This window comes from Gillisella vitis (assembly GCF_021559775.1).
In the GTDB taxonomy this organism is placed as follows: Bacteria; Pseudomonadota; Alphaproteobacteria; order Rhizobiales; family Rhizobiaceae; genus Allorhizobium; species Allorhizobium ampelinum.
In genome coordinates this window covers 2,746,581-2,804,251 of sequence record NZ_CP056047.1, presented here as the reverse complement: position 1 = coordinate 2,804,251, position 57,671 = coordinate 2,746,581, and the positions used below count along the sequence as shown (strand labels likewise).

Sequence of the window (57,671 nt, the reverse complement as noted above, 5' to 3'; positions counted from 1 at the left end):
CTTTCAAGCTGCGCGAATGGCGTGCCAATGAATTGGTCGTGATGGAGCGCAATGACAATTACTATGGTGAAAAGGCCAAGCTTAAGCGGGTCATCTACCGCTTCCTGAAGGAAAGCTCAGGCCAACGTCTGGCGCTGGAATCCGGTGATGTCGATGTGGCGCGTAATCTTTCGCCGACGGACTTTACCGCGATTGCCAATGCGAAAAATATCAAGACAGATTCTGCCCAGAAGGGCACCGTCTATTATCTCGGTCTCAACCAGAAGAACCAGTATCTTTCCAAGCCGGAAGTCCGCCAGGCCATCAAATATCTTGTCGATTACGATGCCATCGGCGCAACCCTCATCAAGGGTGTCGGCACCGTGCATGAATCCTTCCTACCCAAGGGTATTCTTGGCTCGATTGATGACCAGCCCTATAAGCTGAATGTTGCGAAAGCCAAGGAATTGCTGGAAAAAGCAGGCCTCAAGGATGGCTTCAAAGTCACCATGGATGTGCGCTCCATCGAGCCGATGACCAGCATTGCCCAATCCATGCAGCAAACTTTCGCACAGGCGGGCATCACGCTGGAACTCATCCAGGGCGATGGTAAGCAGACGCTGACCAAATACCGCGCCCGCAACCATGACATCTATATCGGGGATTGGGGTGCTGATTATTGGGACCCGCATTCCAATGCCGAAACCTTTACCAGCAATCCTGACAATTCCGACACGCCGAAATCCAAGACACTCGCCTGGCGCAATGCTTGGGATGTGCCTGAGTTGACAAAGGAAACCAGCGAAGCGCTGTTGGAGCGGGACACGCCGAAGCGCAAGGCGATGTATGAAGACTTGCAGCGAAAGGTTCTGGCCGATGGTCCGTTTGTGATCATCTATCAAAAAACGGAAATTGCCGGCTATAGGGCCAATGTTCAAAATTATAAGCTTGGCCCCACCTTCGACAGCAACCTCAAAAACTTGATTTCCAAGGATTGATCAGGAGCAGGGCTCTTGGCTCTCACCACAACACAAGCATCTGCCGGTCGCAGGCGCGACCGGCAGTTAAGACGTTTAAAGGCAGTTGCGGGATTTTTCGTGACTGTTGCGACGACTTATCTCGGTCTTCTGGCGGTCACGTTCTTCATTGGTCGGGTGATCCCGATTGATCCGGTCCTTGCTGTTCTGGGGGATCGAGCACCGCAGGCGGTCGTCGAACAGACGCGCCGGGCAATGGGGCTGGATCAACCGCTCTATTACCAGTTCTTCGTCTATCTAAAACAGGTGCTCTCGGGCGATTTTGGCACATCGGTTCTGACAACCAATCCTGTCATGACCGATATCGGCCGGTTTTTTCCGGCAACTGTTGAGCTTGCCACGGTCGGTACGATCATCGGCGCGGTGATTGGCCTTCCCTTAGGCGTTCTGGCCGCAGTCAAGCGCGGCAGCCTTGCGGACCAGATTGTCCGTGTCATCGGTTTGATCGGCTATTCCGTGCCAATCTTCTGGCTCGGCCTTTTGGCGCTGCTGTTTTTCTATGCCAAGCTGCAATGGGTGGCCTATCCCGGGCGGATGGACGTGGTCTATGAATATGACCTGATACCCGTCACCGGCTTTTACCTGTTGGATGCCGCCATGGCGGGCCAATGGGAGATCCTCTGGGATCTGTTTCGCCATATCATCCTGCCCGGCGCACTGCTCGGCTATTTCTCACTTGCCTATATCAGCCGAATGACCCGCTCTTTCATGCTCAACGAACTGTCGCAGGAATATATCGTTGCGGCTCGCGCCAAGGGCCTGTCCGAAAGCCGGATCATCTGGTTCCACGCCTTGCGCAATGCCGCTGTGCCGCTGTTGACGGTGATTGCCCTGTCCTATGCCGGTCTTCTGGAAGGCTCGGTGCTAACAGAGACGATCTTCTCCTGGCCGGGCATCGGCCTCTACATCACCAATTCGCTGCAAAATGCCGATATGAATGCGGTGCTGGGCGGAACCATCATTATCGGTTCCGTGTTCATCGCCATCAACATCCTGTCGGATCTCCTTTACAAGACCCTTGACCCGAGGACGCGCAGCCGATGATGACGCCCTCAGATAATATGTCCCTTCGTGAGTGGCTGCTGTCGGACCGGCCCCAATCGCGCCGGCAGGCAAGGCTTGGTCGCGCCTATGTCATCTGGCGGCAGTTTTCCGCCAATCGGCTGGCGCTGCTGGGGCTTGGCATCATTATCGCGCTCATTCTGGTTGCCGCCTTCGCCAATCTGCTCGCCACCCACAATCCGGTACAGGGCGATCTTGCCAATGCAAGGTTAATGGCGCCCGGTACCGGAGGTTTCTGGCTCGGCAGCGACGATCAGGGACGCGATATCTATTCCCGGCTGATCTACGGGTCGCGGCTGACATTGATGGTTGTGGTGCTGGTGGCCATTATTGCGGCACCCATAGGCCTGTTGGTCGGCACGGTGGCCGGTTACGCGGGCGGCTGGGTCGATGCGGTGCTGATGCGGTTGACCGATATTTTCCTGGCCTTTCCGAAGCTCGTTCTGGCATTGGCGCTGGTGGCAGCGCTTGGTCCCGGTATCGAAAACGCCATTCTGGCGATTGCCGTCACCTCCTGGCCGCCTTATGCGCGCATCGCCCGGGCCGAAACGCTGACGGTTCGCAATTCCGATTATATCTCTGCCGTCAAGCTGATGGGCGCTTCGCCCTTTCGCATTGTGCTGCGCCATATCATGCCGCTCTGTCTGTCCTCGCTGATCGTCCGCGTCACGCTGGATATGGCGGGCATTATCCTGACGGCTGCCGGTCTCGGTTTCCTGGGCCTTGGCGCCCAACCGCCCCTGCCGGAATGGGGGGCGATGATTGCCGATGGCCGCCGCTTCATTCTGGATCAATGGTGGGTTGCCGCCATGCCGGGCTTTGCCATCCTGATCGTCAGCCTCGGCTTCAACCTGCTGGGCGATGGCCTGCGCGATGCGCTGGACCCGAAGGAGGCCGGCCAATGAGCGCCTTGTTGACGGTGGACAATCTCAAGGTCAGTTTTCCGACCCGCACGGGTCTGGTGGAAGCCGTGCGCGGCGTGTCCTTCACGCTGGGCAAGGAGCGACTCGGTATTGTCGGCGAATCCGGCTCCGGCAAATCCCAGACCGGGCGGGCGATCATGGGTCTCACCCCCGCCCATGCACGGATCACCGCCGATCACTTGCATTTCGGCGATACGGATCTGCTGGCGATTTCGGCATCCAAGCGCCGGGCACTGCGCGGCAAGCGGATGGCGATGATCCTTCAGGACCCCAAATATTCGCTGAACCCTGTCATGCCGATTGGCAAACAGATCGTCGAGACGCTGTTGACCCATGAACGGATGACGGGAAAGCAAGCCCGGCAAAGGGCGCTGGCCATGCTGGAAGCGGTGCAGATCCGCGATCCCGAACGGGTGTTCAAGCTTTACCCGCACGAAGTTTCCGGCGGCATGGGCCAGCGGGTGATGATCGCCATGATGCTGGTCTGCGGGCCGGAACTGCTGATTGCCGATGAGCCGACCTCGGCGCTGGATGTGACGGTGCAGCTGGAAGTGCTCGATATTCTCGACATGCTGGTGCGTGAGCGCGGCATGGGGCTGATTTTCGTCAGTCATGATTTGCGGCTGGTCTCCTCCTTCTGCGACCGGGTGCTGGTGATGTATGCGGGCCGGGTTGTCGAGGAACTGAATGCGGCCAACCTGTCCGAGGCCAAACATCCCTATACCCAGGGCCTGCTGAATTGCCTGCCGCGCCTGGAAGGCAACCAGCATCCGCTGCCGGTCTTGCAGCGTCAGGTGGAGTGGGCGCAATGAGCAAGGCCCTGATTGTTGAAGAAATGGGCGTGCGCTTTGATGAGTTTCTGGCGCTGGACGGTGTCAGCATCGCCGTTGAGCAGGGCGAGAGCTTTGGTCTGGTCGGGGAATCCGGTTCGGGAAAATCAACGCTGCTGCGGGCGATTGCCGGGCTGAATACCTTTGAGAGTGGCAAGCTGACTGTCGATGGCAAGAGCTATGACAGCAGGCAGCGCGACAAGGCCTTCTACCGCACTGTGCAGATGGTGTTCCAGGACCCTTACGGCTCGCTGCATCCGCGCCAGACGGTAGACCGGTTGCTGCTGGAGCCTTTGGCCGTGCATGGATTGTCCGATGTCGATAGCCGGATTGCCCGCGCTCTGGATGAGGTTGGTCTCGGTTCCGGCTTCCGCTTCCGGTTTTCCCACCAGCTCTCCGGCGGCCAGCGCCAGCGCATCGCCATTGCCCGCGCCTTGATCGTTGAGCCGAAAATCCTGCTGCTGGATGAGCCAACCTCAGCGCTCGACGCCTCGATCCAGGCGGAAATCCTCAATCTCCTCGAACAGGCCCGCAAGGATCGCGGCTTGACCTTCCTGATGGTCAGCCACGATCTGGCTGTAATCAGCCATATGTGCGACCGGCTGGCGGTGATGCGCACCGGGCAGGTAGTGGAAGTCATGGATGTCGAAGCGCTACGCCGTCGTGATGTGCAGGCAGATTATACACGGCAATTGATGGTGGCGAGTGAGGGGTTTCGGCGCAAAAGCTGACCATCACCCAACCCGCACCCCTTCGCGCCAGAGCTGTTTGATGAACGGATGGCCGCCATGCTGGCCAATTTGCAAGAGGTCGGCGCGCTTGCCCGGCGCGATCTCGCCGCGGTCGTTGAGACCGGCGGCTTCTGCCGGGGTCTTGCTGACCATGCGGATCGCGGCGGGCAGGTCGTAGGCGAGATCCGGATCGGCGGCGATGGCGAAGGGCGCGTCCAGCAAGGCGCGCGGTACATAATCGGAGGCCAGAATATCGCAAAGGCCTTCGAGCAGCAGGTCTCGCACCGCGATATTGCCGGATTGTGAGCCGCCGCGCACGATATTCGGTGCGCCGCCGACGATTTGCATGCCACGTTTGCGGGCTTCGCGGGCGGCCTCCAGCGTGCAGGGAAATTCGCTGATCGATACGCCTTCGTCAGCGGCGAGATCGACATGCTCGATATCGGTATCGTCATGGCTGAGCAGCGGCTTGTTGTGGCGCTTGGCGATATCCACCACCTGTGGGCGGATGCGGTTGCCAATGGCCTGTTTGGCGGTGATCAGGTCCGCAACCCGTGCCGTGGTCACAGCAAGGGCTTCGCCACGCAATTTCGCGACCTTGGCCAGATAGGTGTCGAGATCTCGCGTCTGGCGGATGCCGGGCAGGTGCTCCATGACAGAGACGACGCGCACCAGAGCATGGCCAATATTGGCTTCCATCAGTGCAGGCGTTTGTTCATCGATCACTTCGCAGCGCAGATGCACGAAATGCTCGGCCCGCAACATGCCAGCACCTTGTGCCTTTTCCAGCGCTTCAATCATCGGCCGCAGGATTTCAGCCCGCTCGCTGCCGTCTTCCGCTGCGCCGACGCAGAGACTGTCGAACACGGTGGTAATGCCAGCGCCGATGATTTGCGCGTCATGGGCAAGGGCTGCCGTCGTATAGTTCCAGCGGACATGGTGGCGGGGAAAGACATGCTTTTCGAAATGGTCGGTGTGGATATCGACGAGGCCTGGGATCAGCATGTCGCCATCAAGGTCGATGGCGTCGCTGGCATGGGTTAACGGGCCGATGGCGATGATCTGGCCGTTTTCAATTTCCACCGTGCCGGTCTGTATGCGGTCGGCAAGGATAATGGCGGCATTGGTCAGGATCAGGCGTTTCGAAGGTGTCTTACCGCTCATGTCCATCCCGATCTCTCCGCTTTTTATTCCACATAGCATGGTTCAGGCGATTCGAGCCGTGCCGCAACAGGCGCGGTGTAAATCTCTGTGATGACCGTTCTATGTCAGCGGAGTAAAATCAGACAGCCAGATCACGCCAGGCCAGCTGGGCATCGTCGTAAGGCAGAGCTTGCGCTTCATAAACGCCACGGGCGATGGCGCGGGCCATGGTGAGGGTGGCGAGATGGCAAAGGTCCATGAAACTGGCAAGGTCCGGCAGCGGCTTTTCGCCGGTGGCGGCGGCAAACACCGTATCGCCATCGGCAGGCAGATGAGCAGGCAGCAGAGCCCGCGCCAACCCGTCATGGGCCATGATCGACAGGCGGTGGCATTCCGCCTTGGTCAGTTCAGCATCGGTGATAATTACGCCAATGGTGGTGGCAATCGGGTCGCGGCCCTTGAGGCGCAATGCGCTATCATCAGAGCTGAAAGAGGAGGGCATGCCGAGACCGCCGAATTCACCGTCTTGCTCGAAAGGTGCGGCCCAGAAATGTCGTGACGAACCGATCGTTGCGCTGCCGAGTGCATTGACGGCAACCAAGGCCGCCACGGTATGGCCACTGGCAGAGACGGCGCTGGCCGAACCGAGCCCGCCCTTGACCGTCGCGGTGGTGGCCCCTGTTCCAGCACCGATTGTTCCTAGCGCGAAGCGGCCTGTACTGCGGGCCTTGAAAGCCTCATAGCCCATTTCGCGGTAGGGGGAATGAAGGCCCCAGTCCTTGTTGCCCCCATTCAGCAGATCCATCAGGATTGCCTGCGGCACGATGGGGACGTTCATATCACCGACTGGAAAACCCTGACCAAGCTGGCGCAGGCCCGCCTGCACGCCGCCCGCTGCATCCAGCCCAAAGGCGGAACCGCCCGACAGGACCAGCGCATTGACCTGCGTGACCAGCGACAGAGACGGATCGAGCAAACCCGTTTCACGCCCACCCGGCGCACCGCCCAGCACCGAGCCGGATGCGGTGGCCGGTTGATCGAAGACGATGACAGTCACCCCGGAGCCGAGCGCCAGATCGGTGGCATGACCGACCGAAAGACCGGTAACATCCGTCAGCAGGTTGAGAGGGCCGGGCTTCATGCGGGATGCTCCTTCGGATTGTGTTGCGGACGACTTGATTTCAATCAAGGACGCACCGGCAAAGGCCAGTAAGTTTGACGCATAAGCGTTATACTCTGAAAGCGCTCGTAACAAGTTTATACAGTGAATTTAGTGCCTTACGGTTTGACCGATCGTTGGATTCCCGCGCTGTCGGCCCCTTTTTCGAGATTTGAGCTGTCCATGCAGAAGCCCCAGAAATTCGCCCTTGCCTTCGTTGTCGTTTTGCTTGCCGCATCCGGCGGCACCTATGCCTATTTGAAATTCGGACGAGCCGATACGCTGTCGTCAGGCATCGTCACGGGCAATGGCCGGATTGAGGCGACCGAGGTTGATATTGCCAGCAAAAGCGCAGGCCGGCTGGTCTCCGTCGAAGTCGGCGAGGGCGATTTGGTCACCAAGGGCCAAGTGCTGGCGCATATGGATACGGTGGAACTGCAAAGCCAGTTGCGCGCCGCAAAGGCCAAGATCGCCGAAGCCGAACAGAGCCGCGATGCTTCGGCTTTCAAATTGTCTCAGGCACAAAGCCAGCTCGATCTGGCCGAAAAGGATCTGGAGCGCAAGCTGGTCCTGCTCGGCAAGGGTTTCGTTTCCGATCAGGCGGTTGACAGTCAGCGGCTGACCCGTGACAGCGACAAGGCGGCGGTCTCGGCGGCCGAGAGCACGTTAAACAGCGTGCAGGCGACCATCGACAATGCCAAGGCGGAGGCCGACCGCATTGCCCAGACCGTCGCCGATGCGACGCTGACGGCGCCGAAGGACGGGCGGGTGCTTTACCGGCTCGCGGAGCCGGGCGAGGTACTGGCGGCAGGCGGCAAGGTGCTGACAGTTCTCGATCTGTCAGATGTTTATATGACGATCTATCTTCCGTCTGCCGACGCCGCGAAAACCGCAATCGGGGCGGAGGGCCGTATCCTGCTCGATATTCTGCCGGACCGGGCCATTCCCGGAACGGTATCCTTCGTCTCGCCGCAGGCGCAATATACGCCGAAACAGGTGGAAATCCGCAGCGAGCGCGACCGATTGATGTTCCGTGTCAAGATCAGCGCACCGAAGGAACTGGTGAAGCAATATCTGCCGCTCGTGAAAACCGGGATCACCGGTCTTGGCTATGTGAAGACCGATGCGACCGCGGTCTGGCCGGATCGGCTGCAATCCGATCTGACGACAGCACCTCTCGACCCTTCGGCTTCGAATACCCAACCTTCCGCCAATAAGCCGTAAGCGGGGCAGCTATGGAAAACGCTGTCGAACTGGCAGGCCTGTCCCATTTCTACGGCAAGCGCCGGGCCTTAAGCGCCATCGACCTTGCTATCGAGGCCGGATCGCGGGTGGCCCTGGTCGGGCCGGACGGAGTGGGAAAATCCACGCTTCTGGCGCTGCTGGCGGGCGCAAAAAAAATCCAGCAAGGCCGGATCACGGCGCTTGGGGCGGATATGGCGAGAGCCGGTGCGCGCAATGCCGTGCAGCCGCGCATTGCCTATATGCCGCAGGGCCTGGGCCGCAACCTCTATCCGAACCTGACGGTTGTCGAGAATATCGACTTCTTCGGCCGGCTGTTCGGGCAGGGTGCGACGGAACGGGCCGGGCGCATCGACCGGCTGCTGAAGGCGACCGGGCTCGATCCGTTCGGTGACCGGCTGATGGGCAAGCTGTCGGGCGGCATGAAGCAGAAGCTCGGCCTGTGCTGCGCCCTGGTGCATGATCCCGATCTCCTGCTGCTCGATGAGCCGACGACCGGTGTCGATCCCTTGTCGCGACGGCAGTTCTGGGACCTGGTGGAGAGCATCCAGGCCTCGCGGCCCGGCCTGACCATTATCACTGCCACGTCAGATATGGAGGAGGCGAGCCGTTTCCAGCGCGTGGTTCTGGTGCACGATGGCCGGATCCTGGCGGATGGCACCTGCGAGACCCTGCTGCAACAAACCGGGCGGCAAACCCTGGAACAGGCTTTCATTGCGCTTTTGCCGGATGCGGCAAAACAGGGCTATGGCGATCCGCCGCCCAGGCTTGCTTTCGTGGATCGGGGCGAGGTTGCCATCGAGGCTAAGGAACTGACCCGGTCATTCGGAGCTTTTACCGCTGTCGATCATGTCAGCTTCCGCATTCCCAAGGGCGAAATTTTCGGCTTCCTCGGTTCGAATGGCTGTGGGAAATCCACCACCATGAAAATGCTGGCCGGGCTTTTGCCAGCCAGCAGTGGCGAGGCGCGGCTGTTTGGCCAATCGGTCGATGCCAAGACGGGTGCCGGCGATGTCGATGCCCGCCGTCGGGTCGGTTACATGTCGCAGGGCTTTTCGTTGTATGCTGAATTGACGGTGCAGCAGAATCTCAACCTGCATGCGGCGATTTTCGACCTGACCGGGGAAGCGGCCAAGGCGCGGATCGAGACCGTGGCACAGCAGTTCGGTCTTCAGCCCTATTTACAGTTCCTGTCGAGCGATCTGCTGCTCGGGGTGCGCCAGCGCCTGCAACTGGCCGTGGCGCTGATCCACCAGCCGGATATCCTGATCCTCGACGAACCGACATCCGGCGTCGATCCGCTGGCGCGTGACGGGTTCTGGAATGATCTGGTTGAACAATCGCGGCAAAACGGCGTGACGATTTTCGTCTCCACCCATTTCATGGCCGAAGCCGAGCGTTGCGACCGGATCGCCTTCATGCATGCAGGCAAGGTGATTGCCAGCGGCACCCCGCAGGAGCTGAAGGAGCAGACCGGCAGCGCAAGCCTCGACGATGCCTTCGTCGCCTTTATGAAGGCGGGAGGGCGGCAGGAAAACCTGACTGATGCAGCAACCCAGCCGCAGGCCGGTACCGCAACGGTGGCAGAGAACGCTGCCGGAGCCTTGGTGCGCAAGGGGTTTTCGCCTGCCCGGCTCCTGGCCTATGCGCGGCGTGAGGCGATGGAGCTGATGCGCGACAAGATCCGGCTTGGTTTCGCCCTGGCTGGCACGGCGCTGCTGATGCTGATTTTCGGCTACGGCCTGACGCTTGATGTCGACCATCTGCGGTTTGCGGTGCTCGACCGCGACCAGAGCGCCGAGAGCCGGGCCTATATCGATGCCTATTCGGCCTCCACCGCCTTCACCCTGCAACCTGCGATCTCAGACGAAGCCGGGATGCTGTCGCGGTTGAAGGCCAATGACATTATGCTGGCGCTTGATATACCCGAGAAATTCGGCGCTGATCTGCGGGCCGGCAAGCGGCCGAACGTGCTGGCCATGTTGGACGGCGCCATGCCGTTCCGTGGGGAGACGGCGCTCGGCTATGTCTCCGGTGCCCATCAGCGGTTCTTGCAGGAGATTGTCCGTCAGTCTGGAGGAACGATCCGGTCGGTGGCTGGCGTGGAAATGCGCTATCGCTACAACCAGGCTTTTCTCAGCCTGAATGCCATGGTGCCAGCGGTGATCGCCTTGCTGCTGGTGTTCATTCCCTCGATCCTGACGGCGCTTGGCGTCGTCTCGGAAAAGGAAATGGGATCGATCAGCAATCTCTACGTGACGCCGGTCACCAAGCTGGAATTTCTGCTGGGCAAGCAATTGCCCTATGTGGCCATCGGCTTCATCAACTTCCTGATGATGTTCCTGCTGTCCGTCTGGTTGTTCGGCGTGCCGTTGAAAGGCTCTCTTGCCGGTCTATCGGTGGCCGCTTTTGTCTATGTGCTGGCGACGACCTCAATCGGTATTTTAAGTTCGACCTTCACCTCAACCCAGGTGGCGGCCCTGTTCGTCACCGCCATCGGCACGATGATGCCCGGCACGCAGTTTTCCGGCCTGTTGCAGCCGGTGTCGTCGCTGCAGGGCATGGGCCACGCCATCGGCCTGGTGTTTCCCACCACCTATTTCATGCGCGCCAGCGTCGGAGCTTTCACCAAGGGGCTGGGCTTTGTTGAGCTAATGGGCTTCGTCTGGCCGCTGGCCCTGTTCTGGATGGGCGCCATCGGGCTTGGCTGGTCGCTGCTGCGCAAGCAGGAAAGGTAAGGGATATGGATCTTCGCACGGTGTTTGCCCTGTTTCGTAAGGAACTGATCGGGCTTTTGCGCGACAAGGTGCTGATGGCCATGGTCATCTATGCCTTCAGCCTGGCGATCTATACCCAGGCGACCGGTCTTTCCCACGATCTGCGCAATGCGACGCTGGCCGTAGTGGACCGGGACATGTCGCAATTGTCGTCTTCCATTCTCGACGGATTGATGCCGCCGCGCTTTCAAAAGCCCGTGGCCATCGCGCCCCAGGATATCGACCGCGCGATGGACCAGGCGCGCTACACCTTTGTGCTGGATATTCCCGAACGGTTCGAGGCTGATGTTTTGGCCGGGCGTAGCCCCTCCGTCCAGCTGCTGATCGACGCGACCGCGCTGATGCAGGCGGGGGTGGGCTCCAGCACCATCCAGCAGATCGTCAGCCAGCAGGTCGGGCTTTATGCCCAGCGTGTCGGCGTCTCAAGCAGTCAGGCGGTGACGGTGGAAACACGGCTCGCCTTCAATCAATCGCTGAATTCGGATTGGTTTTCCGGCACGATGGCGCTGATCAACAATATCACCATGCTGGCCATCCTGCTGGCAGGCGCCGCTCTGGTGCGCGAACGGGAACATTGGACGCTTGAACATCTGCTGGTCATGCCGGTCAGGCCTGTCGAAATCATGGTCAGCAAGCTTGCCGCCAATGGTCTGGTTATTCTGGTCATGACGCTGTTTGCCATCGTCACCGTGTTGGTCAAGGTGCTCGGCATGCACATTACCGGCTCACTGACGCTCTATATGGCGGGCGTGGCGCTCTACCTGTTCTTCGTCACCTCGTTCGGGCTGTTTTTAGGGACGCTGGCCCGCAGCATGCCGCAACTGGCGCTGCTGTTCATCCTCACCGCTTTACCGATGAATATCCTGTCAGGTGGGTTCACCCCGCTGGAAAGCCAGCCGCAATGGCTGCAAAACGCCATGCAGGTCTCACCTTCGACCCATTTCGTTGCCTTTTCACAGGCCATTCTCTATCGCGGCGCGGGCTTCGATGTGGTCTGGCCGCAATTTACCGCGACGCTTGGCATCGGGCTGGTGTTTTTCCTGTTCAGCCTTAGCCGGTTCCGGACGTTCATCGCCGTGCAGCAGTGAATGAACGTCCTGACCGGATAAAAGATCAGCGCTTCATAGAGCGCGGATCGAGCGCATCACGAATACCATCGCCGATATAGTTGACGCTGAGGACGGTGAGCGAAATCGCCAGACCTGGCCAGATGGCGCGGGCCGGGGTGATTTGTAGGAAGTTCACACCGTCATAGAGCAATCGACCCCAGGTCGGGAAGTCGGAGGGGAAGCCGAGGCCGAGAAAGCTGAGGGCCGATTCCGTTATGATCGCCGAGGCGATGCCGAGCGTTGCCGAGACCATGACGGAGCTGAGCACATTGGGGACGATATGCTTGAGAATCACCCGGTATTCCCGCATGCCGCTGGCTTTGGCGGCCAGCACGAATTCCTGGTTCTTCACCGTCAGTACATCGCCGCGCACGATGCGGGCGGTGTGCATCCAGCTGGTAATGCCGATGACGAAGACGATCAGGATGAAAATCCCGGCTTCCGGGCCGAAAGCGGCGCGCAGCACATCGCGAAACAGCATGGTGATGACCAGCAGCAGCGGCAGGATCGGTAGAGCCAGGAATAGATCGGTGATGCGCATCAACGGCCCGTCGATCCGCTTGAAATAGCCGGAGAGCACGCCGATCAGTGTACCGACGAACAGCGAAATCAGCATGGCCACCATGCCAACCGCCAGCGAGATTTGCCCGCCGGCCAGAACCTGCGCAAACAGATCATGGCCGAGATTGTCGGTGCCGAAGGGATGGACCCAGGACGGTCCCTGGTTCTTGTCGCGGATATTCAGCTTGTTTGGATCGACGCGGTGGATCAAAGGCCCGACATAGACGGCCAGAACGATCAGCACGAAGACGACAAGGCCGATCACCCCGCCGGTATGGCGGCGGAACTGCCCCCAAAGCTGGGCACTGAAGGATTGCGAGCGGTCGGCTTTGGCCTGGGTGGTGAGGGGTGCATCAGTCATAGCGGATCCTCGGATCGAGAATGCCGTACAACACGTCGGCAATAAGATTGAAGAGTACGATCAGCACGGCGAAGATGAAGGTCAGCGTCTGCACCAGCGGCAAGTCGCCGCTTTGGATGGCGGTGATCAGCAATTGGCCAAGACCGTTGACCCGGAAAATCTGCTCGGTGATGATCGCGCCGGAAAAGATCGTCGGTACGCCCAGCGCAATCACTGTTACAACCGGGATCAGGCTGTTGCGCAGCACATGCACCAGCAACACGGTCTTTTCCTTGACGCCCTTGGCTCGTGCGGTACGCACATAGTCCTGATGCAGATTATCAAGCATGGAAGCGCGCACGAAACGGCTGATCTGCGAGGTATTATAGAGCGTTAGCACCATGACCGGCAGCACCATCTGCTTGACCTGGGCAACGAAGCTTGTCCAGTCCACGACTTGCAGATTGGTATCGTAGACCGATGGGAACCAATGCAGGGTCGAGGAGAAGATCACGATCAGCAGCACGCCGGTAAAGAAGGTCGGCACGGAGTAACCAACCATAGAGACGAAGGTGCCAATCTGATCGAAGATCGAATATTGCTTGTAGGCCGAGATGACGCCAAGCGGAATGGCCAGCAATACGCCGAACACATAGGACAGGCCGACAACCCAAAGCGTCTGCGGCATGCGCTGGACGATCAGGTCAACGACGGGGCTGCGGGTGGTCCAGGACAGGACTCGCAGACGCTGGCCGGAACCCACGGTCAGGCCGGTGATCTGCTCGAAAATATTCAGCGGCTCATTGATGAAGAACTGCTTCAGCCACAGGAAGAAGCGGACGATCATCGGCTGGTCGAGGCCAAGGGCGGCACGCATCTGTTCGCGCACTTCCGGCGGGATCGTCAGCGGCAAATCGCCGAGCGGATTGTTGGGCGCCATCGCCAGCAGCGCGAAAATGATGAAGCTGATGATCAGCAGGGTCGGGATGGCAAACAGCAATCGCCGGATCGTATAGGTAAACATTATTTTTTATATCTCCGGGCGCGCCAGGGAGGAGAGATGAAGCTGGAACGGGGCGTCGGCGCCCAAGGGGGTGCCGACAACCGCCAGCTCACCGGACCCGCGTCATGCGGGTCCGGCAAGGCGCTTGTTACTTGGCGCGCGACCAGTCGGCGATGTTCCACAACTCGCTGTCCCAGCCGGTCATCTTGATGCCCTGGAGACTTGCGGCGAAGGCCGAAGGCTGACCGCGATAGACGAGCGGCAGATGCGCGCCGGCTTCCGTCAGCATGTCATTGAGCTTTTTGACGATCTCGACGCGTTCTTCGATCTTGGCGGTCTGGGAAAGCTTGGTGACGAGTGCATCATAGGCTGGATCGCAATAGCGCGGCATGTTCTGGCCCTGCCAGCCGTTTGCCGGGCTTGGGATCTTGTCGCACATCCATTCGGCCATATAGGCTTCCGGGTCGGTGCCGTCGAAATTGTTGGTGTACATTTCCACGTCGGCGTAGAATTTCTGGAACGTGTCCGGGCTGGACGGATCGCCGCCGAAGAATACCGAGGCAGACACATTGCGCAGTTCAGCGCCAACGCCGATCTGCGACCACATATCCTTAACCAGCGCCTGGGTGCCCTGGCGGACGGAATTGGTCGAGGTCAGGTAGAGGAAGTTCAGTTTGACGCCGTTCTTGGCGCGGATGCCGTCAGAGCCCTTTTTCCAGCCAGCATCGTCCAGCAGCTTGTTGGCGCCGTCGATATCCTGCTTCAGGCACCAGTCATTGGTGGTGGAGACATAGATATCCGGGCCGGGGACGATGTTGCAGGTCGGCTTGCCAGCGAGGCCGTAGCCCGCCTCGACAATCACGTCGCGGTCGATGGCCATGGACAGCGCCTTGCGCACAGCCGGGTCCGACAGGGACGGATGCGGGCCGCCTTCCTTGGTGGAGCGTTTGTCGCCAAGTGCCGGATCGGCATTGGTGAAGTTGAGGTTGATACGCTCGACCTGGCTGCCGAAAGCGGTGATGATCTTGCCTTTGCCGGCGGCTTCCATGGTTGCCAGCACTTCAGGCTCGACCTGCATGTTCCAGGCATAGTCGTATTCGCCAGTTTCCATCACGGCACGGGCCGCTGACAGCGCATCGCCGCCGCCTTTCAGCGTTGCGGTTGCAAAGGCGGGCTTGGCCGGATCGCGGTAGTTTTCATTGGCCGTGAAGGTGATCACGTCGTTCGGCTTGAATTCCTTGACCTTAAAGGGGCCGGTGCCGATAGGGGCAAAGTTGGCAGCCGTGCATTCCGGCGCCTTGGGGCCGAGGCAATCCTTGAACTGGGCCTTCTGGATGATCGGCGCCTGCGAGCCGACAAAAGCCGAATAGGGATAGGGCTTTGGCGAGGTGAATGTGACCTTGATGGTCTGCGGATCAATCGCTTCGACGCTCTTTACACCATCATATTTCTGCTTCTGGGCGCAACCGCCGCCATCTGCCGTGCAATATTGCCAGGTGAAGATCACGTCATCGGCGGTAACCGGCGTGCCATCCGACCATTTGATGCCGTTCGACAATTTCCAGGTGATGCTGGTCAGATCCTTGGAGACGCCGCCGTTTTCTACAGTTGGGATGCTGTCAACCAGCTTGGGAACCAGTTCGCCCTTCTCATCAAAGCCCGCCAGAGGCTCAATGACGATGGAGGATGCATATTGCTCCTTGGTGCCGCCGGACAGATAAATGTTCATGGTGGACACGGCCTGCCAGAAAAGCATCTTCAAATCGCCGTCACTGCCGCGCTGGGCCATGGCTGGCGCGCCCGTCATCATCAATGACGCGACGGATGCCGCCAGAATGAACCGGATGTTACGCATGGTTTGCTGTTCCCTTGTTAATCTCGTGAACGAGAGTTTTCTTCTGGCAGCGCATGCAAGGACGCTGCCAATTTTCCCCATTGCCTTAATGGCATTGAATTTAAAGAGTATATGGCCCTGATCCCTCTGGGCCTGGTCGGATTGCCTGTCCTGATGATTGGTTTGCCCAAATTTTGGGCTATAAAATCACAAGCTTATTTTTCATTCAAGATGGAAAATGCGGGACCGTGTATCAACTGTGGATAGGGCGTGAGCCAAAGTGCCATTCAGCGGCAAGGGCCTTCAGACATGCTGGCGTCAATCGCGCCAGCATGTCGCGTATCAATATGCGCTTCTTATAATGGATCTTACTTGCTACGGGTCCAATCCGCAACATTCCACAACTGTGAATCCCAGGGATTGAGTTTTGCACCCTTCAGCGTGTTCGAGATGGCCGAGGGCTCGCCGCGATTGACCAGCGGAATGACTAGGCCGTCATTGACGATCATGTCATTCAATGTGCGGACCAGTTCGGCGCGTTTTTCGGTGCCGGAGGTCCTGCGCAGCTCGCTCAGCAGCTTGTCATAGGCCGGATCGCAGTAGCGGGCGATGTTCTCACCCTGCCAGTTATTGGCGGGAGTGGGGATTTTTTCGCAGGTGAAGCCACCCATGAATTTCTCAGGATCGGTACTTTCAAAGCCGCTGGCATACATTTGCACGTCGGCATAGAACTTCTGGTAAGTGTCAGGGCTGGCTGGATCGCCGCCGAAGAACACCGAAGCGGAGACATTGCGCAATTCGGTTTCGACCCCGATCTGTGACCACATGTCCTTGACCAGAACCTGCGTGCCCTGGCGCACCGAATTGGTGGTGGTCAGGAACAGAAAGGACAGCTTTCGACCGTCTTTTGCGCGGATGCCGTCGGGGCCTTTTTTCCAGCCTGCTTCGTCCAGCAGCGTGTTGGCTCCGTCCAGGTCCTGCTTTCCGCACCAGGTCTTGGCCTTAGAGGCGAAAATATCCGGGGCCGGGATGATGTTACAGGTCGGCTGGCCGGCAGCGCCATAGCCTGCCTCAACGATCACATCGCGGTCGATGGCGAGCGCCAGCGCCCGGCGTACTCTAGGGTCTGATAGGGCTGGATGCGGACCGGCCTCCTTGGTGGAGCGTTTGGCGCCGAGAGCCGCATCGACGGCATAGGGGTTGAGTTGGATTCGCTCGACCGTGGAGCTGAAGGCCGAGGTCATGGTGCCCTTGCCAGCTTTCAGCATGGATTCTGTCACTTCAGGTTCCACCACCGTATTCCAGGCAAAATCATATTCGCCGGTTTCCAGCACGGCGCGGGCCGCCGACATCGCATCGCCGCCACCTTTCAGGGTGATGCTCGCAAAAGCTGGCTTGGCCGGATCGCGGTAGCGCGGGTTGGCGTCAAACAGCACGACGTCATTGGCTTTGAAATCTCTGACGACGAAGGGTCCGGTGCCGTGCGGCTTGAAATTGGCCTCGGTGCATTGTGGGGCTTTCTCGCCCAGGCAGTCCTTGAACTGGGATTGCTGGATAATTGGCGAGAGTTGGCCGACAAAGGCGCTGTAGGGAAAGGGTTTGGGGGCGTCGAACGTCACCTTCACGGTCAGTGGATCGATGGCCTCCACCGATTTCACCCCGTCGAACTTGGCCGCCTGGGCGCAGCCGCCGCCGGGCGCCATGCAATATTTCCAGGTGAACACCACGTCATCGGCGCTGACAGTACCGCCGTCCGACCAGGTCAGGCCCGGTTTCAATTTCCAGGTGATCGAGGTCATGTCCTTGGAGATGCCGCCGTTGTCAACAGTGGGAATCTCAGCGGCGAGCCGGGTGAACAGATTGCCCTGCTCGTCAAAGCCGGCCAGCGGCTCGATCACCATCGAGGCGGCATAGACTTCCTTGCTGCCGCCCGACAGATAGGGATTGAGGTTGGAAACGGCCTGCCAGAACAGGATCTTTACGTCGCCATCCGTGCCGCGTGCGGCTATGGCAGGGGTACTGACAAGTGCGCCCGTCGCTGCGAAAATGGCGGCTGCCGATAGCGCCTTTAAGGGCCTGTTATACGTCATGGTTGCCGTGTCCTGCTTTGGTTGAGATGATCGCATTGCTTCGCAGCACGGCGCCCAGAGTCAAGAACGCAGAGGTTTAATCTACCAACATAATAGATGGGATGATGGAGCGCCTTCGCATCCGGACGTGGCCCGGAGTAGTGGTCTGACTAAGTTTTGAGCCATTGCCATTTCAGGCTATTTTTTGTTCATTCATTGCATTTGCGACTTGCAAAACGCTAAAGTTGATGAACAGTATGCCATCGAAAACCGGATGGGAACAGCAAAAAGAGGTCATTCATGCCCATTTTGAACCGTGCCAGCGCCTTGCAGGAAGAGGTCGCAGGCTGGCGGCGCCATTTGCATCAGACACCGGAGCTGTTGTTCGACGTGCATCAGACAGCCGCTTTTGTCACGCAGAAGCTGAAGGAATTCGGCTGCGACGTGGTGGAAACCGGCATTGGCAGAACGGGTGTCGTTGGCATCATCAAGGGCAATCGCGGCGAGGGTACCACCATTGGCATGCGTGCCGACATGGATGCCTTGCCGATCACCGAGATCACGGGCGCGCCCTGGGCTTCGACGGTGCCGGGCAAGATGCATGCCTGCGGCCATGACGGCCACACCGCCATGCTGCTGGGGGCGGCGAAGCACCTGGCTGAGACCCGCAACTTTGCGGGTTCGGTCGCAGTGATCTTCCAGCCGGCGGAAGAAGGCGGCGGCGGTGGTCTTGCCATGGTGCAGGACGGAATGATGGAGAAATTCGGCATTTCCCAGGTGTTCGGCATGCACAATGCGCCGGGCGTGCCGCTTGGCGATTTCGCCATTCGCAAGGGCTCGCTGATGGCGGCGTCCGATACGTTCGAGATTGCCATCAAGGGCAAGGGCAGCCATGCCGCCCAGCCGCATATGTCGGTCGATCCGGTCCTGGTTTCGGCGCATGTGATCATTGCCTTACAATCGATTGTGTCGCGCGGCGTCGATCCACTGGAATCGCTGGTTATCAGCGTCACCACCACCCATGGTGGCGATGCCTATAACGTCATTCCGATGGATGTGACACTGACCGGAACCGTGCGCACCCTGTTGCCGCAGATCCGCGATTTTGCCGAAAAGCGCGTGCAGGAAGTGGCAAGCGCCACGGCCATGGCGCATGGCGCTATCGCCGAAGTGCATTATCACCGGGGCTATCCGGTCACTTTCAATCACGCCGAAGAGACGGAGTTTGCCGCCTCGGTTGCCGCCAAGATTTCCGGTGAAAACCGGGTGAAGACCGATATGGCGCCGAAAATGGGCGCCGAGGACTTTTCCTATATGCTGGAAAGCCGTCCGGGCGCCTTCATTTTCTTAGGGGTCGGCGATACCGCCAATCTGCACCACCCGGCCTATGACTTCAATGACGAGGCCATTCCTTATGGCATCAGCTATTGGGTGGAATTGGCCGAAACCGGTTTGGCAGCCTGACTTAGTGTTTGTCGCGGTGGATCAATAATAAAGTGCCTCGGTCGTGAGATCGAGGCCGAAAACAGGGGAAAACGGGCCTATGGCTGAAGATCTCACCACTCAGGGCGCAATTCAGGGCGGGCATGTCCAGCCGGTTCTGTCGGTGCGCAATCTGACCACCTCGTTTCGGATCGGCGACCAGTGGTCTTCCGTGGTGCGCAACATGAGCTTCGATGTCGCGCCGCGTGAGACCGTCGCCATTGTCGGCGAATCCGGCTCGGGCAAGAGTGTGACATCCCTGTCGATCATGCAATTGCTGCCGAAGAATTTCAGCCGGATCGAGGGCAGCATCAAGCTGAACGGTCGTGAATTGCTGACGCTGGCGCCGGAAGAGATGCGCCGGGTGCGCGGCAATGATATTGCGATGATCTTCCAGGAGCCGATGACCAGCCTCAACCCGATCTTCCCGATTGGTAAGCAGATCGCCGAGGCCATTCTATGCCACCGCGATATTTCCAGGGCAGAGGCGAAATCCGAAGTGATCCGGCTGTTGGAAAAGGTCCGTATTCCCAATGCGAAAAGCCGGTTCGACGAATTCCCCCACCAGTTTTCCGGTGGCATGCGCCAGCGCGTGATGATCGCCATGGCGCTGGCCACCAAGCCGAAACTGTTGATCGCCGACGAGCCGACCACGGCGCTGGATGTTACCATCCAGGGCCAGATCCTCGACCTGATCAAGGTCCTGCAGGAAGAAGAGGGCATGTCGGTGCTGTTCATCACCCATGATATGGGGGTTGTGGCAGAGGTGTCCGACCGCACCATCGTGATGTTCCGGGGAGAAATGGTCGAAGGCGGCACGACGGACGATATTTTCAACCGCGGCCAGCATCCCTATACGCGGGCATTGCTGTCGGCGGTGCCGAAACTCGGTTCGATGAATGGCCATGCCTTGCCGATGCGCTTCCCGGTGATCGACATCAAGACCGGTGACACTCTGGTCGAAGAGGCGGAAGTCGGCGCCCTCGACATGGTGCCGCGCCCGATCCTCGAAGTGAAAAACCTGACGACACGCTTTGCTATCCGTTCGGGACTGCTGGGGCGTAAATCCGGCGCTGTGCATGCGGTAGAAAATGTCAGCTTCGATCTCAGGCCCGGCGAGACCCTGTCGCTGGTCGGTGAATCCGGTTGCGGCAAGTCGACGACGGGCCGCTCGATTACCCGGCTGATCGAGCCGAGCAGCGGCACGATTGCGCTCGATGGTTATAATGTCATGTCGCTCGACAGTAGCACCCTGCGCAAGATGCGCCGCAGCATCCAGATGGTGTTTCAGGACCCGTTTGCCAGCCTTGATCCGCGTATGTCGGTGGGTACCGCGGTGATGGAGCCGTTTCTGGAGCATAACCTCGGCACCAAGGCACAGGCGCGCGAAAAGGCTGCCGATCTGTTGCAGCGCGTCGGCCTCAGCGCCGATATGATGCGCCGCTATCCGCATGAGTTTTCCGGCGGCCAGCGCCAGCGCGTCGCCATTGCCCGTTCGCTGATGCTCGATCCGAAAGTGATCGTCGCCGACGAGGCGGTGTCGGCGCTTGATGTCTCGATCAAGGCCCAGGTCTGCAACCTGCTGCTTGATTTGCAGGAAAGCTTCAATCTCGCCTATCTGTTCATTTCCCATGACATGGCCGTGGTGGAGCGCGTCAGCCACCGGGTGGCTGTGATGTATCTGGGTGAAATCGTTGAAATCGGCCCGCGCCAGGCGGTGTTCGACAATCCGCAGCATCCCTATACCAAAAAGCTGATCGCCGCGGTGCCGGTGCCCGATCCGGCGCGCCGCAACATCACCCGGCAAATGTCCACCGATGAAATCAAGAGCCCGGTCCGGCCCCTCGGCTATGAACCGCCAGCGCGCCATTACCGGGAGGTCTCGGCGGGACATCTGGTGCAGGAAACGGTGTAAGCGCCGCTGGTCCTTTCTCTATCGACCCTTGCGCTCGTCGCGGGGACTTTCCATATGCCGCTCGCGGCGGAGCGTTTTTCGGGTTCCGCATCGACCTTTGAGGAGCGGCAATGGATCAGAGAGTGGGCGGTGATGCTGAGCAGACGGAGGCCCTGCCGCTTTCGCAGATCCTGTTTCGGATTGCTGAGGATGAAACGCGGGCGCGGGTCTCGATTGGTGATATTTTCGAGGCGCTCGGCGACCGGGCTTTTGGCGCGTTGATCCTGATCTTCGCGCTCCCCAATATCGTGCCGACCCCGCCTGGTACATCCGCCATAACAGGCGCGCCTTTGGTCTTTCTGGCGGCGCAGTTGATGCTGGGCTGGCAGCCCTGGCTGCCCGGCTGGATCACCAAGCGCTCGCTGGCGCGGGCCGATTTTTCCGCCATCGTCGTCAGGATCGTACCCTGGCTTGCCCGGGGCGAGCGGCTGCTCAAGCCGCGCTTTGGCCTGCTGGTACACGGACCGGCGGAAAACATCCTAGGGATCATGGCTTTCATTCTGGCCATCATTCTCGCATTGCCCATCCCGCTCGGCAATATCCTGCCGGCCATTGCCCTCTCGCTGTTTGCTTTCGCGCTTCTGGAGAAGGACGGGCTTTACGCTCTCGCGGGCAGTGTGGTGTTTCTTCTGTCGATTGTGGTCGTCGCGGGCGTGATTGTGGCGCTCGGCAAGGCGGCCTTGTTGCTGTTCAGCATATCCTTTGGCTAAACCGAATTGCTTTGTATTGAGCCTTGCGCTGCCGGAATGGCCGTAACGTTTACCGGGGCGTGTCTCGCCATTCGTTTACGGCTTTTGGGTTGCTAATCGACCATATGGCAAGTTTCGCGACAGCTTCGCTTCCTATCTTTCCCCATGATCGCCGGTCGAGCGTATGTCGACTAAACGCTTTGTTGCTGACCTGCGTCGGCAATTACCACAATGGGGATTTGCCGTGGCAACGTCTAATAAGACAACGACTGTAAGCAGTCTTGATGGTTTAACTGGAACGAGTGCAACGGACATTATTCTCCTGACCGATCAGGTTTCTGGCGCTTACCTTGATCTTGGCGGTGGCAACGACAAGCTGATCCTCGGCAATTTTGATAACAACGTTACGCTGTCGAATGTCGAGTCCGTTTTGGGTGGCACCGGTGCAGACGAGATTTTCTACGATACTAAGACTACATCGGGTTACATCGACTTGGGCGCTGGCATCGACAGCCTGACCTTTTCGGACCTTGGCGTCACCGCAACCATCCTCAATGTGGAAACGATCGTCGCTGGCCAGGGCAATGACTATTTGACGATGAGCGCCCAGGCGCTCGGGACCTATATCGATCTCGGAACCGGTTCCGACCGGGTGATCCTCGGCAAATTCGATAATTCGCTTACCCTGATCGATGTTGAGACGGTTACCGGCAGTACCAAGTCCGATATCGTGATTATGGAGAATAAAAGCGGCGACCAGACGCGCCGCGTGGATCTCGGTTCCGGCAACGACTCTGTTAGTCTCGGCGATGGCGGCGGCACGGTCTATGTCTCCAATACCGAAACAATCGTGGCTGGCAGCGGCGACGACCGCATTCAGCTGAACAGCAAGGCTTCCAATTTCAGTATCGATGCCGGTGAAGGCGATGATACTGTCGTTCTCAGCAATTATACCAATAAGCTGACAATCTCAGGTGCCGAAAGCATCGTCGGATCGAGCGGAAGCGATCACGTCACGATCGGGAGTGCGTTCACTGGCGGATATGTTTCCTTGAATGGCGGCAATGATACGCTTGTTCTGGGAAATTACACCAATTCCGTCAGTGTCTACGGTGTCGAGACCATTTATGGTGGCTCGGGCAGCGATTTTATCTACATGCAGGAAGCCAAGTCCGGCGGCTTGATCGATCTCGGAGCCGGAGAAGATACCCTGGTCTTCAATGAGGACGGCGGCACGGCCACCTTGAAAAATGTCGAGAATATCATCGGCAGTGAAACCAAAGACTATATTATTTTCAAAACGCAGATAACCGGCGGCCTGATCGATCTGGACGACGATGGCGACCGCGTAACATTGGCCAAGTACAACAACAACGTCACGTTCGCCAATGTCGAAACCATTACCGGCGACAGTTCCAGCGACATCATCACGCTGACCACCGAACTGACCAAGGGCACGATCAATCTCAGCACTGGCATGGACAAGCTGACGCTGGCCGATGGTTCCAACACGATCAACATTTCCGGTGTCGAAACCCTGATCGGCGGCGATGGTGAAGATACGATCAATTTCTCGGTCGCCTCGACGGGTGGCGAAATCGATCTCAAGGGCGGCGATGATACATTGACGCTTACCGGCTCTGGACGAACCTTGACCATTTCCAACGTCGAGACAATTCTGGGCAGTTCCGCCAGCGAGCAGATCCTCTACAAGACCCTGTTGACCGGCAATCTGATCTCGCTTGGCTCCGGCTCCGACAAGCTCACGATGGGTGATTTTGATAATACCGTTTCCATCGCCGGGATTGAAACCATCGTCGGAGGCACCTTGACCGATCAAGTGTATATCACCAGCGCCATTACCGGCTCGCTGATCGATCTGGGTACCGGCGACGATACGCTGACCATCATGAAAGGCGGTACGGTCACGGCCCGCAATATCGAGAGCATCATCGGCGATGACGGCATCGACGTCGTCAAGTTTGATCGCGCCGCACAGGGCGTCTATCTCGACCTCGGTGCTGGCAATGACAGCGTCACCTTCGGCAATTTCAACAATACCGCGATGATTTTGAACGTCGAGACCATCAATGCCGGCACGTCCAGCGACGTCATCACGCTCGGCACCGACATTTCTGCCGGTACGATTGACCTCGGCAAGGGTCTCGATCAGCTGACGCTGAGTGACGAGGGCGGCACCCTGACGGCGGCCAATATCGAAACGATCATCGGTGGTGCGGCGGACGACGTCGTGACGGTTTCAGGAACCGTGACCATTGGCACGATCGATCTAGGTGCTGGTGACGATACGTTGACGGTCGGTGGCAGTGCGACCGTGACCGTGCAGAATGTCGAAACGCTGGTCGGCGGTAGCGGAACCCAGAAAATCATTCTTGCCAGTGGTTTCAAGGGCAGTATCGATCTTTCCGACGGTGTCGATACCATCATCATGGCTGATGTCAACGACGCTGACACGGCTGCCACGAAGAACCTCATCACGGTTTCCAATGTCGAAACCATCACCGGCGGTTCCGGTTCGGATACGGTCGTGATCGGCACGGTCGGCGGCGCGACGATGATCGATCTGGGTGGTGGCAACGATATCTTGAAATTCCAGGATAATGGCGGACAGGTAACGGCTGCCAATGTGGAGACGATCATCGGTGGTACCGGCGATGAAGTCATCCGGTTCAATGCGACGGTCACTGGCGTCAATATCGACCTTGGCGATGGCAATGACACCGTCATCTTTGGCAATTATGCCAATACGGCCATACTTGCCAATGTGGAAAGCATCTCTGGCGGCACCAACAGCGACGTGTTCACGCTGGCCTCCAGCACGACCGGCATGACCCTCAATCTCGGCAACGGTCTCGACAGCCTGACGCTGGCGGATGGAGGCGGAACGCTGACGGTCTCCAGTATCGAGACGATTATTGGCTCCGATGTCGATGACATTATTTCTCTCTCGGCCTATATGACCGGCGGCACGATTTCGCTTGGTGCCGGCAATGACCAGTTCATCATTGGCGATGTCGGTGGCACGGCGACGGTGAACGGCATCGAAACGGTGACCGGTGGTGCTGCCGCCGACCTTATCACCCTTGCCGAAGGTGCATCGGGCTATATCAATCTGGGGGCAGGTCAGGATGGCGTGATCTTCTCGGCATTCGGCAACACGGTGACCCTGTCGGGCGTCGAAACGGTGACCGGGGGTGAGAAAGACGATACTGTCGAGTTTTCAGACGCGATAACGGCAACCACGATCAAGCTTGGGGCCGGCAACGATGTTCTGCAAATGTCGGAACTGGGTGGCACCGTCACCGTCACCGGCGCGGAATCCATTCTCGGCGATGTCGGCAGCGACGTCATCACCCTTGGCGAACAGATTACGGATGGCTTTATCAATCTCAATGCTGGCAGTGACCGCCTGATCCTGTCTTCCGCCAACAATACGGTGACGGTGGAAAATATCGAAACGGTGACTGGCGGCTCGATGATCGACGACATCACCTTGTCTGGCGTCTATACCGGCGGCACGCTGGATCTGGGCAGCGGCAATGACCTGCTGACGTTCGGCGAATCCGGAACCGTGACGATCGCCAATGTCGAAACGGTGGTCGGGTCAACCGGCGACGATGTCCTGACTGTCAGCGGGTCGATCGGCGGGGCAACTCTTAATCTGGGGGATGGCCAGGATACCCTGAGCTGGAGCGCGGGCCTGACGGCAACGGTTTCCAACGTTGAGACGGTCAATGGCGGCTCCAATGCCGACATCATCACGCTGGCCACGCAATGGACCGGTGGGTTTATCGATCTGGGCGATGGTTCCGACAAGCTGACGCTGGCTGATACGACCAATACGGTGACGGTGGCGAATGCGGAAACCATCATCGGTCAGTCCCTGGCGGACTATATCGCCATCAACAGCAGCACCTATAGCGGCTATATTTCGCTGGGCGGCGGCACGGACGAAGTAAAGCTGGCGTCCTCTACAAGCACGGTAACAATCGTCGGTGTGGAGACGGTCACGGGTGGATCCGGCGACGACAAGGTGACATTGGGTGCTCAGGTGTCGGGCATCGAACTCAACCTGGCCGATGGCAACGACGTGGTCACGCTCGGCAATTATTCCAATATGATCAGCCTCTATAATGTCGAATCCGTCACCGGCGGCAGCAATACCGATGTGGTCTATATCAGGGACACGGAAATCTCCAACGGCCAGTATTTCTTGGGTACAGGCGCGGATTACCTGAGCTTTGAGAAAGCCGCGACCGCGACCGTCTCCAGTGTCGAAACCCTGGTCGGTTCTGCCTATGACGATACGATCACCATTTCCGGCCAGTATACCGGCGTGACGATTGATCTGAGCACGGGCTCGGACACGTTGACGCTCGGTTCCGCCTCGACGCTGACCACGGCCAATATCGAGTATATCACCGGCAGCACGGGGGCCGATTTGATCGTGCTGTCGGGCAGCACCAATACGACGGTGGACCTGGGGTCTGGCAATGACACGATCTATATGAGCAGCGGCTCTGATACAGTGACGGGTGGGGCCGGTTCCGACCTCTTCACCTTCACCTCCACGGACAAATCGAGTACCTCGAACCCGGACAAGATTACCGATTTCGTCAATGGTGAGGACAAGCTGGTGATCAGCGGGCTGAGCGGCACCTTCTCCTACCTTGGGACATCAACTAGCCTTTCGGCGAGTGGCAATTCGGAAGCCTATTTCGTCAATGATACGGCAACTCTGTTTGTCGATACCAATGGCGACGGGACGGTAGATATGCAGATGACCCTGTCGGGCAAGACGGCGGACAACATGTCGGGCAGCGACTTCCGCTGGAGCTCATAAGGTATTACTCCCGGCCCTGGGGTTCTGACCTGGGCCGGGCAACTGTCTGTGTACGAGCATTGCACGGCATCGAAAACCGGTTCCCAGTGTTCGCTTCGGTGTTGTATCGTGGCATTTCCACGAATCGGAGACCTGCAATGATTGAAGTTCCGGTGTCCTGGGGTGAGTTGATCGACAAGATCACCATTCTCCAGATCAAGGCAGAGCGGATCACGGACGAGGCCAAGCGCACCAATGTCGAGCGCGAGCTGTCCCTGCTCAATGAACGGCTGAAGCCGGTGGCCGCTCATCAGGGTGTCATCGCCATCAGCCGTGATCTTCTTGCTGTCAATACGGCGCTCTGGGAGATCGAGGACGATATCCGCGATTGCGAGCGCGACGGTGATTTCGGTCCGCGTTTCGTGTCTCTCGCTCGTTCGGTCTATGTCACCAATGACCGGCGCGCCGAGTTGAAGCGGCAGATCAATGTCGAGCTTGGCTCTGACATCATCGAGGAAAAGTCCTACAAGCCCTATGCTGCGGCCTGATTGACGGTGGCATGGGTCTTTGATTCATGTTTGGGACTCTTTGACCTTTAGGCGAGGATGCATGAGCATGTTTTCGCCTTGATATTAAGTGGCCGACGCGCCGATTTTGGGTAAAACAGGGCCATGATGGTTCGGTGTTCCTGGCCTTGGATCTGGCCCATGGATGAAAGAAGAGCGCGTTATGACGACGCATGAGGTTTCGCAGTGCCGTTCGCTGTTGGCGCAGGGGCGCGTGCCTGAGGCCTTGCAGGGCTTGACGGCGCTTTTCGAGGCCCATCCAGATCATGCCGAGACCGCTCATTACTATGCGCTCGCCCTTCATCTTTCCGGCCGTTCCCCCGAGGCCATTCCCGCTTTCGAACATGCTTTGCAACTTGCGCCAGACCAGTCCGGCCTGCTGCAAAATATGGTTCTTCCGCTGATTGCAGTGGGTGACCATCAACGCGCCATCGATATCGGCGCTCGCGCCGTGATGCTTGACGGTAAAGCCGTTGGCGCATGGTCCAATCTGGTTCTGGCCCTGACATCGGCAAAACGATGGGATGAAGCCCTGAATGCGGCTCGGCAGGGTCTGGCGCTTGACAACAATGAACCGTCTCTGCTGGCTCAGATGGGTGTCATCCTGCTGGAGCTTGGAGACAGTACGGGAGCCGAAACCCATTTGCGCCGGGCGCTGGAGCTGAAGCCGGATGCCGAAGCGTTCTATAATCTCGGCGTGCTGCTGCATGGATTGCAACGCGATCCCGAAGCTTGTGACAGCTATACAAAGGCGCTGACGCTCGATCCCTCGCATCGGCGCGCCGCCAATAATCTGGCGGCAAGCCTGCGCATTCTGGGCAATTTGAAGGGCGCGGACCGGATTCTCAAGCAATTGATTGGCATCGGCGATGCCCCCGTTCACCGCTTCAACCGCGCCTGCCTGCAATTGCTGGACGGCCAATGGAGCGAGGCCTGGGCCGATTACGAGTTGCGTGATCAGGCCACCGGGAGTTCCACCTCGCCCCTGCTGATGCAGGGGCCGCGCTGGCAGGGCGAAGCGCTGCAAGACCAGACGCTGCTGGTGTTCCATGAGCAGGGATTGGGCGATACAATCCAGTTTATCCGGTTTTTGCCGCGCATTGCGGAGCGGGTCGGGCATGTGGTTTTCGTCTGCCAACCGCAACTCTACCGTCTGCTAAGCCTTTCCGAATTTTTCGCGACTCCGTCCATCACGCTCTTGCCTGATGGTGCGGATCTGCCCGCTTACGCGGCCTGGGCACCGCTCTTGTCGCTGCCGGGCCTGATCAACCTTGTGCCAGAGGCGACAGGCCAGCGCGTTCCCTATCTCACACTGGAAAAACAGCTTTTCGAGCGCTGGCGCGACTGGCTTTGCGGGCTTTCTCCAAGCCAGGAGCAAGAGCAGAAGAAGACACGTTTTCGCATCGGTCTGTCCTGGCAGGGCAATCCAAAGGCCTATGGTGAGCCGGGCCGCTCGCTGCCGCTGGAGTGCTTCCAGCCGCTTGCCGAGTTTTCGGATGAAATTGACATCATCTCCCTGCAAAAGGGGGTGGGAGCCGATCAGTCGGCACCAGAGGGATTGGCGCTGCACCCCGCTCCGGGTCTGGATGACGGTCCCGATGCCTTTGTCGATACCGCAGCTTTGATGGCGTCGCTGGATCTGGTCATCACCTCAGATACGGCCCTTGCCCATCTTGCGGGCGCATTGGGCAGGCCGGTCTGGCTGTTGCTGAAGAAAGCCCCGGACTGGCGCTGGGGTATGGATGGCATTCTGACCGACTGGTACCCGACCATGCGGCTGTTTCGCCAGATGGAGGCGGGGCAATGGCAACCGGTGCTTCAGGACGTGGCGCATGAGCTGAAAGTGCTGCTGTTTGCTGGTCGCGCCACGGATGATGCGCCGGCTGAGGCCAGTGACGGATTGAACGAGGCGATCAAGCGCCATCAGGACCGCGATTATGGGCGGGCCGTGCAGCTTTACCGGCATGTGCTGACGCAGGATTTTCAAAGAGAGCGGGTGCTCAATCTGCTTGGCATGGCCTGCCTGGAGGCAGGGGAGCGCTCATCGGTGGCAGGGCGGCAGGCCATTCCCTTTTGCGCCCGCGCGGTGGCGATCCGCCCCTCGCTTGGCGATCACTGGAGCAATTTCGCCATTGCGCTCGATGCTGCGGGACTTGTGACCGATGGGATGCGGGCGCTGCGCCACGGGCTGCTCTACGATACCGGTCACGCACCGTGCCTTTTGGCGCTGGCCCGGCGCGAAACGTCGGTGGGTGATGCCGAAACAGCCTTGCGCCGCGCAGGCGAGGTGCTGAAAGCCCAGCCGCGCTCAGGTCACGCCCTGTCGGTTTATGCGGCGGCGGCGCTGGCGCTTGGCCGGTTCAACGTGGCGGAGGAAGCTCTGCGACGCGCCTGCCGGATTGAGCCGGAACTGGCCTCGCATCACGTGCAGCTGGGTGCTGTTCTGTTGAAAGCCAAACAGCCGCAGGCCGCCGCCCGCGCCTGGGAAAAGGCTTTGACGCTTGACCCCGGCAATGCCGATGCCTGGAGCAATCTGGGTGTGGCGGAGCGCAATCACGGCTATGCCGATCTGGCCTGCTGGATCCAGAGACAGGGCGCGATTGCCAAGCCCGGCCATGCGGAATCCTGGAGCAATCTCGGCATCAGCCTGATGGATACCGGCCGCGAAGACGAGGCGATACTGGCCTTTGGCAAGGCCATTGAGGCCCGTCCCGGCTATGCCGATGCGGAAATGGCGCTGGGCATGTGTTTGCTGAACGAGGGCGATTATGCCCGTGGCCTGCCGCTTTACGAGCGTCGCTTCCTGGTGGAAATCCTCGGCATAGACCGCACCCGCGTCCGGCTACCGGTCTGGCAGGGGGAGGATCTGGCGGGCAAGTCCATTCTGGTTCTCGCCGAACAGGGCTTTGGCGATGCTTTCCAGTTCGTCCGCTATGTGGCGCTCCTGAAGGAAAAAGGCGCGGCCAAGGTGATGATTGGCTGCCGTCGCAAGATTGCCACGCTGCTGCAAACCGTGCCGGGAGTGGATGGCGTTGTCTGCGAAAGCGATCCCGTCCCGCCGCTCGATTACCACGTTTTCATGATGAGCTTGCCGCTGCTTTGCGGCACAGTCGTCGAGACGATCCCGGCTTTTCCCGCCTATCTGTTTGCCGATCCGCTTCGCGTGCGACGTTGGGCAGGCTTTCTTGCGGCAAAGCCTGGCTTCCGCGTCGGCCTCGTTTGGCAGGGCAATCCCGATCCACAGGTCGATAAGGGCCGCAGCTTTCCCTTGCAGGTGTTGGCGCCACTTGCCGCCATCGACGGTGTGCGCCTGATCGCCTTGCAAAAGGGGGCAGGCGAAGAACAGTTGGATATGGTGGATTTTGCCGTCGAGCGCCCGCCAGAAGATTTCGACAGTGGTGCCGATGCCTTTGCCGATACGGCAGCGATGATCATGAATCTCGATCTCGTCATCACCTCCGATACGGCGGTGGCGCATCTGGCTGGCGCGCTTGGCCGCCCGACCTGGGTGATCCTCAAGTCGCATGCCGAATGGCGCTGGCTGCGTGGCCGCAGCGATAGCCCCTGGTATCCGGCAAGCCGGGTGTTTCGCCGTGTGGCCGATGAGGTCGAAGCGGAACCCTTTGCCGGTGTCGTCTCGCGCGTGGCCGAGGCGCTTGGCAGGCTGGTCGAGGGTGACAGGGCGCAACTGTTTGAAGCCGCCGAGCCGGTGGTTGCCGTTCCGGCCCAGCCGGGTCCGCAGCAACGATTGGCCGCCGCCATCCGCACCCATATGGCCGGCAATGTCACTGCCGCCGAGGCGACCTATGCGGCGCTGCTGCATGAGGACGAAACACGGGCCGAGGCGCTGCATATGCTGGGCGGGCTGGCGGTTGAGCGCCTGCATTACCATCGCGGCTATGTCCTGCTGCGGGGGGCGGCGGCCCTTGGTCTTGCAACACCGACCTTCCAGACCAATTATGCCATAGCCCTTCGCCACGTCGGCAAGCAGGATGAGGCCGAGGCCTGCCTGCGCCAAAGCCTGGAGACCAGCCCCAGCGCCGAAGCCTATATGACGCTTGGCAATCTTTTGCGCGACACGGACCGCTATGGGCAAGCGCTGGAGGCTTACCGCGCCTCGATCCAGCTTCGCCCGGATCTGTCCAAGGCCCATCGCGGGCTTGGCAATGCATTGCGCGAAATGGGCCGGGTTGAGGAGGCAATCGCCAGTCTGGACACTGCACTGGATCTCCTGCCTGGCGATGTCGAAACCCTGATCGACCGGGCGCATGCCCATTTGATGGCGGGCAATCTGCCGCAGGGTTTTCGCGATTACGAGACGCGCTGGCAGGGTGCCGAAATGGTGGCGCGCTCGCTGCCCATGCCGCGCTGGACCGGCGAGGCCCTGCCGGACAAGGTACTGCTGATCCACGGAGAACAGGGGTTGGGCGACCAGATCCAGTTTGCCCGTTTCGTGCGCCAAGCCGCTCTCAAGGTCGGGCATGTCATTCTGGAATTGCGTGAGCCGCTGATCAGCCTGTTTTCAACGCTGGTGGTAGAGAGGCGCAACATCACCCTGCGTCGCCAGGGTGTCGATGCCATTGACGATGCCGATGTCGAAGCGCCGATCATGAGCCTGCCGCTGATTTTTGTAACCACGCTGGAAACCTTGCCCGGACCGGCCAATTTCCGGCCCGATCCCCGCCGGGTGGCGGATTGGGAAGCGCGGTTTGGGCATCGTGACGCTTTGCGGGTCGGGCTGGTCTGGCAGGGCAATCCGGTCGCGCGCGCCGACAAGGGGCGCTCACCGCCCTTGAAAACGCTGGAGCCACTGTTTGCTGTCGAAGGAGCGCATTTCATCAGCCTGCAATTCAAGGACGGGCTGGAACAGATGGCCGGTCTGGAGTTTGCCAAGGCCATGCAGGTGCCGGGGTCAGACCTTGGCGATTTCGGCGAGACGGCGGCAGCGATTGCTGCGCTTGATCTGGTGATTTCCTCCTGCACCTCCACTCTGCATCTTGCGGCATCGCTGGGCGTGCCATGCTTTGCGCTGCTGAAATACGGTGCGGATTGGCGCTGGATGACCGGTCGAGACGATAGCCCCTGGTATCCGGGCCTGAAACTGTTTCGCCAACCGCAACCGGGCGATTGGGCAAGTGTGGCCAAGGCGGTGGCAGAAGACCTCAAGCGGCTGGTGGAGCGTAAGCCATGACGAACCAAACTGCGTCGGGCGAAAGGCTGATCCAGGCCTTTCAGCTGCACAAGGCTGGGATGTTGGACGAGGCGATTGCTCATTACCGTGCCATTCTCGAGGAAGAGCCCGACCAGGTCGATGCGCTCAGATTGCTGGCCTCGGCGGAGCGCTCGCGCGGCGATCTGGCGCAATCACTGTCGCTTTATGCCAGGGCGCTCAGACTTGCGCCTGAGGAAAGCGATATCTGGTACAATCTCGGCAATGCGCTTGGTGAGGCCGGGCGCAAGCCGGATGCGCTGGAAGCTTATCAACGCGCTGCGCAATTGGCACCTGACAATGCCGCCTGTCACGCCAATATCGGCGTAACGCATGCCGATCTCGATGATTATCCGGCAGCGATTACCGCTTATCGGCAAGCGCTGGCACTCGATCCGCAAAACCGCATAGCGCTCCACAATCTCGGCAATGCGCTGTCCGAATTGGGCGAGGCGGAAGCGGCGATGGCGCTGCTGTCCAAGGCGCTGGAAATCTATCCCACCTCGGCCGAGGCTCATTACAACCTTGGCCTCAACCTGCTGCGGCTTTTCGATTATACCACTGGTTTTGCCGAGTATGAATGGCGCTGGCAGGCCGAAGGCTTTCCGGGGGAAGCACGTCACACGGATATTGCCGATTGGAACGGGCGACCGTTTCAAGGCAAACGCCTGCTGGTCCATGCGGAACAGGGGCTTGGCGACACGATCCAGTTCGTCAAGCTGCTACCCCTGGTCAAATCGCTTGGCGGCGAGGTGATCCTGCAAGTGCCAAACAAGCTGGTCGGGCTGCTGGCGGATGTGCCGGGCGCTGACCGGGTACAGGCAGAGAACCCGCCAGCAGGGACCATCGATTTTCAGGTGCCGTTGCTTGGTCTGCCGCATCGGCTGAAATTGACGCTGGGAAGCGTGCCGAAAGCCCGTGCCTATTTGCAGCCACAGGCGGAGCGGGTTTCGCTGTGGCGTGAACGGCTTGATTTGAAACAAGGCGAAAAAGCCCTGGGCTTTGTCTGGCGTGGCAATCCCCTGTCACCAGCGGAAAAAGGCCGCAGCCTTGCCGGTCCCGAACAGTTATCGCCCTTTGCGAGCCTTGGCGGTACACGGCTGATCGCCCTGCAAAAACTTGACGAAGCAGCATTGGAACCCGCCGAGACACCGTCGGGCTATAAGGTGGCGGGCCTGTCCTTCACGCTGGAACATCCAGGTCCGGATTTCGATGCTGGAGCGGATGCCTTTCTCGACACGGCGGCCATCCTCACCCAGCTTTCGGCCTTCGTCTCGGTCTGCACCGCGCCGCTGCATCTGGCCGGTAGCCTTGGCGTACCGACCATCGGCCTTTTGAAGAAAGTGCCGGATTGGCGTTGGGGTTCTGAGGGCGCCACCACGCCCTGGTATCCGTCCATGCAGCTTTGCCGCCAAACCGAGGCGGGGGATTTTACCGCCCCGATTGCACAGGCGGTGTCGCTAGCCGAAGCGATTACGAATAAGTCCTGATGATCTTTTTCATCGCATCCGCCGTGCGCGACCAGGTATAGCCAGCCAGTTTCGCCGCGCCGCGCTCGCCACGGCGGCGGGCTTCGTTACGGTCGCGCCAGACCCGCTCCAGCGCCTCTTCGATTTCATCGACGCTGCTTTCTCCCCACCCGGCCACGGAGCCGACGCCGGCGCCTTCGCCAGCAACGGGGGTCTGATGTTCCAGCGCATAGCAATTGCCGCCGTCGATCAGGTCGAGATGACCGGTATTGGCCGACAGAATCGTCGGCACGCCACAAGCCATGCATTCCATCGCCACCAGATTGGTGCCGCCTTCGGAGCGGTTGGGGAAGACCGCCACGTCCATTTCGCGCAGGATCGGTGCCATCAGCGCATTGGGGACAGAACCGAGATCAAGAAACTGATGGGCAGCGATATCGTTGGCGGCAATCCAGGCGGATTGATCGATGGCGCCCTTGTCATTGGTGGTGATGGCGGTGGCCTTGCCGGACCGGTTGAGCGTCAGGGCAAATTGTGGCCAGGGACTGTGCCAGGCGGAGACCAAGAGGGCTTCGGGATGGCGTTTGGCAAACCGGGCAAACGCGGCAACCACCAGATCCTGCCCCTTGCGCAATTCCAGCTTGCCGCCTGAAAACACCAGGAAGCGGTCGGCCAGAACGCCTTGGCGCGGGCCGGGGTGAAACAGCGTCTGATCGATGCCTTGGATGACGGTGGTGACATTGGTGAGGCCATGGGCGCGCATGATCTCTTCGTTCCAGCTCGATCCGGCAATCACCAGCGGAAATGCTTTCGCTCTGGCTTTCGTGGCCTCCGACAGTTGCGGCAGTTCAAAGAACACCACGCCCAGCGTCGGGCTGCCTGAAAGCGCCACGCCTTTGGGGCCGGGCGACATGGTGAAATCATTGCCTAGCCCGGCGAGAAGCGGAGTATTGACCGTCAGGGACTTTTCGCTCTGGGCGGCGATGCGGTTCGAAAGGTCGGCGCTGGCCCGGAAAAACCCGCCAAGTGCGCGTTGCCGCAACGGATCGACGACGATCTGGTCGGATTGCAACGGAAAGGATGTGACCGGCTCCAGCTGCGGATCGGTGGACCAGTTGAGCGCCAGGTTGAGGCCGTAAATGCCCCAGCCGAAAAAGCTGGATATGCCCCAATGGATAATCACGGGCCGTCTGGGCGTCTGGGTCACGGGCAGCATATCTCCAAGCCTGGCGGTTTTCAGGGCGATTCGCCCTGGTTGCAAAAGCTTAACCTGCTTTTCCAGGCGCTGGAACAGTGTGGGCCGCGTTATCAACGACGGTAAGGGAATTGCTTCTGTTTGCGACGCGGATTCACGAAAATCCAGCATGGCGAAAGCTTCGGCTTCTACGGTCGGGTTGAATGGGTCCGTTCCCGGCTTGTGGGGCAGGGCGGATCCTCACGAAAAACTCGCCATGTGTGCTTTCGGCGATGGATGATGAGGTGTGTCGATGAATGCTGAAGACAGAGATCTGGCGGATGAGGGGCAGGCCAGATCCGCTCTTGCTGCATTGGCTCTTGCCACGCAAAAATTGGGCTTATCCCTCTCGGTCGAGCAATTATGCCGCGATTACGGTGATGAGGACTGCTTTTCTCTGCCGCAACTGGCCGAAATCATCCGCGATCATGGGGTAAAGGCCAAGCCGATCCGCATGAACTGGAAGCTGTTGAGCCAGATGGAAGGTGCTGTCGCCGCCGTCATTCAGCTCAATGATGGGTCGCTCCTTGTCTTTGAAAACTTCGTCGATGATCCGCAGACGCCGCGTATGGTGTTTCGCGATCCCGCCGATTCGAAAGCCACCCGGTTTGTGATTGACGAATTGCGGCTGACGGAAAACTGGAGCGGCCATGTCTTGCTGATGAAGCGGGAGATGACCGAGGCAAGTGCGCGCGAGGAGTTTGGCTTTCACTGGCTGCTGGCCCAGGTGATGCAGGACCGCCGCATGGTGCGCGACGTGTTCATTTCGGCCATTTCGCTCGGCGTTCTGGCGCTGGTACCCTCGCTGTTCTACATGGTGGTGATCGACAAGGTCATGGTGCATCACCGCCTTTCGACATTGACGCTGATGGCTGCGGCCATTCTGGTCGTGCTGCTGTTCGATATGTTGCTTGGCTATATGCGCCGCACCGTCACCGCCATCGTCACCGCCAAAATCGATGTGCGGCTGAACTTGATGATCTTTGACCGGCTGTCGCGTCTTCCCATCGAATTCTTCGAGCAGAATGCCACCGGTGGCATTGTCCATCGGCTGGGAGAGGCCCGTCGGCTGAGGGCTTTCGTCACCGGCCAATTGTTCGGTTCGGTGCTGGATATGTTGTCGCTGTTCGTGCTGATTCCTGTCATGTTCCTGCTTAGCCCCGGCCTGACCTTCTGGGTCCTGGGCCTCGGCGCGATGATGAGCCTGATACTGTTTATCTATATGAAGCCGATCCGCCGTGCCTATGCGCAGGTGATGGGCAGCGAACACCGCCGCACCGCCATGCTGATCGAGATGATCAACGGCATCCGCACGGTGAAATCTCTGGCACTTGAAGGCCGCAAGCGGCGCGAATGGGACCAGAAAGTCGCCGAAGCGGTCAATAATCAGACCAACCTGCTGTTTTTGGCCAACCAGCCGCAGACCTTGCTGGCCCCTCTGGAAAAGCTGATCTATGCCGGTTCTTTGCTGATTGGCGCTTATCTGGTCATCGTCAACGAGCATACGGTCATGACCGGAACGCTGGTGGCCTTTACAATGATTGCCATGCGCGCCACCCAGCCGCTGGTGCAGATGGCTGGCATGATGCAACAGATGGAAGAGGCGCGCGGTGCGCTGCGCCAGGTCGCCTCCGTTATCAATGCCGAACCGGAACCGCGCCGCGAACACGGGGTGCGCCCCGAATTTTCCGGCCGGATCAGCTTTGAGGATGTGCGCTTTGCCTATGCAGGCACCTCGTTGCCAGCGCTCAACGCCATCAATTTTCACGTCAAGCCGGGCAATATCGTCGGGCTGATGGGCCGTAGCGGCTCGGGCAAGACCACGGTGACGCGGCTGTTGCAGGGTCTGCATCAGAGCTATTCCGGGTTGATCCGTCTCGATGGCGTCGAGCTGAAGGAAGTCGATCTCTATCATCTGCGCACCAATGTCGGCGTTGTGCTTCAGGAAAGCTTCCTGTTTCGCGGCACGATCCGTGACAATATCCTGATCGCCAAGCCGGATGCCTCGCCTGAGGAAATGATCGAGGCGGCACAACTGGCCGGTGCTGATGAATTTATCGAACGTCTGCCGCGCGGCTATGACACGATGCTGGAAGAACATGCCAGCAATCTCTCCGGCGGTCAGAAGCAGCGGTTGGCAATTGCCCGGGCGTTGATCGTCAACCCGCCGATCCTGATCTTCGACGAGGCCACCAGCGCGCTCGATCCGGAAAGCGAAGCGATCATTCTGCGCAACCTGAAGCGCATTGCCGAAGGCCGCACCGTGCTGATGATTTCGCACCGTCTGTCCTCGCTTGTCGATTGCGACCAGATCCTGGTTCTGGATCGCGGCCAGCTGAAGGACAGCGGCACCCATCACGATCTGCTGCGCCGCTCCGGCGATTACCGCCACCTTTGGAACCAGCAGAACCGCCACCTGACGACGGGAAAAGACCATGACGAAAACCTTGACGCTGTCGCCTGACGAGCATCGTTACGCGGTCCGCACGACAGCGGAATTCCTGTCCGAAAGCGCCAGCATCCTGCACCGCACCCCGCCCAAATCGGCGCGGATGACGATTGCCACGGTGGCGGCTCTGATCACCAGCGCTATCCTGCTGTCGGTGTTCATGCCGGTCGAGCGGGTGGTAACTGCACGCGGTCGTGTCGCCTCGGAAGCGCCCAATACCGTGGTACAGCCGCTGGAAACCTCTATCGTTCGAGAAATCCTGGTGCGCGAAGGCCAGGATGTGAAGGCGGGGCAATTGCTGGCCACGCTCGACCCGACCTTTTCGCGTGCCGACCAGACCACGGCCAGCCGGCAGATGGCCAGCCTTTCGGCGGAAGTCGAGCGGCTGAAGGCGGAAATCGACGGGCGTGATTACCAGCCGCGCGACGGCGATAGTTTCGGCAAATTGCAGCGCCGGTTCTTTGAAGCCCGCCGGTCGCAATATGAAGCGTCGATGTCAACCTTCAAGGCGAAGATCTCTTCGCTACAAACCACGCAAGCCCAATTGCAGCAGGAACTCACTGTCAATCGCCAGCGCCTGTCGCTGAGCGAGGAAAGCGAGGCGATGAAAAGCGCGCTGGTCGAGAAGAAATATGCATCGAGAGCCGATGGCCTGAAGGCCAAGGACTGGGTGCTGGAAGTCACCGGCACGATCCGCGAAGTCGAGGGCAAGCTGGAAAGCGGCGCCCATGACATTCAATCGGTGCAATCGCAGATGGAAGATCAGGCCCAGCAATGGCGCTCCGACGCCATGGGTCAGCTTGTCAAGCAGCAGGTGGCGTTGAATGCGGCCATCGAGGAGCTTAACAAGGCCGATAAGCGTTCCGACCTGATCGAATTGAAGGCGCCCGAAGACGCAACCGTGCTTCAGATCGGCGATATTTCCATTGGATCGGTGGCGCAGACGGCACAGAAAATGTTCGTTCTGGTACCGAAGGCAGCACGGCTTGAAGTGGAAACGGAAATCTCCACTCAGGACCAGGGCTTTATCAAAGTTGGCCAGCCGGTCGATATCAAGCTGGATGCCTGGCCTTTTGCCCGCTATGGCGGCTTGCGCGGTACGGTTCGGGCGGTCAGCCCCGACAGTCTGAAAGTCTCGCGCGGCGATGGCGCGGCTGCGCAAGGCGCATCCGAGCGGACATTCTATATTGCCAAGATCACCATTGACGACCCGCATCTGAAAAGTAATCCGGCCGATTTCAATCTGATTGCCGGGATGACGCTGGTGACGGACGTGGTTGTTGGCGACCAGACTGTGGCGGCCTATCTGTTTGACCGGGTTGTGCCGGTCGTGAGCGAGGGAATGCGCGAACCATGAAGCAATTGCTGTCTTTTGTGCCCTTTTTTGTCCGAGGCGCGGCAATCCGGCAGGCTTATCGCCATGGCATGAAGAAGCTTGGGGCGGGCCGAATGCCGCTGGCCGCAAGCGCCCTACGCAAGGCGGCCAAGGGCGGCCATGTCGGGGCATCCTATGAACTGGCGCGGCTATATGAAACGGGGCGCGGGGTGATTTCCGATCTGGCCGAGGCCCGCCGGTTGGCGCGCTATGCCGCCGATGCGGGGCATGTCGGTGCCATGGCCCTGACGGCCCGGCTCTATCTGATTTCACCGCGTCAGGACATGCCGGCGTCTCCGGCGGCTATGCGACTTTATGGCGATGTCATGCAGCTGGTTTGCGAGCCCGAACTGGCCCGTGACTATGCGCTTCGCGCTCATGAGCACGGCAATGTCGATGGTTCGGCGCTGGCCGGTTATCTTCTGGCGTCCGGCATTGGCGGCGAGGTCGATCCGCACACGGCACTGGTCTGTTATGAGCCAGCGGTGACAGCTGGCAATGTCCGGGCGCATCTGGGCATGGGAACGCTGCTTGCCGGGGGGCATTTGGGCGAGGTGGATTATGCCCGCGCCCTGCCATACTTCAAATATGCGGCGGCGGCCGGCAATAGTACGGCGCGCCATTACCTTGCCATGCAATATTTGAATGGCCTTGGCACCGCACCCGACGAGGAGAAGGCACTGCGCTTGCTCAGCGCCGCTGCCGCCAAGGGCTACCGCTCCTCTATCGAGGAGCTGGCGAAATATTATCTCCACGAAGCCTATCCCGAGCGGGACCGCGCCCGGGGCGTGCGCTGGCTGACGGCGCTTGGCCGCATGGGCGACAGGCGCGCCTGCCGTGATCTGGAGCGGCGTTATCGCCATGGCATCGACGTCAAGGCCAGTTCGGTGGAAGCGGTGATGTGGCTTGAAAAGGCCGCGCTGAAGGGCGATGTCGCCGCGCAGTTCCAGATGGCGGTGGTTGCCGCGACCGGTGCAGGCGAAGGGGAGGGCGATCTCAACCAGGCGCGGATCTGGTTTGAAATGGCGGCTGAAAACGGTCATGCCCTCGCCATGGTCAATCTGGGACGGTTCCGCATGAAGGGCATTGGTGGCATCGTTGATCTCGATGGCGCGCAAAATATGCTGGAACTGGCTGTCGAGGCTGGCGAAATGGCGGCCTATGCGGTGCTGGGCGAATTCCACGCCTATTACGCCGATCCCTCCGATGTCGAAGCGGCCCGTGAGATCCTCATGCACGGCGTCGAAAAAGAAGATGCCGTCTGCAAGGATATTCTGGCACGGCTGGAAGAAAAGCTATTGGCCAAGGTTGCCTGAAGGCGAAGGTAACCTAAAGGCTGTAGACTTGATCATCATGCTCGAATTATGAAATGTCACAGTCGCGTTGATGCCGTCGTTTCCTGTGCATGCTACTCTCAAAGAGTGCATGGTGGCGGAGCGACGGCGCAACGGTAAGGAACAAACCGGCACTTCAAGCCTTTTGAGCCCAACTCTGACCGATCCGGACATGCATGACGACTCAACAGATTTTGGCTTTCTCCGTCATCGGCCTGATGATGGTTGCCTTCATGTGGGACCGTATCCGCTACGATGTGGTGGCGGGGCTGACCCTTCTGGCGGCCGTTGCTCTTGGCCTTGTGCCAGCCGATAAGGCTTTTTCCGGGTTCAGTGACGATATCGTTATCATCGTCGGCAGTGCCCTGGTGGTTAGCGCCGGGGTGGCGCGGTCGGGTCTGGTCGATGCCGCCATCAAACGCTTCTTCCCCAACCTGACATCAATGCGCGCCCAGATACTGCTTCTGGTGCTGACGGTGACAGTGCTGTCGGCCTTCATCAAGAATATCGGCGCGCTGGCCATCATGATGCCGGTCGCGTTCCAGTTCTCGAAGAAGTCAGGGACGCCGGTCTCCGCCTTCCTGATGCCGATGGCGTTCGGTGCGCTTCTGGGCGGGTTGATGACCCAGATCGGCACCTCACCCAATATCGTCGTGTCCAAGCTGCGCGGTGAACTGACCGGTACGCCATTCACCATGTTCGATTTTACACCTGTTGGTGCCATTCTGGCGGTGGCGGGCGTGATTTTCCTGATGCTGTTCTATTGGTTGGTGCCCAAGCGCCAGAACCAGAACCCGACCTTGCAGGAAGCACTCGGCAATTCCAATTTCTCCACCGAGGCGACCCTGCCCGAAGGCTCCGCACTAACAGGCAAGCCGCTGCGCGATCTGTTGAAAACCACCGCCGGCGAAGTGATCGCCACCGCCATCCTACGTGGCCACAGCCGTATTTCGCCTTTCCCAGATATGGTGTTGAAAGAGCAGGACACATTGCTGCTGGAGGGGCCATCCGATGCGCTTGACCGGCTGGTCAGCCAATCCGGCTTGAAACTGTCGGGCCGGGAGATCGGTTCGGGCGGTGAAATCACTGCCATCGAGGCGGTGGTCGGGCCGGGGTCGCCGTTGGAAGGCCTGACGGCCCGCGATGTTTCGCTGTTCAATACCTATGGCATCAACCTCCTGGCCGTTAGCCGCCGCGGCAAGCGGCTGAAGGAGCGGCTGGCGCATGTGGCCTTGCGCGCTGGCGATGTCGTCGTGCTCCAGGGGCGACGCACCGCGCTGCCAGCCGCGTTGCAGACCCTGGATTGCCTGCCGCTGGCCGAGCGCGAAATCCTGCTCGGCACCAGCCGCAGCGCGCTTATCCCGGTGCTGATCCTGATTGCGGCGATGGGATCGACGGCGCTTGGCCTTGCACCGGTGCCGGTTGCCTTCTTTGCCGCTGCCCTGGCGATGGTGGTGTTCCGGGTCATTCCGCTCAACGATTTCTACCAGGCCGTCGATGGCCCGATCCTTGTCATGCTGGCGGCACTGATCCCGGTCAGCGATACCTTGCGCAGTACCGGTGGAACGGATGTGATCGCGGCTTGGCTCGGCCATGTTGCCCATGGGCTGCCACCTTACGGTGCGCTGGCGCTGATCCTGGTGACTGCCATGGCAGTAACGCCGTTTCTCAACAATGCCGCGACGGTTCTGGTCATGGCGCCGATTGCCGCCAGCTTTGCCCATAATCTCGGCTTCCGGCCTGACGCCTTTCTGATGGCGGTGGCAATTGGCGCCGGTTGTGATTTCCTGACCCCGATCGGTCATCAATGCAACACGTTGGTGATGGGGCCGGGCGGCTATAAATTCAGTGATTATCCGCGCCTTGGTCTGCCGCTCTCGCTGTTGATCATTCTTGTTGCTATCCCGGCACTGATCGTGGTCTGGCCATTGAAATAGCCATGGCTCAGCGGGGCCTGAAATGTAGAGGGCCTGAAATGCCGAAAGCCTGCGTTGGCGGAACGCAGGCTTTCAAGCGGGGGACGGGGGTTTTAGGTTCGCGGGATTCACAGCCGCTTTCCTGCACTCCTAACGGGCAACGCCGGAAATGGTTCCGCCCAATCTGATTTTTTTCGCAATCTTTTTCAAAATCCTCTGTCACCGGCCTATGCGTTCCCGCCGATGCTTGGGTTTTCCTTGACGCTTGGCCTTAGATATGGCCTAAGGCCAGCCAAAGGATTATCGCTGGAAGCCTGCCTTGAGCGTGGCTTTCACCGCGTCCAGATCATCAAAATGCGATGGCTTGGCTCTGCCCGATCCTCGCCTCCATGACCACGAGCAAAATCATGACCACTTCCGGCGTCCGCGTCCGTATCGCTCCTTCTCCCACCGGTGAACCGCATGTCGGCACAGCCTATATCGCGCTGTTCAACTATCTGTTTGCCAAGAAACATGGTGGCGAATTCATTCTGCGCATCGAAGATACCGATGCGACCCGCTCGACGGCGGAGTTTGAACAGAAAGTGCTGGACGCGCTGAAATGGACCGGCCTGACCTGGGCCGAAGGCCCGGATGTTGGCGGTCCCTACGGTCCTTATCGCCAGTCCGAGCGCAAGGACACCTACCGTCCGTTCGTCGACAAGATGGTGACTGAGGGCAATGCGTTCCGCTGTTTCTGCACGCCCGCCCGGCTGGACCAGATGCGCGAGGCGCAGCGCGCGGCGGGCAAGCCGCCCGGTTATGATGGTCTCTGCTTGCATTTGAAGGCGGAAGAAGTCGATGCGCGCGTTGCCGCAGGCGAACCGCATGTCGTGCGCCTGAAAATCCCAACCGAAGGCTCCTGTGATTTCCATGACGGCGTCTATGGCGACGTGTCGATCCCGTGGGAAAGCGTCGACATGCAGGTTCTGTTGAAGGCCGATGGCATGCCGACCTATCACATGGCCAATGTGGTTGATGACCACCTGATGAAGATCACCCATGTGGCGCGCGGTGAGGAATGGCTGGCCTCCGTGCCGAAGCATATCCTGATCTACAAATATCTCGGTCTTGAACCGCCGGTGTTCATGCATCTCAGCCTGATGCGCAATGCCGACAAATCCAAGTTGTCGAAGCGCAAGAACCCGACCTCGATTTCCTATTATTCCGCCCTTGGCTACCTGCCCGAAGCGCTGATGAATTTCCTTGGCCTGTTCTTCATGCAGATCGCCGAAGGCGAAGAGCTGTTGACGATGGACGAGCTGATCGCCAAGTTTGACCCCGACAATCTCTCCAAGGCGGGCGCGATCTTCGATATCCAGAAGCTCGATTGGCTGAATGGACGCTGGCTGCGCGAAAAGCTGATGCCGGACGAATTCTTAGGCCGCGTTCTGACCTGGGCCAGCGAAAATGACCGGCTGACGGAAGGCCTGAAGCTCGCTCAGAGCCGGATCACCAAGCTTGGCGAATTGCCGCCGCTGGCAGGCTTTCTGCTGGCCAATGATGTCGGCCTGACGCCTGCTTCCTTCGGCGGGTTGAAAACCAGCCCGGCGGAAACGCTTGAGATCGTCACCACCGTTCAAACCGATCTGGAAAAGATCCTGGAATGGAACGTGGCGACCATTGAGGAAGAACTGCGGGCCATTGCCGACCGGTTGGGCAAAAAGCTCCGCGTCGTCACCCCACCGCTCTTCGTTGCCGTTTCCGGCAGCCAGCGGTCGCTGCCGCTCTTCGACAGCATGGCGCTGCTGGGCCGTTCCGTGGTGCGCCAGCGCCTCAAGGTGGCCATTCAGGTCTTGACCTCCATGGCTGGCGCGGCCGACAGCTAAAGCTCTCCCCCTTTATGAGGGAGGGCTTATCATAGCCGTTTTCAGCCGCTATGCTCCACAATTGATCCAAGAATTTCGTGCCCGATAGGCGAACCAATGACCGAAGCAAACACCGAAACCGCCCTTTCCTCCGACGCCACCGAGGTGCGCCGCCAGAAACTGGCGCTGCTGCGCCAGCAGATCGGCGATGTCTATCCAGCTCACTTCCACCGTACCGCCACCACGGCTGAACTGGCCGAAAAATATGCGGATCTGGCACCGGATACGGAATCGGGCGATACGGTTACGGTTGCAGGCCGCATTTATTCCTCGCGCAATTCCGGCATGTTCATGGACCTGCGCGATGCCTCGGGCAAAATCCAGATCTTCAGCCACAAGGATATGACCCCGGAAGCGGCCCGCGCCATGCTGCCGATGATCGATCTGGGCGATATTGTTGGCGTGACCGGTCAGGTGCGCCGCACCAAGCGCGGTGAGCTGACGATTAACGCCGAAACCATCACCATGCTGACCAAGACTTTGTTGCCGATGCCGGAGAAATATCACGGCGTGACGGATATCGAAGTGCGCTATCGCAAGCGCCATCTCGACATTCTCACCAATGACGAATCCAAGCTGCGCTTCCAGCAGCGCTCCAAGATCGTCTCGGGCATCCGCCGTTTCATGGAAAACGATGGCTTCATGGAGGTGGAAACCCCCATGCTGCAATCCGTCTATGGTGGAGCATCTGCCGATCCGTTCAAGACCCATCACAACACGCTGAAGCAGGACATGTATCTGCGCATTGCGCCGGAACTGTTCCTCAAGCGTACGCTGGTCTCTGGCCTTGCCGACAAGATTTTCGAAATCAACCGCAACTTCCGCAATGAAGGCGTGTCCACCCGGCACAATCCAGAATTCACCATGATGGAATGCTACTGGGCCTATGCCGACTACGAAGACGTGATGGATCTGGTCGAGCGCCTGTTTGCCGACCTCGCCATGCGCATTCATGGCTCGACCGAATTTGCCTTTGGCGACAAGGAAATCTCCTTCAAAGGTCCGTTCAAGCGCGTGCCTATGCCGGATGCCGTCAAGGAGGTCACGGGCATCGATTTCCTGGCCATCAAGACCGATGAAGAAGCCCGCGCGGCGGCCAAGGCTGCCGGGTTTGCGGTCGAGAAGGATTGGACCTGGGGCGAATGTCTGTCCTTCATCTTTGAAGAAAAGGTCGAGGGCACGCTGATCCAGCCAAGCCATGTGACGCATTTCCCCAAGGACATCTCGCCGTTTGCCAAGGAAGTGCCGGGCGAGCCGCGCCTGGTCGAACGGTTTGAGACCTATTGCAACGCCTGGGAAATCGGCAATGCCTTTTCCGAGCTGAACGATCCGGAAGAACAGCGCAAGCGCATGGTTGAGCAGCTCGAACAGGCCCATGCCCGTGGCGAAAAGGACAAGCAGCTCGACGACGAATTCCTCGATGCCATTGACCAGGGCATGCCGCCAGCCGGTGGACTTGGCATTGGCGTCGATCGCCTGATCATGCTGCTGACCAATGCGCCTTCGATCCGTGACATTATTCTCTTCCCGGCGCGACGCGCCAAGGTCGATTGATAGCGCCGGTCAAGCAGCGAGGCTGAAAAGCTCTATAGCATCGTGCCGATTCGTTTTCTGCACGATGCTATTTCTCCCCGATGCTGTCGTCTTTATCGCAGTGAAATTCCGCGTGGCAGAACCGAGGGCGTGGCGCTAGGCTCTGTCACCAGCGGTTTTGAATCACTCTGCGCCTCGGCTTTCGCAGTGGTTTCTGCCGTCGGCTTATCTGTGCCTGTGACCATGGATTTGATCGAACTCAGCCAGCCCTTACTCTCCACGGTCTGTGGCGTCGGATCGGCTGCGGCCACTGGCGATGTTGCCGCAGGAATAGGTGATGGTGCGGGTGACGCGGGTGCCGTAACGGGTTCTCCTGCCTTTTCGCTACCTGCGTGTTCAACACCTTGCTGTTGAGTGGGCGCTTTGTCGGCATTGGCCTGGTGAGGGGCCGCGTTGTCGGAGTGGCTGACCTCCTCAGCATCGGCAGCCGGGGCGGCGTCATGTGCCGGTGCTGCCGGTTTCTCTTCAGCGCCGAAAATCATGCCTTTAAGCGAGGCGATCAAGCCGGGCTTTTCCTCAGCTGGGGCTTCGCTGCCATGAGCCTCGGCTGGAGCCGCCTCACCATGTGCCACCTCACCATGCGCTGCCTCGCCATGCGAGCTCTGCCCTTCCTTGGGTTTTTCCTTGGCGTGTCCATCTTCTTTCGCGTGGCCACCTTCTTTCTTGCCTTCGCCTTCGGGCGTGGCAAGGACCGGCTTTTCGCAAGGGGCGGTGTCCGTCAGCTTGGCCATCATGGTGCTTGCGTCGGCCAGCGGCATTTCCACGCGCTCGCCGTAAAAATCGCCATTGCCATTGGCCGGTTTGTCGACATAGCGCGCCGTCAGGCTCTGCATCTGCGCGGTTTCGGCCAGTTGGGCAGGATTGGGAATATAAATGACATCGGCGCCAATCGCGCGGCCACGAATGTCGGACTGGTCCTTTGGCCCCTTTTGATCGAGCACCACGACCTGAACGAGATCTGGTTTTTCCGTCTCGGCAACGGATTTGGCGATGCGCAGCGCGGTCTTGATGCGGGTCACGCCATCGGTTGCGTCCGTGGTGACATATTTGCGCACCCACAGCCGGTCCTTGCGCTTGATGGTGGCTGATTGCAGTTCCATGCAGGTCAGGCCGTTGACCTCGCTATAGGATGGCCCGAGCAGGGCATCACGGCCGATATAGACGGCAGCCGAACCCGTGGCGCCACACAGGACCGCGACGCCGCCGACGATCAGCAGGAGCTTGCGCGACAAATGGATTTTGCCTGGCAATAGCTTCACGACACACGATATCCCATGGCCCACTCCACAAACGCAAAACACCCCCTAGTTTTAGGAGTTTCCTGTTGCCGAAGGCTTAATTGGGTATATTCGTTTTTCTTTATCGTCGTATATTCGCAACCACGGTTAATGAGGGTGTAATCAGTTCCCGTATGAAGTTTAGTTAAGAAGCAGGTTCTGCAATAGATTGAACCTCAAGCGCTTTTCGCCGCGCCACCACCTGTTCGCGCCAAACCGTAAACAGACCCGCTCCCACCACGATGACCGAGCCCAGCACCATATTGCGGGTCAGGCTTTCGCCAAACACCGTCACCGCGATGATTGAGCCTAAGACAAGCTGGTAATAGGCAATCGGTTGCAGCACCACGGCATTCAAATGCTCATAGGCCTTGATGAGCGAAAAATGCCCGGCAATGCCGGTACAGCACAGCGCTAACATCCAGAACCAATCCTGTCTGGCAATCGGGGCCAGGAAAAATGGTGCCATGCAATTGGCCCCGACAAAGCCGACCATGCACATATAGAAAAAGCTGGTGACGGGCGGATCATCACGGCTGACAAGCCGCGTCAGAATGCCGTAAAAAGCCCCTGAAAGCGCGCAGAACAGTGGCAGCGCCACCATCAGGCTGAAACTGCCTGAGCCCGGCGAAAGGATCAGCACCACGCCGAGCATGCCGACCAGGATCGCCGTCCAGCGCCGCCAGCCCACCTGTTCGCCCAGCAGTGGCACCGACAGCAGCGCCACGAAAATCGGCCCGGCGGCGAAGATTGCCTGTGATTGGGCAAGCCCGACATAGTGAAAGGCAGCAATCGACACCAGGATCTGCGCACCCAGCAACAGGCCCCGCAGGATTTGCAGGATAGGCCGTTTGGTTTTGACTGCCGCGACCAGACCATTGCGGCTGCGGGCGGCCAGAATGAGCGCGAAGATCGCGAAGGCCCAATAGCGCACGGTGGCGACCACGACCGGCGAATAGCTATCGCCCAGATGCTTGGAAATACCATCCTGCATGGAAAATACCGTATAAGCGGCAAAGGCAAAGACATAGCCAAGCGAAGTCGATTTCATCATGTCAACAAACGGAGAAAAGGGCCATCGAAGAGAGACGAAGCCAGTAAACCAACGGGGGAGTGCGGGTAGCGCGAAGACCCTACCTTGTCATCATCGGGGAACGAAAACAACGCCTGAAGCTTATTTACAGTCGAAATCAATCATAAACATCATTGCACAGGGGTAGCCACTTTTTCCGAACTGAGTGTCCACCTGAATTTAACGGATCATCGGGTAAGACCATGTGACCGTGAAAACGTGGCGCGTCACCGCCCACAGAAAGGCCAGCAGGCCTTTTCCAGCAACAGGAGAATGCCATGCCTCCAGCAGCCAGTCTCAGCCGCAGGCTTTTGAGCCGAATGACCGGGCGCAGCATGCTGGCGTTTTTCCTGGTATTTTCCGCCATGCCAGCCTTCAGCCAGACGGTGATCCCGGCACCTTCTGTCAATGGTCAGGGGAATGGCGCACCAGGCGGAATGGATTTCCCCGATCCCTATCTCTGGCATGTCACCGGCCTCAAGCCCGGCCAGCAATTGCCGGTTCTGTCGGGTGCAGGCCCGAATTTCCGCATCATTCACGCGCTGACCGAAGGCACGCCTGTTGATATGCAGAACTGCATGGAAAGCCGGGGCGGCTATTGGTGCCGGATCGCCACGGTGGACCGTCCGCGCATCAGCGGCTGGGTGGATGGACGCTATGTCCTCAAGACCGGCGGCGACCCGCCGGGGATGATTGGCGGCGTGCCGGTCGATCCGGTGATTGAATTGCCTGTTGGTAAAGGCCAGGGGGGTAAAGGCCAAGGAGGCAAAGGCCAGGGCGGACAAGGTTCCGGCTGGCAGAACAATGGCAGCGGCTATGCCAATCCGTTCGGCAATAGCCAAAGCGGGGCGGGCGGCAATAGCGATGAGTGAGGTTTTACTTTAACAAAAAAGGGCGCAGCCTTTGCCGCGCCCTTTTCCTCAAGATATCGTCGAAATCAGGCGGCCAGTTTCTTTGCCACCATGCCGCGCAGGGTGCCGAGATCCTTGGCGAAGGCGCGAATGCCTTCCGACAGTTTTTCCGTCGCCATGGCATCTTCGTTCAGCGCCCAACGGAACGCCTTTTCATCCAGCGACACCAGCGGATCGGGCGTGGTCTTTTCAGGTGACAGCACGCGCGGCAGATCGCCGGTGGCCGCATCCAGCTCATCCAGCAGCGCCGGGCTGATCGTCAAGCGGTCGCAACCAGCCAAAGCTTCGATCTCGCCCGCATTGCGGAACGACGCGCCCATGACAATGGTTTCGATGCCATTGACCTTGTAGAAATTATAGATCTGGCGCACCGACACCACGCCCGGATCGGTCTCAGAGGTGTAGTTCTCGCCGGTCGATTTCTTGTACCAATCCAGAATGCGGCCAACGAAAGGTGAAATCAGGAACACCTTGGCTTCGGCGCAGGCAATCGCCTGAGCCTTGGAAAACAGCAGGGTCAGGTTGCAGTCGATGCCTTCCTTTTGCAGCACTTCGGCGGCGCGAATGCCTTCCCAGGTGGAGGCGAGCTTGATCAGGATGCGATCCTTCTCGATGCCGCGTTCCTTATATTGCGCAATGATGGCCCGCGCCTTGTTGAGCGAGGCCTGCGTATCGAAGGACAGATCAGCATCCACTTCGGTCGAGACGCGGCCCGGAACGATCTTGGCAAGCGCCGCACCCACCGAAATCGCCAGCCGGTCGGCAATCGCCTCGGTCACGGCATCAGAGGCGCCGCCCTTGGCCTTGCCCCATTTGATCGCCTCTTCGAAGGCATCGGCAAACATGTCGGTGCCCAAGGCTTTCAGCACGATTGTCGGGTTGGTGGTGCAATCCACCGGCTTCAGGCGGGTTACGGCCTCAATGTCACCGGTATCGGCGACAACCGTGGTCATGGCGCGAAGCTGTTCGAGTTTCGAAGTCATCAGGCAATTCCTTCATGTCACATATTAAATGAACACTGGACGGGCATTTGCGTTCCAACACGTCTTTGCGACCTGGGGACCATATCCTCTGTCCTTTGATCTGAATATCGTTATGGAGGGGCATTAAGTCAAGACATTTGTCCGTTGGATTTGACAAATGTTGCATGGCTTGCGATAGTCAGGAGACGGAAAACAGGGGACAATTCGCATCGTGGTCAAGCTTCGCCGGGAGACCCAGAGCAGCTATTCGGAGGCAGCATCGCTGCGGCTTCGGGCTGCCTGGCTCTATTATAACCAGGGCCTGACCCAGAAGGATGTGGCCGAACGCCTCGGCATCAGCCGCTCGACGGTGATCCGGCTGCTGGATGAGGCGTTGAAGCGTTCCGAAGTGCAGATCTGGATTGCTGAGGGCATCGACGATTGCGTCGAACTGGCCGTGAAACTGGAAAAGGCCTTCGGCCTGGATGAAGCCGTGGTCGTGCCGTCCTCTGCCGGGCAGGATGCCGAAGGCATCGCCCGCGCCGTCGGCCTGGCGCTTGGCCAATTCCTGACCGAAGTGGTGACTGACAATGCGACCATCGGCGTCGGCTGGGGCCGCACCATGACGGCGTCGCTGGCTGGTTTTCGCCCGCCGCGCCGGGAAAATTGCAAGGTCGTCTCGCTGCTGGGCGGCATTGTCGCCGTCCACCAGACCAATCCCATCGACTATACATGGCGGCTGGCCAGCCAGCTCGGGGCGGAATGCTATATGTTCCTCGCCCCGTTGCTGGTCGATAGCGTTGCCACCAAACGGGCGCTGATTGAGGATTGCGGGTTGAAAACCCTCTATGACCTCGCCGAAAACCTCGACCTCGCCGTGGTCTCCTGCGGCGACATCCGCCCGCAATCCACCTCGCTGTCGGAAGGCTTCATCAGCCGCGCCACGCTGAACGAACTGATCGAGGCTGGCTGCGTCTGCGACACCATGTTCAACTTCCTCGATGCCGAGGGCCGCTCCGTGGATCACCCGATCAACCAGCGGGTCATGTCGGTTAATCTCGACACGCTGAAAAAAGCCAAGCACATCGTCATCGCCTCCGGCGGTGCGCATCGGGCCATCGCCATCCGCGCCACCATGCGGCGCATCGGGTGCAACACGCTGATTACGGATGAGGCTGCGGCGAGGGAGTTGTTGGGGTTGGTTGCGTGAGAAATGACAGGGTCGTTGAGGATCTCGCCTGGCGGCGCTATTGCTATGCCACATAGCCCGAAGGGCCTTTTAATAGTTTCCAATCTATGTTGACCTGAAGAATTCTGCGGCCAATGTTGCAGCGTAATCGTGGATTGCGGTTCGGTCTAACCCTGCTCCATCCATAAACAGTTCAGGTGCAGCTTCTCGTCCTATCTCAGATCCTTCTGGGAGGAAGGTGTAATGACCGACACCTCCCGTCAAAATCTCATATCTACAGTCCGGAATATTTTGGAACAGCCATTTGCAGCACTGGTCTGGTGGCGCAACAGTGTCTTCGTCACCGCCTATCAGATGGACAGGTTTGTTGATAGCCTGAAGACTATCCTGAGAGAAACCCAGCACGGAACGACCCGGAGCAATTGCGAATGCCGCGCGGATTCTGCGATCCGAAAAATCTGAGCGCCTTTGCTCCCAAGACCTTCGAAAAACCGGGTTTTTAAAGAGTTTCGGCAGTTTATCGGCGAGGTTTGGAAATTCTCGCGGCCCACGGATCGGACTCTTTTCCGGGTTGTCGGGCTCGAACTGTGAAAATGCGATACGCGCTCCAGACAGTAAAAGTGCCGTATACGCTCCGGCTGAGAAGCCCGCAGCGAAAATTTGATCGCCGGTTTCGACTCTTAGTTCGTTGCGCCAATTGGGGTCGTCGAGAATAGCTGTCAGGTCTTTCGCGCGCTCCCACATGCAGAGGAACCCTTCTGCGCGAAAAGGTTCGAAGGCCGTATGTCCGTGGTGGTTCACCGCTAACGCGACAAAGCCCTGCTCGGCCAGCCGGAAGCCAAGCCATTCCAAACCAGCGGCTGTGGAGCCTGTTCCGTGCGACAATAGAACAAGCGGCAACGTCCCGTCCGCATGCGCTATCTGCGCGTTGACACCAACGGGTTGTTTCCTGAACCAGGATTTCTCGACGAGAGGATGAGCGGACGACTTCTCGTCTGTCGGATACCAAGCGGTCCATGGTAGTGGACGCGGACCAGAACCATCCCAATTCAATCGCAGGGGATCGAAACTAGAGCCTGTTCTAAAGCCAACTGGCATGGAGCCTCCATAAAGCGAGCACCTAATATCTCATCACAAATTGATTGTTCTTCCTACCCCCCGCTTTCTCAGTCTCTACCGCGCCACTATGTTCCGCATCTGCTGCAATACACCAATCAAGGACGAGGAGGCGCCCAGGGAATTGTTACGGTTGGTGGGGTGAGGAGAGGACGTGTACTTTGCGCCCTCATTGTCGCCACTGCGGATTTCATTCCTCGTATCGGTTTGCGACAACCATAGTCTGGTCTCTATTCGTCACGAGATCGACACGGCCACCTTTTTTGAAGCTGTCTGGGTAAACGAAGTACCGTACCGCCGCATCGAAAGATGGACCTATTTTCGCATCCGTCCCGTAATCTCTTCCATCACCGGAAACTCTGTCACTCTTGAAATGCCACCCGCTTACGAGGCTTTGAAAGTCCTCGGGGTTAATTCTAAACGCGCAAGTTACGATTAGGTCGGTGATGGCAGTTGCTGAACATTCGATGTCTCGAACCGACTGTGGCAGTTCCGAGATGTTCATGATGAAGGCGACCCTTGCCGGGTCCTTGCGGTAGTCAGTGGCGATAAGATAGTAAAAGTACGCAAAAGGAAGCCCGGCGGCCAATAATATAATGATTGCATTCCTGGAAAAGCGTCGTCTTCGAAAACTCACTCACATTCCCCACATACAGTCACTCATCTATCTGAGTATTGCTAATTCCGGTTCAGGTGTAACCACGACGTCGGTTTAGGGGCAAGGGCAGCATCGGACGTCATCCGCCATCCGCCATCCACCACTCACCCCACCTGCCCAGCCTCCCACCCCAACATCGCCCGTTTGCGCGTCAGCCCCCAATGATACCCCGTCAGCGCGCCGCTCTTCCCCAGCGCCCTATGACACGGCACCACGAAGGAAATCGGGTTCCGCCCAACTGCTGCGCCGACGGCGCGGCTGGCGGTGGGTTGGCCGATTTTCTGGGCGATGTCGGAATAGGTGACGGCGCGGCCAAGCGGGATTTGTAGCAGGCTTTGCCAGACCCGGACCTGGAAATCCGAGCCGATCAGCACGACGCGGAGCGGCTGTTCCGCTTGCCAACTGGCAGGGTCGAAGATCCTGGTCACATAGGGTTCGATGGCCAGTGGGTCCTCGACAAAATTGGCCAGTGGCCAGCGCCCAGCCATGTCGGCGTAGCAGGCAGCTTCTTCGCCCGGATCGCAAAAGCCGAGGCCCGCCAAGCCGCGATCCGTCACCATCACCAGCGCTAGGCCGAAGGGGGATGTGTGGAAGCTGTGGCGAATGGTCAGGCCCGCGCCTTTGGCTTTCCACTCGCCCGGCGACATCGCTTCATGGCTGACGAACAGGTCATGCAAGCGGCCCGGCCCGGACAGGCCAAGCTCCAGCGCGGTTTCCAGCAAGGGCAGGCCTTCATGGCCCAGCAGCCGTTTGGCATGATCCAGCGTCACCGCCTGCAAGAACGCCTTGGGCGACAGGCCCGCCCAGCGGGTAAAGGTTTTCTGCAATTGCGTGGGGGATTGGCCAAGCCGTTCGGCAATGGTTTCCAGCGCCGGTTGCTCCCGATAGTCAAGCGTCAGCATCTCGATCACCCGGCGCACGGTCTGGTAATCGCTCCCTTCGGGGGTGATGTCGCTGGCGCCTGTTTCAAAACTGCGGGCAAATGTGGTCATGGCACTCTTCCTTTGGCTCAGGCGACTTGACCATGACAGGCCGTGCCGTGCCACCCGTTTCTTGCCATGCGCTGACAGAAATCAGATCCGCTGCGTTACCGTTGCCAAGGCACCGCGAAAGGCCTTGGCAAAGCTTTCGCGATCATCGGGATTGAGGAACGAGCCGACATCGGTGGCCCGGCCTTGCCCCTGCACCGACATGGAGATGATCCCGAATTCCTCGTGGCGGCGGACAAAGAACCGCGCCCAGAACGGGTTCCAGCGAAATTCGGTCATCCGCCCCGAGGGGGTGAATTTGCGGATAGAGATGGCGGTGCGTGATACCGTGACTTCCTCGCGGGCTTTGGCGGCGCGGTAATTCAGCCGGAAAGCACCGTAGAGCAGCAGAAAATCCAGCCCGAAGAAAAATCCGATTGGCCAGGCACCGGTCGTCAGGAAAAACCCGCCATAGCCGACACAGACCAGCCCGGACAGCATCAGCATGATGCGAAACCCCTTTCGGCCTAGCGACCGATAGGGTACCAGTTCGGCAGCGAAAATCGGTTGATCGGCAACCTCACCCATGGACGCCATCCTTCTTTACCAACCTGATCAAATAGAACCATGAAATCCAGCACGCAAACTTTGAAAAAGTCAATTTCTTCCCCCTCTCAACCCAAGCCAGCGGGACGAAAAGTCGCGGTTCGCAGCGCCTATTCCAAGGCCGAGCTGGAGGAAATCTTCCGGCGGTTTTCCGTGCAGCGCCCGGAACCGAAGGGCGAGCTGGAGCATGTCAACCCGTTTACCCTTGTCGTCGCCGTGGCGCTCTCGGCGCAGGCAACCGATGCGGGGGTCAACAAGGCGACCCGCGCCCTGTTTGCCGTGGCCGATACGCCGGAAAAAATGCTGGCGCTGGGCGAAGAGAAGGTGCGCGACTATATCAAAACCATCGGACTTTTTCGCAACAAGGCGAAGAATGTCATCGCCCTCAGTCAAAAGCTGATCGATGATTTCGGCAGCGAGGTGCCAAAAACCCGCGAAGAATTGGTGACGCTGCCCGGCGTCGGCCGCAAGACTGCCAATGTGGTGATGTCCATGGCTTTTGGCATTCCGACCATGGCCGTCGATACGCATATTTTACGGATCGGCAACCGCATCCGGCTGGCACCCGGCAAGACACCGGATGAGATCGAGGAGATCCTGATGCGGATCATCCCCAAGCACTATCTCTTCCATGCCCATCACTGGCTGATCCTGCATGGGCGCTACTGTTGCAAGGCCCGCAAGCCGGAATGCGAGCGCTGCGTGATTGCTGACCTGTGCAAATCGCCGGAAAAGACCTGCGATGTTCCCGCGCCCCTGGTGGAACTACCGCCGCAGATCCTTTGAAAACTGCGGGTCTTTGACCGACAGCATCTTGTGCAGATGCACCATCAGCCCTGCGGCAAACAGCGGCGTCAGCAGGTTGAGGATAGGGATTGCTAGAAACGCTGCTATCACCAGTCCGGCCAGGAAGATCGTGCCGGAATGCTTGGCGCGAAATTGCCGCGCCTCGATGGTCGGGCGCAGCCGCATGGCGGCAAATTCGAAAAACTCCCGGCCCAGCAGATAGCCATTGACCAGGAAAAACGCGATCAGGTTGATGCCCGGCACGAAGAGCAGCATGAAGGCAATGAGATTGCCGAGGATGACGATGCCGAAAAATTGCAGCGATTGGACGATGGCATCGCCAAGCGGCATGGCCGTGCCGGGCGCATCGGTCGGGTAATCCCGCTTTTCCACGACTTCGGCGACATCATCAAGAAACAGGCCAGCAATGATGGCCGTGACCGGCGCCAAAAGCAGCGCCAGCACCAATGCCAGGCCAATACTGGCGACAATGCCGAGGATCAGCACCAGCCAGCCGGCCCAATCCGGCGTTGCGGGGAAAAACCCGGCAAACCAGGGCCAAAGATAGAAGATAAACAGCTCACGCAGCGCCAGCCACAGCCCGGCCAGGGCGGCCAGCGTCAAGCCCAGCACTTTCCAGAACACCGAACGGGTTTCCGGCGCAAACAGATTGCGCAGCGACAGCATGGCGGCATCAAGGATCACAGGCAGCTCCCAGGGCAGGACCAGAATGACAGATCAGAACGGTGAGGATGTGGGAGGCGGAATGCCGCTGTGCAAGAGTTGAGAGAGCAAGGGGAGCCCCTTGCTCTCTCGATCAATGTCAATGCAGCTTCTTGCGCGCCGCGTCCTCGGCTTTCGTCGCCTGCTTCTTGCGACGTGCCATCATGTTGAGGCCTTCGACAAGGGCGGAGAAGGCCATGGCGGCGTAGAGATAGCCCTTCGGCACATGGAAGCCCATGCCATCGGCAATCAGCGTCATGCCAATCATCATCAGGAAGCCCAGCGCCAGCATGACCACGGTCGGGTTTTTCTCAATGAAGCGGCCCAGCGGGTTGGCGGCCAGCAGCATGACGGTGACGGCGAAGATCACGGCGATCACCATGATAACCACATGCTCGGTCATGCCGACGGCGGTGATGATGCTGTCAACCGAAAACACCAGGTCAAGCAGCAGGATCTGGCCGATGGCCGCCCCCATGGTCGTCGTGGCCGTGCCGATGAAATCGCCTTCCTTGTCGACCGGGTCGACACTGTGATGGATTTCCTTGGTGGCTTTCCAGACCAGGAACAGGCCCCCGGCAATCAGGATCATGTCCTTCCACGAGAAGCCGTGGCCAAACAGCGTAAAGACCGGCGTGGTCAGCTGAACGATCCAGGCGACGGTGCCGAGCAGGCCGAGGCGCATGACGAGCGCCAGGCCGATACCGATCTTGCGGGCCTTGTCTCTTTGCCCCTCCGGCAGCTTGTTGGTGAGAATGGAAATGAAGACCAGATTGTCTATTCCCAACACCACTTCCATGATGATCAGCGTCACAAGAGCGATCCAGGCCGCCGGATCGCTGAGCAAATAGGTAAAGTCCTGCATAAAATTGATATCCCCCGTGCAAAAAGCGCTTTGCGACACAAATAGGGAGCCGATACCGCATCAGCAAGGGCGGCAAGTCATGTGAGAGGACCATCAACGCTATCGTGGTGATTTGGCCACAGGATGAGATGGATTTCCTCAGTTCGCCCGTTGCGCCTCAGGGCCGTTTTCGGCCTTGCGATCATAGGCGAGCAGGAAAATATGCAGGGCGTTATCGATGATGTAGTCAATTTCCGCCTGCGGCGGCGGCACTTCGATTTCACCGAACAGTCGCTTCTTGAAATAGGCGCCTGTTGCCAGCTCGATGTACTGGCGGGCGGCAAGCTCGGTATCGGCTATGTCGAGACGTCCGGCCTTCACCTGGACCTCCAGATAGTCCTCGAGAACCGTGCGGACGTTTTCCGGTCCCGACCGCATGAAGCTTTGACAGAGGTGCGGCATGCGATCCTGAACCGCCAGCAGCATGCGCATGGCAGGGATCATTTCGCTGGTGAGAATATAATTGGTAAAAGCCAGGGCATAGCGGCGCAGCGCCATATGCAGATCGGTCTCTTCCGCCAGGATATCGCGCATTGAGGCCGCAAATTTCTGCTTCTGGTTGTTGATCAGCGCGGCAAACAGATCTTCCTTGCTCTGGAAATAGACATAGATGGTCCCCTTGGACACGCCGGCTTCCCGGGTGACATCGTTCATGCTGGCCGCATCGAAGCCATGCTTCA

40 protein-coding genes (2 of these 40 cut by a window edge) are annotated in these 57,671 nt (G+C 59.2%); 24 read left to right on the top strand and 16 right to left on the bottom strand.

Features of this window, described 5'->3' with window-relative positions:
• The 5 genes in view from AVCG78_RS13105 to AVCG78_RS13085 are tightly spaced (at most 15 nt apart) and all read left to right on the top strand, a layout consistent with a single transcriptional unit that may run on beyond the window.
• Nucleotides 1-977: the 3' portion of an ABC transporter substrate-binding protein gene (locus tag AVCG78_RS13105; protein ID WP_071203889.1), read on the top strand. The gene continues 676 nt to the left of window position 1, outside the view; 977 of the gene's 1,653 nt are visible here — the last part of the coding sequence; its start codon lies beyond the left edge, outside the window; it ends in the stop codon at nt 975-977.
• A 15-nt stretch (nt 978-992) separates the two neighbouring features.
• On the top strand, nt 993-2,060 hold the full coding sequence (locus AVCG78_RS13100) for an ABC transporter permease (RefSeq protein WP_071203888.1): 1,068 nt from the start codon (nt 993-995) through the stop codon (nt 2,058-2,060).
• On the top strand, nt 2,057-2,983 hold the full coding sequence (locus tag AVCG78_RS13095) for an ABC transporter permease (RefSeq protein ID WP_409065462.1): 927 nt from the start codon (nt 2,057-2,059) through the stop codon (nt 2,981-2,983). Before AVCG78_RS13100 ends, AVCG78_RS13095 begins: the two co-directional genes overlap by 4 nt.
• A complete protein-coding gene (locus AVCG78_RS13090; protein ID WP_071203886.1) occupies nt 2,980-3,813 on the top strand; it encodes an ABC transporter ATP-binding protein in 834 nt (277 codons plus the stop codon). The genes AVCG78_RS13095 and AVCG78_RS13090 overlap by 4 nt, the downstream gene beginning before the upstream one ends.
• Complete coding sequence (locus AVCG78_RS13085; protein WP_071203884.1) at nt 3,810-4,562, top strand: ABC transporter ATP-binding protein; 753 nt, start codon at nt 3,810-3,812, stop codon at nt 4,560-4,562. The genes AVCG78_RS13090 and AVCG78_RS13085 overlap by 4 nt, the downstream gene beginning before the upstream one ends.
• 3 nt (nt 4,563-4,565) lie before the next feature.
• Here AVCG78_RS13085 and AVCG78_RS13080 read toward each other — a convergent pair whose 3' ends face one another.
• Both AVCG78_RS13080 and AVCG78_RS13075 read right to left on the bottom strand, forming a co-directional pair.
• Entirely contained in the window at nt 4,566-5,732 is a 1,167-nt protein-coding gene (locus tag AVCG78_RS13080; protein ID WP_081355409.1) for an alpha-D-ribose 1-methylphosphonate 5-triphosphate diphosphatase, read from the bottom strand.
• A 112-nt stretch (nt 5,733-5,844) separates the two neighbouring features.
• Complete coding sequence (locus AVCG78_RS13075; protein WP_071203882.1) at nt 5,845-6,846, bottom strand: P1 family peptidase; 1,002 nt, start codon at nt 6,844-6,846, stop codon at nt 5,845-5,847.
• 201 nt (nt 6,847-7,047) lie between these two features.
• On the opposite strand from AVCG78_RS13075, the gene AVCG78_RS13070 reads away from it, so the two are divergent.
• The 3 genes from AVCG78_RS13070 to AVCG78_RS13060 are packed head-to-tail and all read left to right on the top strand — an operon-like array spanning nt 7,048 to nt 11,971.
• Entirely contained in the window at nt 7,048-8,088 is a 1,041-nt protein-coding gene (locus AVCG78_RS13070) for an HlyD family secretion protein (protein WP_071584941.1), read from the top strand.
• Nucleotides 8,089-8,099: 11 nt separating this feature from the next.
• Entirely contained in the window at nt 8,100-10,844 is a 2,745-nt protein-coding gene (gene rbbA, locus AVCG78_RS13065; RefSeq protein ID WP_071203880.1) for a ribosome-associated ATPase/putative transporter RbbA, read from the top strand.
• A gap of 5 nt (nt 10,845-10,849) precedes the next feature.
• Nucleotides 10,850-11,971, top strand: coding sequence for an ABC transporter permease (locus AVCG78_RS13060; RefSeq protein WP_071203878.1), 1,122 nt, complete (start codon nt 10,850-10,852; stop codon nt 11,969-11,971).
• Nucleotides 11,972-11,996: 25 nt separating this feature from the next.
• Here AVCG78_RS13060 and AVCG78_RS13055 read toward each other — a convergent pair whose 3' ends face one another.
• The 4 genes from AVCG78_RS13055 to AVCG78_RS13040 all read right to left on the bottom strand — a co-directional run bounded on the left by AVCG78_RS13055 (nt 11,997) and on the right by AVCG78_RS13040 (nt 17,820).
• Complete coding sequence (locus AVCG78_RS13055) at nt 11,997-12,914, bottom strand: ABC transporter permease (RefSeq protein ID WP_071584924.1); 918 nt, start codon at nt 12,912-12,914, stop codon at nt 11,997-11,999.
• Nucleotides 12,907-13,917 carry an ABC transporter permease gene (locus AVCG78_RS13050; protein ID WP_015917205.1) on the bottom strand — a complete coding sequence of 337 codons (1,011 nt, stop codon included), beginning with the start codon at nt 13,915-13,917 and terminating at the stop codon, nt 12,907-12,909. The genes AVCG78_RS13055 and AVCG78_RS13050 overlap by 8 nt, the downstream gene beginning before the upstream one ends.
• Nucleotides 13,918-14,044: 127 nt before the next feature.
• Nucleotides 14,045-15,751 carry a peptide ABC transporter substrate-binding protein gene (locus AVCG78_RS13045; protein WP_071584923.1) on the bottom strand — a complete coding sequence of 569 codons (1,707 nt, stop codon included), beginning with the start codon at nt 15,749-15,751 and terminating at the stop codon, nt 14,045-14,047.
• Nucleotides 15,752-16,098: 347 nt separating this feature from the next.
• Nucleotides 16,099-17,820, bottom strand: a complete 1,722-nt coding sequence (locus tag AVCG78_RS13040) for a peptide ABC transporter substrate-binding protein (protein ID WP_071203935.1) — start codon at nt 17,818-17,820, stop codon at nt 16,099-16,101.
• Between the two features lie 279 nt (nt 17,821-18,099).
• Here AVCG78_RS13040 and AVCG78_RS13035 point away from each other — a divergent pair, with 279 nt between their 5' ends.
• From AVCG78_RS13035 to AVCG78_RS13005, 7 genes are all read left to right on the top strand, one after another.
• Nucleotides 18,100-19,263, top strand: a complete 1,164-nt coding sequence (locus tag AVCG78_RS13035) for a M20 aminoacylase family protein (RefSeq protein WP_071203869.1) — start codon at nt 18,100-18,102, stop codon at nt 19,261-19,263.
• 79 nt (nt 19,264-19,342) lie between these two features.
• Nucleotides 19,343-21,196 carry an ABC transporter ATP-binding protein gene (locus tag AVCG78_RS13030; protein ID WP_071203868.1) on the top strand — a complete coding sequence of 618 codons (1,854 nt, stop codon included), beginning with the start codon at nt 19,343-19,345 and terminating at the stop codon, nt 21,194-21,196.
• 110 nt (nt 21,197-21,306) lie between these two features.
• Nucleotides 21,307-21,945: an exopolysaccharide biosynthesis protein gene (locus AVCG78_RS13025; RefSeq protein ID WP_071203866.1), complete on the top strand. Its 639-nt coding sequence runs from the start codon at nt 21,307-21,309 to the stop codon at nt 21,943-21,945.
• 223 nt (nt 21,946-22,168) lie between these two features.
• On the top strand, nt 22,169-26,788 hold the full coding sequence (locus AVCG78_RS13020; RefSeq protein WP_071584922.1) for a beta strand repeat-containing protein: 4,620 nt from the start codon (nt 22,169-22,171) through the stop codon (nt 26,786-26,788).
• Between the two features lie 137 nt (nt 26,789-26,925).
• On the top strand, nt 26,926-27,315 hold the full coding sequence (locus tag AVCG78_RS13015) for a DUF6165 family protein (RefSeq protein WP_071203862.1): 390 nt from the start codon (nt 26,926-26,928) through the stop codon (nt 27,313-27,315).
• A gap of 181 nt (nt 27,316-27,496) precedes the next feature.
• The gene (locus AVCG78_RS13010) at nt 27,497-32,524 is read left to right on the top strand and encodes a tetratricopeptide repeat protein (RefSeq protein ID WP_071203860.1); all 5,028 of its coding nucleotides are present in this window, start codon (nt 27,497-27,499) and stop codon (nt 32,522-32,524) included.
• Nucleotides 32,521-34,032: a tetratricopeptide repeat protein gene (locus AVCG78_RS13005; RefSeq protein ID WP_156582942.1), complete on the top strand. Its 1,512-nt coding sequence runs from the start codon at nt 32,521-32,523 to the stop codon at nt 34,030-34,032. The genes AVCG78_RS13010 and AVCG78_RS13005 overlap by 4 nt, the downstream gene beginning before the upstream one ends.
• On the opposite strand, the gene AVCG78_RS13000 is transcribed toward AVCG78_RS13005, so the two are convergent.
• A complete protein-coding gene (locus AVCG78_RS13000; protein WP_174089708.1) occupies nt 34,016-35,218 on the bottom strand; it encodes a glycosyltransferase family 4 protein in 1,203 nt (400 codons plus the stop codon). The genes AVCG78_RS13005 and AVCG78_RS13000 overlap by 17 nt on opposite strands.
• A gap of 280 nt (nt 35,219-35,498) precedes the next feature.
• Here AVCG78_RS13000 and AVCG78_RS12995 point away from each other — a divergent pair, with 280 nt between their 5' ends.
• The 6 genes from AVCG78_RS12995 to lysS all read left to right on the top strand — a co-directional run bounded on the left by AVCG78_RS12995 (nt 35,499) and on the right by lysS (nt 45,780).
• Nucleotides 35,499-37,709, top strand: a complete 2,211-nt coding sequence (locus AVCG78_RS12995) for a peptidase domain-containing ABC transporter (protein ID WP_156582941.1) — start codon at nt 35,499-35,501, stop codon at nt 37,707-37,709.
• Nucleotides 37,681-39,051 carry an HlyD family type I secretion periplasmic adaptor subunit gene (locus AVCG78_RS12990; RefSeq protein ID WP_071203854.1) on the top strand — a complete coding sequence of 457 codons (1,371 nt, stop codon included), beginning with the start codon at nt 37,681-37,683 and terminating at the stop codon, nt 39,049-39,051. The genes AVCG78_RS12995 and AVCG78_RS12990 overlap by 29 nt, the downstream gene beginning before the upstream one ends.
• A complete protein-coding gene (locus tag AVCG78_RS12985) occupies nt 39,048-40,385 on the top strand; it encodes a tetratricopeptide repeat protein (protein ID WP_071203852.1) in 1,338 nt (445 codons plus the stop codon). Before AVCG78_RS12990 ends, AVCG78_RS12985 begins: the two co-directional genes overlap by 4 nt.
• A gap of 194 nt (nt 40,386-40,579) precedes the next feature.
• Nucleotides 40,580-42,340: an SLC13 family permease gene (locus AVCG78_RS12980; protein ID WP_071203850.1), complete on the top strand. Its 1,761-nt coding sequence runs from the start codon at nt 40,580-40,582 to the stop codon at nt 42,338-42,340.
• A 386-nt stretch (nt 42,341-42,726) separates the two neighbouring features.
• Nucleotides 42,727-44,187 carry a glutamate--tRNA ligase gene (gltX, locus tag AVCG78_RS12975; RefSeq protein ID WP_071203932.1) on the top strand — a complete coding sequence of 487 codons (1,461 nt, stop codon included), beginning with the start codon at nt 42,727-42,729 and terminating at the stop codon, nt 44,185-44,187.
• A 96-nt stretch (nt 44,188-44,283) separates the two neighbouring features.
• Nucleotides 44,284-45,780 carry a lysine--tRNA ligase gene (gene lysS / locus AVCG78_RS12970; protein WP_071203845.1) on the top strand — a complete coding sequence of 499 codons (1,497 nt, stop codon included), beginning with the start codon at nt 44,284-44,286 and terminating at the stop codon, nt 45,778-45,780.
• Nucleotides 45,781-45,872: 92 nt separating this feature from the next.
• On the opposite strand, the gene AVCG78_RS12965 is transcribed toward lysS, so the two are convergent.
• A complete protein-coding gene (locus tag AVCG78_RS12965) occupies nt 45,873-47,051 on the bottom strand; it encodes a hypothetical protein (RefSeq protein ID WP_071203844.1) in 1,179 nt (392 codons plus the stop codon).
• Nucleotides 47,052-47,241: 190 nt separating this feature from the next.
• A complete protein-coding gene (locus AVCG78_RS12960) occupies nt 47,242-48,147 on the bottom strand; it encodes a DMT family transporter (RefSeq protein ID WP_071203929.1) in 906 nt (301 codons plus the stop codon).
• 299 nt (nt 48,148-48,446) lie between these two features.
• Here AVCG78_RS12960 and AVCG78_RS12955 point away from each other — a divergent pair, with 299 nt between their 5' ends.
• Nucleotides 48,447-49,040, top strand: a complete 594-nt coding sequence (locus AVCG78_RS12955) for an SH3 domain-containing protein (RefSeq protein WP_071203843.1) — start codon at nt 48,447-48,449, stop codon at nt 49,038-49,040.
• 65 nt (nt 49,041-49,105) lie between these two features.
• On the opposite strand, the gene tal is transcribed toward AVCG78_RS12955, so the two are convergent.
• The gene (gene tal, locus AVCG78_RS12950; RefSeq protein ID WP_015917185.1) at nt 49,106-50,062 is read right to left on the bottom strand and encodes a transaldolase; all 957 of its coding nucleotides are present in this window, start codon (nt 50,060-50,062) and stop codon (nt 49,106-49,108) included.
• 211 nt (nt 50,063-50,273) lie between these two features.
• Here tal and AVCG78_RS12945 point away from each other — a divergent pair, with 211 nt between their 5' ends.
• Nucleotides 50,274-51,251, top strand: coding sequence for a sugar-binding transcriptional regulator (locus AVCG78_RS12945; protein WP_071203841.1), 978 nt, complete (start codon nt 50,274-50,276; stop codon nt 51,249-51,251).
• 84 nt (nt 51,252-51,335) lie between these two features.
• Here AVCG78_RS12945 and AVCG78_RS12940 read toward each other — a convergent pair whose 3' ends face one another.
• The 3 genes from AVCG78_RS12940 to AVCG78_RS12930 all read right to left on the bottom strand — a co-directional run bounded on the left by AVCG78_RS12940 (nt 51,336) and on the right by AVCG78_RS12930 (nt 54,560).
• On the bottom strand, nt 51,336-52,328 hold the full coding sequence (locus AVCG78_RS12940) for an alpha/beta hydrolase family protein (protein ID WP_015917183.1): 993 nt from the start codon (nt 52,326-52,328) through the stop codon (nt 51,336-51,338).
• Between the two features lie 780 nt (nt 52,329-53,108).
• The gene (locus AVCG78_RS12935) at nt 53,109-53,996 is read right to left on the bottom strand and encodes a methylated-DNA--[protein]-cysteine S-methyltransferase (protein WP_015917181.1); all 888 of its coding nucleotides are present in this window, start codon (nt 53,994-53,996) and stop codon (nt 53,109-53,111) included.
• 81 nt (nt 53,997-54,077) lie between these two features.
• Complete coding sequence (locus AVCG78_RS12930) at nt 54,078-54,560, bottom strand: DUF2244 domain-containing protein (protein WP_041697093.1); 483 nt, start codon at nt 54,558-54,560, stop codon at nt 54,078-54,080.
• Nucleotides 54,561-54,599: 39 nt separating this feature from the next.
• Between AVCG78_RS12930 and nth the strand changes: the two genes are divergently transcribed.
• Nucleotides 54,600-55,364, top strand: coding sequence for an endonuclease III (gene nth, locus AVCG78_RS12925; RefSeq protein ID WP_015917179.1), 765 nt, complete (start codon nt 54,600-54,602; stop codon nt 55,362-55,364).
• Here the strand turns inward: nth and AVCG78_RS12920 are convergent.
• From AVCG78_RS12920 to AVCG78_RS12910, 3 genes are all read right to left on the bottom strand, one after another.
• Nucleotides 55,344-56,069: a sulfate transporter family protein gene (locus AVCG78_RS12920; RefSeq protein WP_041697091.1), complete on the bottom strand. Its 726-nt coding sequence runs from the start codon at nt 56,067-56,069 to the stop codon at nt 55,344-55,346. The two genes, nth and AVCG78_RS12920, sit on opposite strands and share 21 nt — an antisense overlap.
• A gap of 118 nt (nt 56,070-56,187) precedes the next feature.
• Nucleotides 56,188-56,952, bottom strand: a complete 765-nt coding sequence (locus AVCG78_RS12915; protein ID WP_015917177.1) for a TerC family protein — start codon at nt 56,950-56,952, stop codon at nt 56,188-56,190.
• 138 nt (nt 56,953-57,090) lie between these two features.
• Nucleotides 57,091-57,671: the 3' portion of a TetR/AcrR family transcriptional regulator gene (locus AVCG78_RS12910; protein WP_015917176.1), read on the bottom strand. It continues 112 nt past the right edge of the window; the window shows 581 of its 693 coding nt (coding positions 113-693); its start codon lies beyond the right edge, outside the window — the gene reads right to left on this strand; the stop codon is at nt 57,091-57,093.

Bases quoted from the DNA above. Each gene is read 5' to 3' on its own strand.
- AVCG78_RS13095 (WP_409065462.1), top strand. From the start codon at position 2,057: ATGATGACGCCCTCAGATAATATGTCCCTTCGTGAGTGGCTGCTGTCG.
- AVCG78_RS13090 (WP_071203886.1), top strand. From the start codon at position 2,980: ATGAGCGCCTTGTTGACGGTGGACAATCTCAAGGTCAGTTTTCCGACC.
- AVCG78_RS13085 (WP_071203884.1), top strand. From the start codon at position 3,810: ATGAGCAAGGCCCTGATTGTTGAAGAAATGGGCGTGCGCTTTGATGAG.
- AVCG78_RS13080 (WP_081355409.1), bottom strand. From the start codon at position 5,732: ATGGACATGAGCGGTAAGACACCTTCGAAACGCCTGATCCTGACCAAT.
- AVCG78_RS13075 (WP_071203882.1), bottom strand. From the start codon at position 6,846: ATGAAGCCCGGCCCTCTCAACCTGCTGACGGATGTTACCGGTCTTTCG.
- AVCG78_RS13070 (WP_071584941.1), top strand. From the start codon at position 7,048: ATGCAGAAGCCCCAGAAATTCGCCCTTGCCTTCGTTGTCGTTTTGCTT.
- rbbA (WP_071203880.1), top strand. From the start codon at position 8,100: ATGGAAAACGCTGTCGAACTGGCAGGCCTGTCCCATTTCTACGGCAAG.
- AVCG78_RS13060 (WP_071203878.1), top strand. From the start codon at position 10,850: ATGGATCTTCGCACGGTGTTTGCCCTGTTTCGTAAGGAACTGATCGGG.
- AVCG78_RS13055 (WP_071584924.1), bottom strand. From the start codon at position 12,914: ATGACTGATGCACCCCTCACCACCCAGGCCAAAGCCGACCGCTCGCAA.
- AVCG78_RS13050 (WP_015917205.1), bottom strand. From the start codon at position 13,917: ATGTTTACCTATACGATCCGGCGATTGCTGTTTGCCATCCCGACCCTG.
- AVCG78_RS13045 (WP_071584923.1), bottom strand. From the start codon at position 15,751: ATGCGTAACATCCGGTTCATTCTGGCGGCATCCGTCGCGTCATTGATG.
- AVCG78_RS13040 (WP_071203935.1), bottom strand. From the start codon at position 17,820: ATGACGTATAACAGGCCCTTAAAGGCGCTATCGGCAGCCGCCATTTTC.
- AVCG78_RS13035 (WP_071203869.1), top strand. From the start codon at position 18,100: ATGCCCATTTTGAACCGTGCCAGCGCCTTGCAGGAAGAGGTCGCAGGC.
- AVCG78_RS13030 (WP_071203868.1), top strand. From the start codon at position 19,343: ATGGCTGAAGATCTCACCACTCAGGGCGCAATTCAGGGCGGGCATGTC.
- AVCG78_RS13025 (WP_071203866.1), top strand. From the start codon at position 21,307: ATGGATCAGAGAGTGGGCGGTGATGCTGAGCAGACGGAGGCCCTGCCG.
- AVCG78_RS13015 (WP_071203862.1), top strand. From the start codon at position 26,926: ATGATTGAAGTTCCGGTGTCCTGGGGTGAGTTGATCGACAAGATCACC.
- AVCG78_RS13010 (WP_071203860.1), top strand. From the start codon at position 27,497: ATGACGACGCATGAGGTTTCGCAGTGCCGTTCGCTGTTGGCGCAGGGG.
- AVCG78_RS13005 (WP_156582942.1), top strand. From the start codon at position 32,521: ATGACGAACCAAACTGCGTCGGGCGAAAGGCTGATCCAGGCCTTTCAG.
- AVCG78_RS12995 (WP_156582941.1), top strand. From the start codon at position 35,499: ATGAATGCTGAAGACAGAGATCTGGCGGATGAGGGGCAGGCCAGATCC.
- AVCG78_RS12990 (WP_071203854.1), top strand. From the start codon at position 37,681: ATGACGAAAACCTTGACGCTGTCGCCTGACGAGCATCGTTACGCGGTC.
- AVCG78_RS12985 (WP_071203852.1), top strand. From the start codon at position 39,048: ATGAAGCAATTGCTGTCTTTTGTGCCCTTTTTTGTCCGAGGCGCGGCA.
- AVCG78_RS12980 (WP_071203850.1), top strand. From the start codon at position 40,580: ATGACGACTCAACAGATTTTGGCTTTCTCCGTCATCGGCCTGATGATG.
- gltX (WP_071203932.1), top strand. From the start codon at position 42,727: ATGACCACTTCCGGCGTCCGCGTCCGTATCGCTCCTTCTCCCACCGGT.
- lysS (WP_071203845.1), top strand. From the start codon at position 44,284: ATGACCGAAGCAAACACCGAAACCGCCCTTTCCTCCGACGCCACCGAG.
- AVCG78_RS12960 (WP_071203929.1), bottom strand. From the start codon at position 48,147: ATGAAATCGACTTCGCTTGGCTATGTCTTTGCCTTTGCCGCTTATACG.
- AVCG78_RS12955 (WP_071203843.1), top strand. From the start codon at position 48,447: ATGCCTCCAGCAGCCAGTCTCAGCCGCAGGCTTTTGAGCCGAATGACC.
- tal (WP_015917185.1), bottom strand. From the start codon at position 50,062: ATGACTTCGAAACTCGAACAGCTTCGCGCCATGACCACGGTTGTCGCC.
- AVCG78_RS12940 (WP_015917183.1), bottom strand. From the start codon at position 52,328: ATGCCAGTTGGCTTTAGAACAGGCTCTAGTTTCGATCCCCTGCGATTG.
- AVCG78_RS12935 (WP_015917181.1), bottom strand. From the start codon at position 53,996: ATGACCACATTTGCCCGCAGTTTTGAAACAGGCGCCAGCGACATCACC.
- AVCG78_RS12930 (WP_041697093.1), bottom strand. From the start codon at position 54,560: ATGGGTGAGGTTGCCGATCAACCGATTTTCGCTGCCGAACTGGTACCC.
- nth (WP_015917179.1), top strand. From the start codon at position 54,600: ATGAAATCCAGCACGCAAACTTTGAAAAAGTCAATTTCTTCCCCCTCT.
- AVCG78_RS12915 (WP_015917177.1), bottom strand. From the start codon at position 56,952: ATGCAGGACTTTACCTATTTGCTCAGCGATCCGGCGGCCTGGATCGCT.